50 protein-coding genes (1 of these 50 cut by a window edge) are annotated in these 55,233 nt (G+C 39.7%); 26 read left to right on the top strand and 24 right to left on the bottom strand.

Annotated features, from left to right (window positions below):
* The first annotated feature begins 85 nt into the window (after positions 1-85).
* The 7 genes from AC04Q1_RS22765 to AC04Q1_RS22735 all read left to right on the top strand — a co-directional run bounded on the left by AC04Q1_RS22765 (position 86) and on the right by AC04Q1_RS22735 (position 7,135).
* Positions 86-1,864, top strand: a complete 1,779-nt coding sequence (locus tag AC04Q1_RS22765; RefSeq protein ID WP_478366846.1) for a DUF885 domain-containing protein — start codon at positions 86-88, stop codon at positions 1,862-1,864.
* A 96-nt stretch (positions 1,865-1,960) separates the two neighbouring features.
* Positions 1,961-3,121, top strand: coding sequence for a DUF418 domain-containing protein (locus tag AC04Q1_RS22760; protein ID WP_478366845.1), 1,161 nt, complete (start codon positions 1,961-1,963; stop codon positions 3,119-3,121).
* Between the two features lie 73 nt (positions 3,122-3,194).
* Positions 3,195-3,746: a cupin domain-containing protein gene (locus AC04Q1_RS22755; protein WP_478366844.1), complete on the top strand. Its 552-nt coding sequence runs from the start codon at positions 3,195-3,197 to the stop codon at positions 3,744-3,746.
* A 68-nt stretch (positions 3,747-3,814) separates the two neighbouring features.
* Positions 3,815-5,047, top strand: a complete 1,233-nt coding sequence (locus tag AC04Q1_RS22750) for a serine hydrolase domain-containing protein (RefSeq protein ID WP_478366843.1) — start codon at positions 3,815-3,817, stop codon at positions 5,045-5,047.
* A 5-nt stretch (positions 5,048-5,052) separates the two neighbouring features.
* A complete protein-coding gene (locus AC04Q1_RS22745; protein ID WP_478366842.1) occupies positions 5,053-6,036 on the top strand; it encodes a hypothetical protein in 984 nt (327 codons plus the stop codon).
* Between the two features lie 25 nt (positions 6,037-6,061).
* A complete protein-coding gene (locus AC04Q1_RS22740) occupies positions 6,062-6,367 on the top strand; it encodes a YbaB/EbfC family nucleoid-associated protein (RefSeq protein WP_478366841.1) in 306 nt (101 codons plus the stop codon).
* A 90-nt stretch (positions 6,368-6,457) separates the two neighbouring features.
* Entirely contained in the window at positions 6,458-7,135 is a 678-nt protein-coding gene (locus AC04Q1_RS22735; protein ID WP_478366840.1) for a metal-dependent hydrolase, read from the top strand.
* A 186-nt stretch (positions 7,136-7,321) separates the two neighbouring features.
* Here the strand turns inward: AC04Q1_RS22735 and AC04Q1_RS22730 are convergent, their stop codons facing one another.
* Together AC04Q1_RS22730 and polA are read right to left on the bottom strand one after the other, a co-directional pair.
* Complete coding sequence (locus AC04Q1_RS22730) at positions 7,322-7,657, bottom strand: hypothetical protein (RefSeq protein ID WP_478366839.1); 336 nt, start codon at positions 7,655-7,657, stop codon at positions 7,322-7,324.
* Between the two features lie 117 nt (positions 7,658-7,774).
* Complete coding sequence (polA, locus tag AC04Q1_RS22725) at positions 7,775-10,582, bottom strand: DNA polymerase I (protein WP_478366838.1); 2,808 nt, start codon at positions 10,580-10,582, stop codon at positions 7,775-7,777.
* 158 nt (positions 10,583-10,740) lie between these two features.
* Here polA and AC04Q1_RS22720 point away from each other — a divergent pair, with 158 nt between their 5' ends.
* Both AC04Q1_RS22720 and AC04Q1_RS22715 read left to right on the top strand, forming a co-directional pair.
* Positions 10,741-11,511: a hypothetical protein gene (locus AC04Q1_RS22720; protein WP_478366837.1), complete on the top strand. Its 771-nt coding sequence runs from the start codon at positions 10,741-10,743 to the stop codon at positions 11,509-11,511.
* A gap of 48 nt (positions 11,512-11,559) precedes the next feature.
* Positions 11,560-12,240: a hypothetical protein gene (locus AC04Q1_RS22715; protein WP_478366836.1), complete on the top strand. Its 681-nt coding sequence runs from the start codon at positions 11,560-11,562 to the stop codon at positions 12,238-12,240.
* 45 nt (positions 12,241-12,285) lie between these two features.
* On the opposite strand, the gene AC04Q1_RS22710 is transcribed toward AC04Q1_RS22715, so the two are convergent.
* The 5 genes from AC04Q1_RS22710 to trmB are packed head-to-tail and all read right to left on the bottom strand — an operon-like array spanning position 12,286 to position 14,760.
* Positions 12,286-12,876 (bottom strand): DNA-3-methyladenine glycosylase I, encoded by a 591-nt coding sequence (locus tag AC04Q1_RS22710; RefSeq protein ID WP_478366835.1) that lies wholly within the window; start codon positions 12,874-12,876, stop codon positions 12,286-12,288.
* Between the two features lie 54 nt (positions 12,877-12,930).
* Entirely contained in the window at positions 12,931-13,305 is a 375-nt protein-coding gene (locus tag AC04Q1_RS22705; RefSeq protein WP_478366834.1) for a four helix bundle protein, read from the bottom strand.
* A 58-nt stretch (positions 13,306-13,363) separates the two neighbouring features.
* Entirely contained in the window at positions 13,364-13,717 is a 354-nt protein-coding gene (locus tag AC04Q1_RS22700; RefSeq protein ID WP_478366833.1) for a carboxymuconolactone decarboxylase family protein, read from the bottom strand.
* Positions 13,718-13,774: 57 nt separating this feature from the next.
* Positions 13,775-14,110 (bottom strand): MGMT family protein, encoded by a 336-nt coding sequence (locus tag AC04Q1_RS22695; protein WP_478366832.1) that lies wholly within the window; start codon positions 14,108-14,110, stop codon positions 13,775-13,777.
* Positions 14,110-14,760: a tRNA (guanosine(46)-N7)-methyltransferase TrmB gene (gene trmB, locus AC04Q1_RS22690; protein ID WP_478366831.1), complete on the bottom strand. Its 651-nt coding sequence runs from the start codon at positions 14,758-14,760 to the stop codon at positions 14,110-14,112. Before trmB ends, AC04Q1_RS22695 begins: the two co-directional genes overlap by 1 nt.
* A 113-nt stretch (positions 14,761-14,873) precedes the next feature.
* Between trmB and fcl the strand changes: the two genes are divergently transcribed.
* The gene (gene fcl, locus AC04Q1_RS22685) at positions 14,874-15,800 is read left to right on the top strand and encodes a GDP-L-fucose synthase (RefSeq protein WP_478366830.1); all 927 of its coding nucleotides are present in this window, start codon (positions 14,874-14,876) and stop codon (positions 15,798-15,800) included.
* Positions 15,801-15,886: 86 nt separating this feature from the next.
* Positions 15,887-16,819, top strand: coding sequence for a LysR substrate-binding domain-containing protein (locus AC04Q1_RS22680; protein ID WP_478366829.1), 933 nt, complete (start codon positions 15,887-15,889; stop codon positions 16,817-16,819).
* A gap of 181 nt (positions 16,820-17,000) precedes the next feature.
* Here the strand turns inward: AC04Q1_RS22680 and AC04Q1_RS22675 are convergent, their stop codons facing one another.
* From AC04Q1_RS22675 to AC04Q1_RS22655, 5 genes are all read right to left on the bottom strand, one after another.
* Positions 17,001-17,240, bottom strand: coding sequence for a hypothetical protein (locus AC04Q1_RS22675; protein WP_478366828.1), 240 nt, complete (start codon positions 17,238-17,240; stop codon positions 17,001-17,003).
* Positions 17,241-17,295: 55 nt separating this feature from the next.
* Positions 17,296-17,757, bottom strand: a complete 462-nt coding sequence (locus tag AC04Q1_RS22670; RefSeq protein ID WP_478366827.1) for a hypothetical protein — start codon at positions 17,755-17,757, stop codon at positions 17,296-17,298.
* 97 nt (positions 17,758-17,854) lie between these two features.
* On the bottom strand, positions 17,855-18,463 hold the full coding sequence (locus AC04Q1_RS22665) for a superoxide dismutase (protein ID WP_316844792.1): 609 nt from the start codon (positions 18,461-18,463) through the stop codon (positions 17,855-17,857).
* Between the two features lie 283 nt (positions 18,464-18,746).
* The gene (locus AC04Q1_RS22660; protein WP_478366826.1) at positions 18,747-19,217 is read right to left on the bottom strand and encodes a nucleoside deaminase; all 471 of its coding nucleotides are present in this window, start codon (positions 19,215-19,217) and stop codon (positions 18,747-18,749) included.
* Positions 19,218-19,511: 294 nt separating this feature from the next.
* Positions 19,512-19,847 (bottom strand): tRNA-binding protein, encoded by a 336-nt coding sequence (locus AC04Q1_RS22655; RefSeq protein WP_478366825.1) that lies wholly within the window; start codon positions 19,845-19,847, stop codon positions 19,512-19,514.
* Positions 19,848-20,033: 186 nt separating this feature from the next.
* Between AC04Q1_RS22655 and AC04Q1_RS22650 the strand changes: the two genes are divergently transcribed.
* From AC04Q1_RS22650 to AC04Q1_RS22640, 3 genes are all read left to right on the top strand, one after another.
* Positions 20,034-21,518, top strand: a complete 1,485-nt coding sequence (locus tag AC04Q1_RS22650; protein WP_478366824.1) for a xylulokinase — start codon at positions 20,034-20,036, stop codon at positions 21,516-21,518.
* 58 nt (positions 21,519-21,576) lie between these two features.
* Positions 21,577-22,908, top strand: coding sequence for a xylose isomerase (gene xylA, locus AC04Q1_RS22645; RefSeq protein WP_478366823.1), 1,332 nt, complete (start codon positions 21,577-21,579; stop codon positions 22,906-22,908).
* Positions 22,909-23,161: 253 nt separating this feature from the next.
* Entirely contained in the window at positions 23,162-24,838 is a 1,677-nt protein-coding gene (locus AC04Q1_RS22640; protein WP_478366822.1) for a sodium/sugar symporter, read from the top strand.
* Positions 24,839-25,169: 331 nt separating this feature from the next.
* On the opposite strand, the gene AC04Q1_RS22635 is transcribed toward AC04Q1_RS22640, so the two are convergent.
* The 7 genes from AC04Q1_RS22635 to AC04Q1_RS22605 form a co-directional block, all read right to left on the bottom strand.
* A complete protein-coding gene (locus tag AC04Q1_RS22635; RefSeq protein WP_478366821.1) occupies positions 25,170-25,550 on the bottom strand; it encodes a hypothetical protein in 381 nt (126 codons plus the stop codon).
* A 1-nt stretch (position 25,551) separates the two neighbouring features.
* Complete coding sequence (locus AC04Q1_RS22630; RefSeq protein WP_478366820.1) at positions 25,552-26,784, bottom strand: ABC transporter permease; 1,233 nt, start codon at positions 26,782-26,784, stop codon at positions 25,552-25,554.
* Positions 26,785-26,874: 90 nt separating this feature from the next.
* Positions 26,875-27,513 (bottom strand): MBL fold metallo-hydrolase, encoded by a 639-nt coding sequence (locus AC04Q1_RS22625; RefSeq protein WP_478366819.1) that lies wholly within the window; start codon positions 27,511-27,513, stop codon positions 26,875-26,877.
* Positions 27,514-27,573: 60 nt separating this feature from the next.
* Positions 27,574-28,161 carry a gliding motility lipoprotein GldD gene (gldD, locus tag AC04Q1_RS22620; RefSeq protein ID WP_478366818.1) on the bottom strand — a complete coding sequence of 196 codons (588 nt, stop codon included), beginning with the start codon at positions 28,159-28,161 and terminating at the stop codon, positions 27,574-27,576.
* A gap of 73 nt (positions 28,162-28,234) precedes the next feature.
* On the bottom strand, positions 28,235-28,978 hold the full coding sequence (locus AC04Q1_RS22615) for a shikimate dehydrogenase family protein (RefSeq protein WP_478366817.1): 744 nt from the start codon (positions 28,976-28,978) through the stop codon (positions 28,235-28,237).
* A gap of 65 nt (positions 28,979-29,043) precedes the next feature.
* Complete coding sequence (locus AC04Q1_RS22610) at positions 29,044-29,811, bottom strand: phosphosulfolactate synthase (RefSeq protein WP_478366816.1); 768 nt, start codon at positions 29,809-29,811, stop codon at positions 29,044-29,046.
* A 60-nt stretch (positions 29,812-29,871) separates the two neighbouring features.
* Complete coding sequence (locus tag AC04Q1_RS22605) at positions 29,872-31,275, bottom strand: tetratricopeptide repeat protein (protein WP_478366815.1); 1,404 nt, start codon at positions 31,273-31,275, stop codon at positions 29,872-29,874.
* 251 nt (positions 31,276-31,526) lie between these two features.
* On the opposite strand from AC04Q1_RS22605, the gene AC04Q1_RS22600 reads away from it, so the two are divergent.
* Positions 31,527-31,982: a nuclear transport factor 2 family protein gene (locus AC04Q1_RS22600; RefSeq protein ID WP_478366814.1), complete on the top strand. Its 456-nt coding sequence runs from the start codon at positions 31,527-31,529 to the stop codon at positions 31,980-31,982.
* Positions 31,983-32,003: 21 nt separating this feature from the next.
* Here AC04Q1_RS22600 and AC04Q1_RS22595 read toward each other — a convergent pair whose 3' ends face one another.
* Positions 32,004-32,651 (bottom strand): hypothetical protein, encoded by a 648-nt coding sequence (locus tag AC04Q1_RS22595; RefSeq protein ID WP_478366813.1) that lies wholly within the window; start codon positions 32,649-32,651, stop codon positions 32,004-32,006.
* 277 nt (positions 32,652-32,928) lie between these two features.
* Between AC04Q1_RS22595 and AC04Q1_RS22590 the strand changes: the two genes are divergently transcribed.
* Genes AC04Q1_RS22590 through AC04Q1_RS22580 form a run of 3 tightly spaced genes read left to right on the top strand, consistent with a single transcriptional unit; the run spans position 32,929 to position 38,468 of the window.
* A complete protein-coding gene (locus AC04Q1_RS22590; RefSeq protein ID WP_478366812.1) occupies positions 32,929-36,039 on the top strand; it encodes a SusC/RagA family TonB-linked outer membrane protein in 3,111 nt (1,036 codons plus the stop codon).
* A gap of 16 nt (positions 36,040-36,055) precedes the next feature.
* Positions 36,056-37,561 carry a SusD/RagB family nutrient-binding outer membrane lipoprotein gene (locus tag AC04Q1_RS22585; RefSeq protein WP_478366811.1) on the top strand — a complete coding sequence of 502 codons (1,506 nt, stop codon included), beginning with the start codon at positions 36,056-36,058 and terminating at the stop codon, positions 37,559-37,561.
* A gap of 13 nt (positions 37,562-37,574) precedes the next feature.
* Positions 37,575-38,468, top strand: coding sequence for a DUF1735 domain-containing protein (locus AC04Q1_RS22580; protein ID WP_478366810.1), 894 nt, complete (start codon positions 37,575-37,577; stop codon positions 38,466-38,468).
* Positions 38,469-38,569: 101 nt separating this feature from the next.
* Here AC04Q1_RS22580 and AC04Q1_RS22575 read toward each other — a convergent pair whose 3' ends face one another.
* A complete protein-coding gene (locus AC04Q1_RS22575) occupies positions 38,570-41,080 on the bottom strand; it encodes a M1 family aminopeptidase (protein WP_478366809.1) in 2,511 nt (836 codons plus the stop codon).
* Between the two features lie 87 nt (positions 41,081-41,167).
* On the bottom strand, positions 41,168-42,052 hold the full coding sequence (locus AC04Q1_RS22570) for a TraB/GumN family protein (protein ID WP_478366808.1): 885 nt from the start codon (positions 42,050-42,052) through the stop codon (positions 41,168-41,170).
* A 134-nt stretch (positions 42,053-42,186) separates the two neighbouring features.
* Here AC04Q1_RS22570 and amaB point away from each other — a divergent pair, with 134 nt between their 5' ends.
* Complete coding sequence (gene amaB, locus AC04Q1_RS22565) at positions 42,187-43,728, top strand: L-piperidine-6-carboxylate dehydrogenase (RefSeq protein ID WP_478366807.1); 1,542 nt, start codon at positions 42,187-42,189, stop codon at positions 43,726-43,728.
* Positions 43,729-43,902: 174 nt separating this feature from the next.
* On the opposite strand, the gene AC04Q1_RS22560 is transcribed toward amaB, so the two are convergent.
* Positions 43,903-44,544, bottom strand: a complete 642-nt coding sequence (locus tag AC04Q1_RS22560; protein WP_478366806.1) for a GIN domain-containing protein — start codon at positions 44,542-44,544, stop codon at positions 43,903-43,905.
* A gap of 290 nt (positions 44,545-44,834) precedes the next feature.
* Here AC04Q1_RS22560 and AC04Q1_RS22555 point away from each other — a divergent pair, with 290 nt between their 5' ends.
* The 4 genes from AC04Q1_RS22555 to AC04Q1_RS22540 all read left to right on the top strand — a co-directional run bounded on the left by AC04Q1_RS22555 (position 44,835) and on the right by AC04Q1_RS22540 (position 49,768).
* The gene (locus AC04Q1_RS22555) at positions 44,835-47,633 is read left to right on the top strand and encodes an outer membrane beta-barrel protein (protein WP_478366805.1); all 2,799 of its coding nucleotides are present in this window, start codon (positions 44,835-44,837) and stop codon (positions 47,631-47,633) included.
* Positions 47,634-47,639: 6 nt separating this feature from the next.
* Positions 47,640-48,422 carry a GLPGLI family protein gene (locus AC04Q1_RS22550; protein ID WP_478366804.1) on the top strand — a complete coding sequence of 261 codons (783 nt, stop codon included), beginning with the start codon at positions 47,640-47,642 and terminating at the stop codon, positions 48,420-48,422.
* 57 nt (positions 48,423-48,479) lie between these two features.
* Positions 48,480-49,049, top strand: a complete 570-nt coding sequence (locus AC04Q1_RS22545) for a Crp/Fnr family transcriptional regulator (protein ID WP_478366803.1) — start codon at positions 48,480-48,482, stop codon at positions 49,047-49,049.
* A gap of 284 nt (positions 49,050-49,333) precedes the next feature.
* Positions 49,334-49,768 carry a carboxymuconolactone decarboxylase family protein gene (locus AC04Q1_RS22540; protein WP_478366802.1) on the top strand — a complete coding sequence of 145 codons (435 nt, stop codon included), beginning with the start codon at positions 49,334-49,336 and terminating at the stop codon, positions 49,766-49,768.
* 79 nt (positions 49,769-49,847) lie between these two features.
* Here AC04Q1_RS22540 and AC04Q1_RS22535 read toward each other — a convergent pair whose 3' ends face one another.
* Positions 49,848-51,488 (bottom strand): glycoside hydrolase family 43 protein, encoded by a 1,641-nt coding sequence (locus AC04Q1_RS22535; protein ID WP_478366801.1) that lies wholly within the window; start codon positions 51,486-51,488, stop codon positions 49,848-49,850.
* Between the two features lie 476 nt (positions 51,489-51,964).
* Between AC04Q1_RS22535 and AC04Q1_RS22530 the strand changes: the two genes are divergently transcribed.
* The 3 genes from AC04Q1_RS22530 to AC04Q1_RS22520 form a co-directional block, all read left to right on the top strand.
* Positions 51,965-52,921, top strand: a complete 957-nt coding sequence (locus AC04Q1_RS22530) for a pectinesterase family protein (RefSeq protein WP_478366800.1) — start codon at positions 51,965-51,967, stop codon at positions 52,919-52,921.
* 159 nt (positions 52,922-53,080) lie between these two features.
* Entirely contained in the window at positions 53,081-54,754 is a 1,674-nt protein-coding gene (locus AC04Q1_RS22525; RefSeq protein ID WP_478366799.1) for a glycoside hydrolase family 28 protein, read from the top strand.
* Between the two features lie 4 nt (positions 54,755-54,758).
* Positions 54,759-55,233 carry the 5' portion of a glycoside hydrolase family 88 protein gene (locus AC04Q1_RS22520; RefSeq protein ID WP_478366798.1) on the top strand. Its footprint extends 1,457 nt past the window's final position, so only the first 475 of its 1,932 coding nucleotides appear in the window; its start codon is at positions 54,759-54,761; the stop codon falls past the right edge of the window.

Here is a 55,233-nt window from a genome sequence, read left to right as displayed (position 1 = left end):
AGTTGGGTGGCTTTTTTGCGTTTAAGGCTTTTCTTAAATGGCCACTTAATTTACTATTTTTGGTTAACACCTTAAACCAAAATACATGAAAAAGATATTTCTTTTTGCAGCCTGCATTACTGTCCTAATCGCCTGTAAGCAAAAAAGCAGCTCGGATAACAGTACCGAAAGTAAAGCTTTTGCGTCCATGTGCGAACAGTACTATCAGGACGGACTAAAATTAAACCCAATTAGCGCCACTTATATCGGCGACGAGCGTTATAATGATCTTTTGGCTAATGATGGATCGCAGGCTTATATTAAAGAATATAAAAGCTTTAACCAGCGTTATTTGGATAGTTTGGGCAAATACGATCGGGCAAGCCTGGATGCAAACGACAAATTATCTTTCGATTATCTGAAGGATCAACTGGAGATCAATATTGAGGGCTTAAAATACCATTCAGAATACCTACCCTTTAACCAGATGTTCGCTTTGCCTTTAACCATTGGACAGTTTGGCTCTGGAACGGGGATCCAGCCTTTCAAAACCGTTAAAAATTACGAAGACTGGTTAAAGCGTATTGATGCATTTTCGGTATGGGCGGATACGGCCATCGGCAATTTCAAAAAAGGTGCGGCTGCCGGTATTGTACTGCCCAAAGCATTGGTGGTAAAAATGATTCCTCAGATGCAAAGCATGGTTGTGGCTAAACCTGAAGAAAGTTTATTCTATGGCCCAATTAAATTATTACCTGCCAGTTTTTCTGAAGCTGATAAACAAAAGCTAACAGCAGCCTACCGCAACTCCATCACCAATGTGATTATCCCTACCTATAAAAAACTGGGCGATTACCTGCAGAACGAATATTTACCAAAAAGCAGAACTACCTCTGGTTACTCGGCCATGCCAGGTGGTTTGGCCTGGTATACCTATCTGGTTAAACAACAAACTACCACCAATAAAACACCTGAGGAAATTTATCAAACAGGCTTAAAAGAGGTTGCGCGGATTAAAGGGCAGATGGACAGCATCAAAAACCTGGTTGGTTTTAAGGGCGATTTGAAAGCTTTTTTCGAGTACATGAAAACGGATAAAAAATTTATGCCTTATAAAACACCTGAAGAAGTTTTAGCTGCTTTTGAGCACATCCACCAGCGGATGAAACCCAATCTGAAAAAGATGTTTGATGTTGAGCCCAAAACACCTTTCGAAATCCGCCAAACAGAAGCTTTTAGGGCAGCATCTGCCAGTGCAGAGTATAATCAGGGCTCGGCAGACGGATCGCGTCCCGGAATTTTTTATGTACCGATTTTAGATGCCAAAACATTTAACATCACTTCTGGAATGGAATCACTCTTCCTTCACGAAGCCATCCCCGGGCACCATTATCAGATTTCTTTAACACAGGAAAATAAATCACTCCCTAACTTCCGCCGTTTTGGTGGGCATAATGCTTATGTTGAGGGTTGGGCATTATATTGTGAATCACTGGGCAAAGAGTTGGGCTTATATCAGGATCCTTATCAACACATGGGCGCCTTGGGCGATGAAATGCACAGGGCTATTCGTTTGGTTGTAGATGTAGCCATCCATACCAAAAACATGAGCAGAGAAGAAGCCATAAAATACATGACGGATAATGAAGCCATCAGCACTGAAGGCGCAACAGCAGAAATTGAACGTTATATGGGCATCCCTGCACAGGCTTTGGGTTATAAAACGGGCGCTATGAAAATAAGGGAATTAAGGACCAGGTATGAAAAGGAATTAGGTCCTAAATTTAAACTGGCTGCTTTTCATACGGAAGTTTTAAAAGATGGCTCTTTACCTTTATCGGTTTTCGAAACTAAAATGAATACCTGGGCAGAAAGCCAGAAGTAAAATTGTGGGGATATCCGAAAAGGTATCCTCTTTTTTATCCATTATGCTCCTGGGCTTAAAAAACATTTATTGTATCTTCTAATTAATCAATACCGTATGAATAACCTGTCAAGTCAACCCATTCAACTCAATCAGCGGACCATCATTGTTGATATACTTAGAGGTTGGGCACTTTTGGGCGTTGTTTTGATGAACTACTATGATTTTTTTGTGTTGGACAAAGATCCTGTTCTTTTTAAACCCGATCATTTAACCAACGGCTTAATGTATATCTCCAGAACGGTTTTCGCAGCCAAATCGTGGACCATGCTGAGTATGCTCTTTGGTTATGGTTTTGCTGTGCTAATGAACAACATTAGCAATAAAGGAAAGAATCCTTATACTTTTTTTATGGGCCGCATGTTCTGGTTATTAATGCTTGCTTTAATTAACAGTGCGGTGTTTTTTGGCGATATTTTAAAAGATTATGCCATTTTAGGGTTGTTGTTATTGTTCTTCTACCGAAGTTCGGCCAAAACTACTTTTATTATCAGTTTGGTATTACTGTTGCTTATCCCGGCATTAAGCTCCTTCGTCAATTCGTTGGATGATTCTGGCCGTGAAGACATAGTAAAACTATTTTACCTATATAAGAGCCACAACTTGTTAGATGTGCTCTACTTCGGATTAAAAGGTACCTATGTTGCCCAGATGATTAGTAAACCTTATCTGTATACGGTACATGTGGTCATGTTCTGCTGTTTCTTATGGGGGTTTAGCTTATACAAAATCAATTTCTTTGATGCCTTGCCCACCAAAATAAAATGGGTAAAAAAAGTATTCTGGATTTCCTTAGGCGTTACGTTATTGCTATCTGCCTATTTCCCGATCATTGAAAAATTAAAATGGAATATTAAGGAGTATTATAACATCCGTTATTGGTTAATTTTAAGTACCATGTTGTTTATTTCCAGTGCCATTTGCTGGCTGTATATTTCGGGCAAGTGCAAAACTTTTTTTGGCAGTTTGGCCATTATGGGGAAAATGACCCTTACCAATTATATGGTGCAAAACTTGATCGGTCTGCTTATTTTTTCCGGCTTTGGTTTTGGTATCTTTACCTCTAAACCAATCGGCTTTTATTTAATCCTTGCCATTGTTATTTATACGTTGCAGGTCTTTTTTAGTAAATGGTGGCTTTCCAGGTATAATTATGGACCGGTAGAATGGATCTGGCGCCAATTAAGTTATGGGAAGAAACTGCCGCTGAGAAAATGAGACAGCTTAAGACCATAAATTAAAATCTAAACCCTTTTCCGATTACTTTGTTAACTATTAAAACACCTCAATCATGGACAAAGAAAAACTGATACAAGAAGCTTATTTGGTTGCGCACAAAATAGAAGAAAACGGTAATTTTCCGAATAACTCCAATTTGCCGTTAATGATCTATAAGGGTACTTTCAGATTGCATCCAGACGATACGGAAGAGGTGATCAAAAAGGTTTTCGCGCAGAATGGATACACCAATGCCTGGGTAGATGGTATTTTCGATTATCATCATTACCATAGTAATACACATGAAGTGATGGGCGTTTTTTGTGGTAAGGCAGACGTACAGTTTGGTGGCGATCATGGGGTTTGCATTGAGCTGGATAAGGGTGATGTAATCATTATCCCCGCCGGGGTGGCACATAAAAAATTAAACTCAAGTGATGACTTTACGGTAGTTGGCGCTTATCCAAATGGTGCCGAATATAATATGAAATATGGTAAAGCTGAAGAGCGGCCAGGAGTGGATGAAGACATTGCTAAAGTGAAAAATCCAGACAGCGATCCGGTTTATGGGAGTAAAGGGCATTTATTTGAGTGTTGGTACAATCAAAATTGCGAAAATGTGTAAAACTCTTTCGTTTTAACCGTCTAAAATTCTTTAATTTTCGGGTTTTAAATACACTATCCCCGATATTAATGAATTTTCGATATATATGTTCGGCATTAGCCCTCTCCGTAACTTTACTAACTGCATGTACCAGCAAAAAATCTGAGGAAAAAAAGGCGGCTGAAAAAAAAATCCGTACCAAGGAAGACGATAAAGCCGATAGCCTCTTACTGGTTTATAATCCCCAAAAGGGGGATAAATGGATTGCGGATTTTGTTGATAACCTGCACAGGAAATTCAATTTCAACGGAAATATGCTCGTGGCCAAAGATGGTAAGATCCTTTACGAGAAAGCAGTTGGCTGGGCTGATTACCTGCACCGTGATAGTTTAACCATCAACTCAGAATTTGAGCTGGCCTCGATTACCAAAACGTTCACCGGAACTGCGATTATGCAATTGGTAGAAGCGGGAAAACTTTCATTAAACGATAACGTAAAAAAGTTTTATCCAAATTTCCCATACGATGGCATCACTGTAAAGTTATTGCTTTCTCACCGAAGTGGCATGATGAACTATGTTTACTTTATCGACGATATCTGGCGCAAGGAAAAACGGAACATGAAAAAAGGTGTAACCAATCAGGAAGTAATGGATGTGATTGCCGAACGCAAACCAAATCCATATACCAAACCTGATAACCGTTTTCATTATAATAATTCAAACTTTATGGTTTTGGGTGCCATTATAGAAAAAGTAACCGGACAGCGTTATTCGCAATATATGATGGAACATGTGTTTAAACCAGCCGGATTAAAACATACGCACGTATACAGCACAACTGAATACGAAAAAATCCCGGTTGATGTGGTTGGTCATGACCGCAATAGTTTTAGATATTCAGTTGCACAGAATTTTCTAGATGGGCCAGTAGGTGATAAAGGCATTTATAGTACGGTGCACGATTTGGTACTGTTTGATAAATATTTGAAAAACGGTAGGTTATTAAGTAAAAAAAGCCTCGATTCTGCCTATACTGGTCACAATAAGCCTATAAATGGTCATTTTAACTATGGTTATGGCTGGAGAATGTTTGATGGAGAAAAAATGGACAAAGTGGTTTACCATACTGGCTGGTGGCATGGTTTCCGACACATTTATGTTAGAGATTTAAACAAAAACATTGTTATTGTGTTTTTAGGCAACCTCACCAACGGAAGTTTAATGCATCTCGACGACTTGTACAAACATTTCGATATGCCAATTATCCGCAAAGGTGCTTACCATGGCAACGGAAGTTTGCCAGGCTCGGACGAAGATTAATTTTTATGGCAAAAACTAAATGGATTATTGAACCAGGTATCTTAACCATCTATCCTAAAAGAAATTTAAGGATAGTTGGCCTTATTTTTTTTGTACTCATCGCCGGGTTTATTTTTTTTCTATCCAGATCGCTTCAAGGTTATTCAGCAGGTTTTACCTTCGCGTATTATGGCTTTTTGTTATTAATTCCCTTACTTCTGATTTTTATTGCCGAGACCAAAGTCGTTTTTGATGGTAATAGTCGGCAATTATATAAAAGGATTGGTTTTTTGCCTATAGGCTCGATCCCCTTTGATGATATTGCCTCGGTTCAGCCCTACGAGATACTTGGAAGCGGTTATAATTACCGGTTGTTTAAAAAGAGCAACAGGCACGGAAAAGGCTTAATTGTTTCGTCGGGTTACAATAAGGCTACCAATGCGAATCTTATTCAATTTCAACAGGAAGTATTGCCAAAAATTGATGAACTGGTATTTGCCAATGCGCCTGTTATTCCTAAACAGACCATTTACGACTTTCAGTTTTTTAAAGAAGAGGGTGGCGTATACCTGTTGCGCGATAACAAGACCGGCAGTTTAGTGTTTGGACTGATTTTGATCGGCGTTACCATTGCCATTTTGCTTAATCCAGGTTTTTTAACAAATGAAGGATCTATTCAAAAAATACTCCTCACCTATTTTCCTGCGGTTATTGGTTTGGCCCTCCTTTTTGCAGCAACATCCAACATCCGTTTTGACAAGGGCCAGCGGAAAATAATCCGGTCTACATTTGCCGGTCGGGTGGTGAAAGAATATCCTTTCGATGCTCTGATCCGTTTCCAGATTATCCGTAAAACAACAAATCTTATTTACTCTGGTACCGAAGTTAGGGCCGAGATCGAGGTGCCTGCAAAAAGGAAAACAATCACCCTGATCCTTAAAAATTTTATAGGTACAAAGAGAATTGACCGTTTTATTGATGAAGCAAATACGATTTTGGGCAGAATTTAGTTATTATAAATAAAACACATCTATTATGTTCGACAAATTATTAGCGGCACAACAAAAGGCCGAAGAAATCAAAAAACGCCTTGATACCATATCAGTATACGGTGAGGTAGAAAACGGTGCAATAAAAATCACCGCAACAGCAAATAAGGCCATTACCGGAATTTCTATCGATGAGGAATTCTTGAAAAATGCCGATAAAGAGGAGCTGGAAGAGTTGTTGTTAACCGCTATCAATAAAGCCATGGCGAGTGCCGAACAGGTAAGCGCTGCTGAAATGCAAGCTTCGGCGCAGGATATGCTGGGTGGCCTGGGTGGTATGTTTGGGCAATAGCATCTTAAATCCATCTTGATACTGGAATCTCGCTACTTGATACTACTCGCTACTTGATACTATTTATACTCAAATCCCGATACTAAAATTATGAAATACACGTATTATGGCCAATCCTGTTTCCTGTTAGAAGCCGCTGGAAAAAAATTATTGTTCGATCCTTTTATATCACACAATCCACTAGCTAAAAATGTAGATATTAAATCCATTGAAGCCGATTATATATTGGTTAGCCATGGTCATGGCGACCATGTTGCAGATTTAGTCGCATTAGCTCAGCAAACTCAGGCTACAGTTATTGCCATGCCTGAAATCACTGATTGGGCTGCGAAACAAGGGATAGAGAAAGTACACGGAATGAACTTTGGCAAATTTACCTTCGACTGGGGAACTGTGCGCATGGTACCCGCTACGCATTCTTCCGGGTTACCTGATGGAAGTTATGGCGGAAATCCTGCTGGTTTCGTGCTGGAGTTAGATGGCAAACAAATTTATTTTGCCGGCGATACCGGTTTAACCATTGAAATGAAGGTTCTGGCTGATATTTATAATTTAGATTATGCTATTTTACCTATCGGTGGAAATTACACTATGGATGTTGATGATGCACTAATTGCCACAAAATATTTTGATTGTGATAAAGTGATCGGCGTGCATTATAATACCTTTCCTGTTATTGAAATTGATACCAAGGTGGCCGTTGATAAATTTGAGCGCGAAAAGAAAACGTTGTTATTGCCAGAGATAGGTGAGACGATAAGTTTATAGCTAATCGTCATTTCGACTGAAGTGCAACGGAATGGAGAATCCATCCCGGGATGATCTCTCCACTGCGTTCCGGTCGAGATGACGGTTTTTTTTGCGAAGTGCAGGCTTAGGAGTAATCCATGTAGCGTAAAAAACAAAAAAGGGCCTCCGATTTCATCGAAGACCCTTCAAATTATAAACCTGAACCTAATTCTTTTTAGCAGCTTCTTTATTTGCTTTATAACGCATATCTGCTGTACCATCTTTTTTAGTTGGGCCAGTAACTTTAGTTACCGCTTTGGCTTTATTTTCTTTAAAACGCATATCAGGCGTACCATCTGCTTTTACTTTGGCAGCTGTAGTAGTTGTTTTAGTTTCTACTTTTTTAGCCTCTTGTTTTACGCCTGCTTTAACAGGTGCGGTAGTTGTTTTTACTTCTTTTTTTGCAACAGTTTTAGCTTTAGTAGCTGTAGCTGGTGTTTGAGCGAATGCTGTGGTTAAACCAAATGCTGCGATTGCGATTAAACTCAATAACTTTTTCATAATCTTTAATTTTTGTTTTACTCGTTTATTTATTGATATAAAATTGGTTAATCGGGATGAAGTTTTAATGAAGATAATAAAAAAAATAATGATACTAATCAGGAGAGCGATTTCATCTTAATGTGCTGCCAGCCAGTTGTCTCCCTCACCAATTTCTACCACGATAGGTACGGTTAACTTAATGGCATTGGCCATTTTATCCTGAATAATTGCCTTCATCACTTCTTTTTCTGATCGCACCACATCAAAAACCAACTCATCATGTACCTGCATGGTCATGGTTGATTGTAAATTTTGTGCTTTCATCTCTTTGTGGATATTGATCATGGCAATCTTGATCATATCCGCTGCAGAGCCCTGTATCGGTGCGTTGATGGCATTTCGTTCTGCAAAACCACGAACTGTTTGGTTCGCCGAATTAATGTCTCTTAAATAGCGTCTTCTGCCCATAATCGTTTCTACAAAACCATTTTCGCGCGCAAAGTTCATGGTATCGCTCATGTAGCGTTTAATACCGGGATATTGCGTAAAATACTGCTCAATAATTTCTGCGGCTTCCTTACGTGGAATACCTAAGTTTTGAGATAAACCAAAAGCTGATTGCCCATAGATAATACCAAAATTTACCGCCTTAGCATTTCTGCGTTGTGTTCCATCTACCTCTTCGATGCTGATGTCATATACCTTAGCCGCTGTAGCGGTATGGATATCAATCCCCTTGCTAAAAGCATCAAGCATATTCTCTTCCTTGCTGATTTCGGCAATAATGCGCAGTTCGATCTGAGAATAATCGGCCGATAACAGGATGTGGTTTTCATCCCTCGCAATAAAGGCTTTACGCACTTCTCTGCCCCTTTCGCTGCGTATCGGAATATTCTGCAAGTTCGGATTGTTGGAACTTAATCTGCCCGTGGCGGCAACGGCCTGGTTATAAGAGGTATGCACCCTGCCTGTTTTCGGGTTAACCATTAAGGGCAATGCATCAACATAAGTTGATTTAAGCTTCTGTAACTGGCGGAAATCTAAAATATCCTGTACAATATCACTTTTACTGGCTAAGGCTGTTAAAACATCTTCTCCGGTTTGATATTGACCAGTTTTAGTCTTTTTCGCTTTAGGGTCGAGCTGAAGTTTATCGAATAACACCTCGCCCAACTGTTTTGGTGAGGCCAGGTTGAATTTGATCCCTGCTTTATCATAAACATTCTGCTCGAACTTGATAATTTCGGTTTCCAACTCTTTAGAATAGGCTTTTAAGGTTTCAATATCAATGCGAACACCTTCTTTTTCTATATCGGCCAATACATAAACCAAAGGATTCTCTATTTCCTCAGCCAGTTTGGCAGCATTAAGTTCTTTTAATTTTGGTTCGAAGATGTGTGCCAGCTGCAAGGTCACGTCGGCATCTTCGGCGGCATAATCTACCACATCGATCACCGGAACATCGCGCATGGTACCCTGGTTTTTGCCTTTGGCACCAATTAGTTTGGTAATGGAGATGGGTGAGTAACCAAGATAGTTCTCTGAAAGCACGTCCATACCGTGGCGGGTATCCGGATCGATCAGATAGTGGGCAAGCATGGTATCGAAAAGTTTTCCCTTTACCTGAATGCCATACCATTTCAATACTAAAATGTCGTATTTGGTATTCTGACCAATTTTTTCGATATCTTCATTTTCCAATACCACCCTAAATTCATCAACGATAAGTTGGGCTTCTTCTCTTTCTGCCGGAACGGGAATATAATAACCGGTTCCAGGTTTGATGGAGAAAGACAAACCCACTAAATCGGCCATGTTTGCATCAGTACCTGTAGTTTCGGTATCGAACGAGATTTGTTTTTCGGCAAGCAATAATTTGATCAAATCAGCACGTTGCTCAGCAGTATCAACCAATTGATAATCGTGTGCTGTATTTTCGATGGTTTTGGCAGGAAGTTTTTCTGCAGGTTCTTCTTCAAGCGTATTCGTATATTGAATGGCTTCACCAGTCTGGTTGCCAAATAAATCGGTTTGGGTACCTTCCTGAAAGCGCGCTGTGGTAACCGAAAATTCATCGCCAAATACCCTGCGGCCTAAGGTTCTGAATTCCAATTCTGTAAATAAAGGCTCCAATAAATCGCGGCTTGGATCGCAAAGTTCTAAGCTTGCTTCATCCAGCTCAACCGGCACATCCAATAAAATGGTAGCGAGTTTTTTGGAAAGCAAACCTTGTTCTGCAAAGTTTTCGACATTTTCGCGCTGCTTGCCCTTCAATTCATGTGAGTTTTCGATAATTTTCTCCATAGAACCATATTGTTTGATCAGTGCTTTGGCAGTTTTTTCGCCAATGCCCGGAATGCCGGGGATATTATCAACCGCATCGCCCCATAAACCCAAAATGTCGATTACCTGTAATACATTTTCGATTTCCCATTTGGCCAATACTTCCTTTACACCTAATATTTCCATATCGTTACCCATACGGGCTGGTTTATAAATGAAAATATTTTCGGAAACCAGTTGCGCAAAATCCTTATCGGGCGTCATACAATACACCTGATAACCTTTGGCTTCTGCTTTTTTTGCCAGTGTACCAATAATATCATCGGCTTCGTAACCATCAGAAGTGATTACTGGAATATTAAATCCGGTAATCAGTTTAATCACATAGGGCATTGCGGCAGCAAGGTCTTCGGGCATGGCCTGGCGTTGAGCCTTGTAGGCCTCGAACGTAGTATGCCTTTCGGTAGGTGCTTCAGTGTCGAAAACAACGGCAATATGCGTTGGTTTTTCTTTCTTCAAAACATCAAGCAAAGTATTGGTAAAGCCCATAACTGCTGATGTATTGATGCCTGTTGAGGTAAAACGGGGGTTCTTACTTAATGCAAAATGCGCCCTGTACATTAGCGCCATACCGTCGAGGAGAAAGAGTTTTTTATTCATGTGATTACACCGGTTTAAAGATTACACCGACAAATAGATTTATCGAGTGATAAAAGTAACCAAAGTTACTCATATCACTAAAATGCTTTTTCAACAAAAAAAATAAATTATTTATTGAAATCTCTTATTTTAAGCATCATCTGAATAAAAACGCTTTTATGAAAACCTGCTATACCTTATTTTTTTGCTTAATTGCCTGCTTAACCAAGGCTCAACTCCCATCTGATACCCTCATGACCTACGTCACTTTTGAAAACCTGAAAGGACCTGATGACGGGTATGGTGCATCTATCAACCGGCCAATAGGCACGGGTGCCTTTAAAAACTTAGCCGATAGAAGTTATTTAAGCATGAGGATGGCTAAACTTGAAAATTCTTACCGCTGGCCAGATGGATCAAGGGTTGATTTTACCAAAAGAAAAAGTGAACATTCGGCTGCCGGGATAGTAGACCGATATACTTTAATAAATCCTGCTTTAAAGGATACGATATTCCTCTTTGTTGATCCCTATAAATTAGATGCGGAGTTCTTTGTGCCTAATGGACTCACCGCTCTTAACAAAGAAGTTTTAGCCAGGGAAATTGCCCCGCAATTAAAAGCCATTGATGATATCAATACAGCAAAAGATGCCTTTGGCAACCAGCAAGACAGCTTAAACAAAGTTGCCAACTATATCGCTTCGCATGCTGGCCTGGTTAATTTTGTTGACCGCGAAAATTTAGCAAAAGTGATGATTGATACACAGGCTTCGGCAGAGCTAAAAGAATATCTTTTTAAAATCTACATCATCAATAAATTTTATGCCCTGGGCAAAAACATTAGCAATGCGAAAGCTTATGCATTAAATAAAATGAAAGAATCGTTTAACAACTTCCAGAAAGAACATCCGGCAATAGAAACAGGCAATATCAAAATTAACCTGAATTAGTACGAATTGAAATTTAGTTCCGTTATTTGTGAAAAGCAATCTGATTATATGAAATTTCTGTTTTCTATCTATCTTTTTTTATTTACCGTAAATCAGCTTTCGGCCCAGGATTTTATCGTTAAAAACAATGATGATGTGATTCGCGGAACCATAAAAGGCACTGATTATTTTTCGGTTTTTATCAGCGCCAATGATGAAGCGGATGTGATTTTATCGGCTAAGGATGTCAAAAACTTTTTCTGGAACGGTGATAGTTTTGTAAGTAAGGGTTTTGCAAACGGCCGTAATTTCGAATACCGTTTTGTAAAAATAATCGAAATGGGAACGGTTAACCTGTATTCATTTGGGGGAGGTACTTTGGTACCAGCGGTAAAAGAAAAAAAGGTGAAATTCAGGCCATCAATAGGTATCGGTACCGGAACCGGCGGCTATGGAGGCATGGGTATGGGTGGCGGCATCAGCATCGGAGGTGGCCGTAATTCTGCACCTGAGCGACCAGCAGGGGCACCGGTTGTTCGTTACTTTATCGAGAAACCCGGCGCGGGCCCTTTACAGGAAGTGCCAATGAAAGCGATTACCGACGATGCTAAAAAATTGGAGGTTAAAAATATCCTGTTGCAGAAAATGGGCGATCAACCATTATTAAAAGCCAAAATAGAGGCTGGTGCAGAATTTAATACGCGTGATGTGACGGAATGGGTAAAAGAATATAACGCGACTAAAAAGTAACAGGATTAGGAGGATTAAAGAATTGCAGGATCGTTTGGTGAAAAACTATCTCGCACAGCAGTTTAACAGGTGATCGTTAACCATTCCGGTCGCCTGCATGTGTGCGTAGCAGATGGTGGTGCCGAAAAACTTAAAGCCACGTTTTTTCATGTCTTTACTGATGCGGTCGGAGAGTTCAGTCCGTGGTGGAACATCCCCCATTTTTTCGATGTGACCTAAAATAGGCTTGCCATCTGGAACAAAATTCCACATGTATTTAGAGAAACTGCCAAATTCCTTTTGGATTTCGATAAATAGTTTGGCATTGGTAATCGCCCCGTTAATTTTTAAACGGTTCCGTATAATGCCTTCATCGTTCATTAATCTTTCTACATCTTTTTCAGTAAAAGCAGCTACTTTTTTCACGTCAAAACCGGCAAAGGCTTTGCGGTAATTTTCGCGCCTGCGGAGAATGGTTATCCAGCTTAAACCAGCCTGAGCACCTTCCAGTATTAAAAACTCGAATAAGATTTTATCATCGTAAACAGGCTTTCCCCATTCTTCATCGTGGTATTTGATATAGAGTGGATCGGTACCGGCCCAGGTGCAACGTGTAAGTGAGTTGGGAGTTTGGGGTTGAGAGTTTTGAGTTGGCATATGGCTAAGTTTGGAGTTTAGGACTGGGGGCTTTAAAGCTTTCAAGTTAACATATTAAGGCGATTTGATTAAGAACTTCTCCGGGTTATTCATCATGTACACTAATAATTTTGCAACCTCTTCGGCTTGATCATTTAGTATGTTAAATTCATCTTCAGTGACATAATTACATGCGAAAGCGAATTCTAGCCAGGTTTGGGTTTCTCCATTTTCGGTGTCCGCATCAGAAAGCTTACTTACAAAGTGATTTGGATACTTCCGCTTTCTATATGCTTCAGCCAAGTTTGCACAAACGCTTCTCGAGCATCTTCTAATCTGATCTGTTAGGCTATATTTTTCTTCCGACGGGAATCTTTTTGAGATATGGAATATATCCATTGAAAGCTTAAAGCCTTTTTGATAAGCCAGTAAATCCTTTATTGTTCCCATAACTAAATATAAAAACATTCGACGAATTTTCTAACCTGGTTGAGTGGCACTCCAAACTCTAAACGCCCAACTCCGAACTCAATTCATCCCAATACTCAACTGCTCTCCTATAGTGCGGAATTACGATACTACCACCAACGAGGTTAGCGATCATGAAAATTTCGTTCATTTCATCGCTGTTTACGCCTGCATCAAAACATTTACCCAAGTGGTATTTAATGCAGTCGTCGCAGCGTAAAACCATGGAGGCCACCAGGCCCAGCATCTCTTTCGTTTTCACGTTCAGGGCTCCGTCTGCATAGGAAGTGGTATCGAGTGCGAAAAACCGTTTAATATTCGTGTTCGCTGTTTCCATGATCCTATCGTTCATTTTTTCACGATAGCCATTAAATTCTTCTACTAACTTTCCCATATTTACTTATTGAGTGAATGATTTTTGGATGAGAGAATGGCGTTAATGTTGATCAACTTAATCCAGGTTGATCTCTTCCAGAGGATTCCAGAATACCTTTTTAAAATTTAGTACCTTATCATTTTTAACTTCAACGCCTTCCTGTTTTAACAGTTCTTCCATTAACTCAGGTGGCTTAAAATGAAATTTTCCGGTAAGGAGGCCACTGCTGTTTACCACACGGTGAGCAGGTACTTTGGGATGTGCGGTGCCGGCATAAAGCATGGCATGACCAACCATACGCGATGATTTTGCTGCACCCAAACTTTTGGCAATAGCCCCATAGGAGGTTACCCTTCCTTTTGGGATTAACCGGGCAATCTCATAAACCTGTTCGTAAAAATTGGTGTCCATTATTCAAATGAAAATTGAATATAGTTAATATTTTTATCGTGTAATAAGTATTTTTTCTCGTAATAGGTCTTGATCGATAAAACGTCGTCGGCCAGATCAGAAGTATACAGATGATCTGTAATTTTATGTACAGGCAATCCCAGCTCTTCAACCTTTTCGCAGGTGTAGGCATACAATTGATCATTATCTGTTTTCAGGTTAACCTTACCACCGGGTTTTAAAACAAGTTTATAGCGGTTCAAAAATGCAGGAAAAGTTAAACGTTTTTTCTCACGGCTATCTTGTGGTTGTGGATCCGGAAAAGTAATCCAGATTTCATCTATCTCTCCTTCATTAAAATAATCCAGCAGGTTTTCAATCTGGATCCTTAAGAAAGCAACATTGTTGATCCCATCTTCGATAGCGGTTTTGGCCCCGCGCCAGATGCGGTTGCCTTTATAATCAATGCCGATAAAATTCTTTTCAGGGAATAATCTGGCCAGATTGACCGAATATTCGCCTTTACCGCATGCCAGTTCCAACACAACAGGATTGGCATTTTTAAAATGCGCTGAAGCCCAGTTTCCCTTTAAGGCTTTTCCTTCTTCTAATTGATATACGTTTGCAAATGTTTCGATTTCTGCAAAACGCCTAAGTTTATCTTTACCCAAAAGTCTTTTTTCTGCAAAAATACAATTAAATCAATAACCGATGTTTCTTTTGCCATAAAGATTAATCTCATTCTTGCTTAGGAATCGTATTTTTGTAACCTATAAAAGATACCGTGGAAAAAAACGCTAAGATATATGTTGCAGGCCATCGTGGTATGGTGGGTTCGGCCATTTACCGTAAACTGCAAAAAGAAGGTTATGAAAATATCATGACCAGAACATCAAGTGAGCTGGATTTGCGCAGCCAACAGGCTGTTTCAGATTTTTTTGCTGAAGAAAAACCTGATTATGTATTTCTTGCTGCTGCCAAAGTTGGCGGGATTGTAGCCAATAATACCTACCGTGCCGATTTCCTTTACGAGAATTTGGCCATACAGAACAATGTGATCCACAATGCTTATGTAACCGGTGTCAAAAAACTGATGTTTTTAGGTTCAAGCTGCATCTATCCAAAAATGGCACCGCAGCCCTTAAAAGAAGAATATCTTTTAACCGGAGCCTTAGAGCATACCAATGAGCCTTATGCCATAGCCAAAATTGCCGGCATTAAAATGTGCGATGCTTACCGCGATCAGTATGGTTGTAACTTTATTTCGGTAATGCCAACCAATTTATATGGTTTTAACGATAACTATCACCCGCAAAACTCCCATGTTTTACCTGCTTTAATCCGCAAGGTGCACGAAGCTAAAATGAACAATGAAAAAGAGATTTTGGTTTGGGGATCGGGATCGCCAATGCGCGAATTTTTATTTGCAGACGATTTAGCCGACGCCTGTTATTTCCTGATGCAAAATTATAACGAACCACATTTGATCAATGTGGGTACCGGGCACGATTTAACCATTAAAGACTTAGCATTGTTAATCAAGGATGTATTGGGATTCGATGGCGAATTGGTTTTTGATGCCAGCAAACCTGACGGAACACCACGTAAATTGATGGATGTAAGTAAACTCCACGATTTAGGCTGGAAACATAAAATTGAATTGCCCGAAGGCATTGCCCTGGCCTATCAGGATTTTGAAAGCAGATATTAGATTTAATGAGAGAACTAATTCTCTCATTCACTAATTTCTTATAGCTAGAATTTATATATTTGAAAATATAAATCAATTTTACCTATATGACTTTAGTTCAGCTTGAATATATTGTTGCCGTAGATACTTATAGAAGTTTTGTAACTGCTGCCGATAAGTGTTTTGTAACCCAGCCTACCTTGAGTATGCAGGTGCAAAAACTGGAAGAATTGATCAGCGTTAAAATTTTCGACAGGAGTAAGCAGCCTGTAAGTCCGACCGAAATTGGCGCACAGATTATTGCACAGGCCCGTATTATCTTACAGGAAAGCGGAAAAATTAAGGAACTGATCAGCAGTCAGCAGCAGGATGTTTTGGGGGAATTAAGAATTGGTGTTATTCCAACTGTTGCCCCTTATTTATTGCCTGAAGTCATCTCGGCCATGCTGGAAAAATACCCTGAATTAAAGCTTCTGATTTGGGAATATACCACCGAGGATATTATCCATCACTTAAAAACCGGTGTGTTGGATTGTGGTATTTTAGCTACTCCATTAACTGATCCCAACATTACGGAAACACCTTTGTACTACGAAAATTTTGTAAGTTATATCAGTAAAAATAGCAGGCTGTATAAAAAGAAGGCTGTTGATGCAGAAGATCTGAACGATGAAAACATCTGGCTTTTAAACGAAGGCCATTGTATGCGAAACCAGGTGTTGAACATTTGCCGTTCTACCAAAAATAACAGGTTACAAGGTTTGGAATATAATACCGGTAGCGTAGAAACCCTGGTGAGGATGGTCGATTTAAATGGGGGTGCAACATTGCTTCCCGAACTGGCCATTGCAGAATTAAATGCAAAACAAACGAGCAAGATCCGCCACTTTAAATCTCCCGAACCCGTGCGCGAAATCAGCCTGGTAACGCATAAAAACTTTATTAAAAAGCGGATGCTGAATGCCTTGAAGGATGAGATCCTGGAAATCATTCCGAAAGCAATGAAGCAAAAAAAGAAAAAGGATATTGTTGGAATTTAACCTTCTTGCGTAGTTTGAAGGGGACTGTGCAAAGGGAAACTTCACAAGTTTTATTCCGCGATTCGTCAGGCTGGACTTGTTGCAGCATCTTTCTTGCTATAAAAATCCTGAAATAAATCCGATAACTATCGGATCAGGGTAACGGCCTTTAGTCAATGTCTGCTTCAATAAGAGAGGTTTATTAAACCTCAGCAGCTAATCCCTTATCCTTATCCACGTGATCAGCTAATCGATAACTTTGTGCAACGGGATTTTTATCTTCTAAAAAGATCAGGATAATCAGTGAAATAATAGGAATTAAAAAGGAAATGAAAAACCAGAACCAAAAGTTCCGGCCTGTTCGTTTTGCCAAAAAGCCTGCGAGTAACTGTGGCGATAATAACAATCCGAGCACAATAGACCCTAAGATTATTTCTGGCATTTGTTGTTAGTTTAAAGGGTTACAAAACTGTGTTTGCAAGTAAAAAAACGGCAGATTATTGGTTTTGTTTTTCTACTGGTGGTGCAGATAACAATCCTTTAATATCGCTCTCCACCTCTTCTTCCTCGCCTTTTTTCTTTTTCTTGTTTTTTGCTTTTAAACCTTTGCCACTCAAACGTTCTTCTATCACTTTATCGTATTCTGTTTGTTGTTCAGGTCTTAATACGTTACGGATATTCTTTGAGGTTTCATTCTGTAATTTATAGAATTTGTCTACATCCTCCTCACGTGAGTTGCCCGCTTGCTGTCTTTTAATTAAATCAGCCTGCTCTTTTGCCTGGTTAAATGTGAAACTGTAAATCACACTTTTTTGCGTGCCATTTAGTTTTAACCTTTTATCAAGATCATCTACATTCTTTTGTGCAATTTCGGAAGGGGTGGGTACTTTATTTTGTTGTGCACGCACCAATCCATTTACACCCACAATGATTAAAAGTAAAATTACAAGCCTTTTCATGTTGAACATTTTATATCTGCGAAGTTACTTAATTATCTTAAAACAAGAAAGTCCCGATTTGCACCGGGACTTTCAAAAATTTTATCGGATTGTTCGCTTACAAAGCTTTTTTGTAAAGCTCAGCAACTGCATCCCAGTTTACCACATTCCAAATTGCCGCTAAATAATCAGGGCGTTTGTTCTGGTATTTTAAGTAATATGCATGCTCCCAAACATCGATACCTAAAATTGGCGTACCTTTTACCTCAGCAATATCCATTAAAGGATTATCCTGGTTTGGCGTAGAAGAAACCTGAAGTTTTTTATCCGCACCAACTGATAACCATGCCCAACCTGAACCAAAACGGGTTGCGCCAGCTTCTTGTAATTTAGTTTTAAGATCAGCAAACGAACCAAAAGTTTCGTTAATTGCTTTGGCTAAATCGCCAGTTGGTTCGCCACCTTTATTCGGGCCTAAAATGTTCCAGAATAAAGAGTGGTTATAATGACCACCACCGTTGTTTCTAACAGCAGGCGGGAATTTTGAAATGTGTTTTACAATTTCCTCGATGCTCGAAGTCGCCTCTGGTTTACCTTCTAACGCTTTGTTTAGGTTGGTAACGTAAGCTTGATGGTGTTTATCATGGTGGATTTCCATGGTAGTTTTATCAATATGCGGTTCTAATGCATCGGTTGCGTAGTGTAACGCAGGTAATTCAAAAGCCATAATGTTTTATGTTTAAAGATTTAAAAATGTTTCTTGTAGCAAATATAACATTAGAACGTTAAGATTTGTTCATGTTATTATCATCAAATCGTTTTCTGTTCTGCTGTTGTAAAGTTGGAAGGGCTAAAAGTTGTAAGGTTTGTTGGTTTGAATGCTGAAAGGGTTTGGGGTGAAAGAGCTAGTCGTCAATGGCTTGGTGGTTTTTTAAGGTTCTTGGTTTATTACTTTGGCTTGATTGTCAAAATATCTATAAACCATCAGCTAATAAACGATCAACAATGGGCTACTGTCTCTTTCCTGCAAAAAAATCCTTCATCAATGTTGCACACTCCTCTGCCATTACACCACCTTTTAATATTGTTTTCGGATGTAACAGATTTGCATTTTTGGAAATAAAACCTCTTTTTTCTTCACGGGCACCGTAAACAATCCTGCCAATCTGTGTCCAATAGCTTGCTCCTGCACACATTACGCAAGGTTCGATGGTGACATATAAGGTGCAATCTCTTAAATATTTCCCGCCGATAGTTTGTGCGGCCGAAGTAAAGGCCTGTATTTCGGCGTGCGCTGTAACATCGTTAAAGCGTTCAGTTAAATTATAACCACGACCTATAATCCTGTTTTTACTTACCACTATTGCCCCAATGGGAATTTCATCTTCATTTAAAGCTTTTTTTGCTTCTTCCAAAGCCAATTTCATATAATGTATATCTTCTTCCTCAGGGTCAGTATTTTCGAAATTGTAAAAACTCATGGAGCAAATATAGGGTAACACTTCCAAAGTTTAATAATGTAAAGCCTAAGGCAACTTCCGAAGTTTAGATTAAATGATAAGTTTTGGAGCGCAATGATAGTGCTGGTCGGTTACTTCAGTCCTGCTTTCCGTTTCAAGTCCGCACTCGTACCTCGTTTGCGGGCTTTTTACTGCAATCAGGGCTATTTTAGGGAGACCCGGGGTTAACACGACATGACCTATATTTCTTGTTTTTTCCCGCAGATCTGCTTTTTTTATCGTTTAAATCTACTGGAAAGGGAGGGGCATGTGTAATTAAACCAACTTGCTCCCGTTAGGAACTTTACCTTGAACAGTAGTTAACACGATATCGCCATTCTCATCGGCAAAACCGGTAACTAAAAATTCAGACATGAACTTGCCGATCTGTTTTTTCGGAAAGTTGATCACCCCAACAATCTGTTTTCCGGGTAATTCGTCCAATGTATAGTGTTTGGTAATCTGTGCACTGCTCATTTTAATGCCGAATTCACCAAAATCTACCTTTACTTTATAGGCCGGTCTGCGGGCTTCCGGAAATGCAAAAGCCTCTAAAATGGTACCCACTCTCAATTCTACCTTTTCAAAATCATCCCAGGTAATCTGTTCCATTGCTTAATTTTTATTTATCTGGCAAATATAAATGATTTAATAATTCACCTGGGGGCTTAATCCAGATTTAATGTCGTTCAGTCAACAGTTTTGAAGCAAGCCAAATAATAAAAATTTGCGGTTTATATTTTAACAATTATCTTTATGCAACCGTTTGCATAACCAAGTATTAAAATAGATAAAAGCATGTATTTATTAGGGATTGATTTAGGTACTTCATCCATAAAAGTTGCAGTTGTTGATGTGGATACACAGAAAAGCCTGGCTACAGCACAATATCCCGAAGAGGAAACAGCCATTAAATCCTTACAGCTGGGCTGGGCCGAGCAATCGCCAAACGATTGGTGGTTTAATGTACAACAGGCTATACTGAAGTTAAATGCTACAGGTTTATTCGATCCCAAAGAAATTAAAGCAATCGGTATCGCGTATCAAATGCATGGATTGGTAGTGGTCGATAAAGATCAGCAAGTACTGCGCGATAGCATTATCTGGTGCGACAGCAGAGCGGTAGAATTGGGCAATCAGGCTTTTGAGGCCATCGGCGAAGAAAGGTCTTTGAAACACCTTTTGAACTCTCCCGGAAACTTTACTGCTTCTAAACTGGCCTGGGTGAAAGCAAACGAAGCAGATATCTATGAACGTATTGATAAAATAATGCTGCCCGGAGATTTTATCGGAATGAAATTAACAGGGGAAATTACCACCAGTATTTCCGCCCTATCGGAAGGCATTTTCTGGGATTTTAAAAACCATGAAATTTCTAAAGATGTATTGAACCATTACGGCATTGATGAAAACCTTATTCCTGCCGTAAAACCTTTATTTTCGGTGCATGGTCATCTGAAAGCCGATATGGCCAGCGCACTGGGTTTAACAGCTGGTATCCCAATCGCCTATAAATCTGGCGATCAGCCCAACAATGCCCTTTCTCTAAATGTACTCAGACCAGGCGAAGTTGCGGCAACAGCCGGAACATCGGGTGTAATTTACGGGGTAAGCAACGATCTTACTTACGATAAACAATCGAGGGTGAATACTTTTGCCCATGTAACCTATTCAGAAGAGAAAAAACATACGGGGGTGCTGCTTTGCATTAACGGCACCGGCAGCATGTACCGTTGGGCAAAATATAATTTTGCACCACATGCTACTTATACCGAATTGAATAATCTGGCCTCGGAAGCACCGATCGGTAGCCATGGGTTAAAGGTTCTTCCCTTCGGTAATGGCGCAGAAAGGATGTTGAACAACAAATATACCGGTGCCCAGCTTTTGGGAATCGATTTAAATACACATAACCAATCAGCTATTTTCAGAGCTGTACAGGAAGGCATTGCATTTTCTTTCCGTTACGGACTGGACCTTATGCGCGAAAATGGCATGAGCCCCAAAGTAATCCGGGCAGGCAGGGCAAATTTATTCTTAAGTGAGGTCTTTGCGCAGACTTTTGTTGATGTTACGTGTATACCGGTAGAACTTTACGAAAACGACGGCAGCGTTGGTGCAGCTTTGGGCGCAGGTATAGGTGCCGGGATTTTTGAAAACGCTGAAGAAGCTTTCACCAAACATGAAGCAATTACAACTTTAACGCCAAAACATTCAGTAGCATACGAGCCAATTTATCAGGATTGGAAAAAAATATTAGAGAAACAGTTATCCATTGTTTAATAGTTCCTAGCCTAAGTGGCTATCAGCTATGGACCATCAACCAAAAAACAAAAAAAACATGACAAAAGTAGTAACAGGAACAAAAGAATTTTTTAAAGGCGTAGAACAGATTCAGTTTGAAGGCCTAACAAGCGATAATCCGTTGGCATTTAGATGGTACGACGCCAATAAGGTTGTAGCAGGTAAGACTATGAACGAGCATTTTAAATTTGCCTGTGCTTATTGGCATTCGTTCAATGGCAACGGCGCCGATCCTTTTGGTGGCCCAACCCATGTTTTTCCCTGGGATGAAAAGGCAGATGCGGTAGAAAGGGCAAAAGATAAAATGGATGCCGCTTTCGAGTTTATCACCAAAATGCAGCTTCCATATTACTGTTTCCACGATGTAGATGTGGTCGATTATGGAAATGATGTAGCTGAAAATGAGCGCAGGCTGCAAACCCTTGTCGAATATGCCAAACAAAAACAAGCCGATAGCGGTGTGAAACTCCTTTGGGGAACGGCCAATCTATTCAGCCACAAACGTTATATGAACGGTGCATCTACCAATCCCGATTTTCATGTACTGGCACATGGGGCTGCACAGGTTAAAGCAGCCCTGGATGCAACCATTGCACTTGGTGGCGAAAATTATGTTTTCTGGGGCGGACGAGAAGGCTATATGAGTTTGTTGAACACCAACATGAAACGCGAGCAGGAGCATTTGGCAAAATTCTTACACACGGCTAAAGATTATGCCCGCAAACAAGGCTTTAAAGGTACATTCTTTATCGAACCAAAACCATGCGAGCCGTCTAAGCACCAATACGATTACGATGCAGCAACAGTAAAAGGCTTTTTACAGCAATATGATCTGTTGGCTGATTTTAAATTGAATTTAGAAGTAAACCATGCTACGCTGGCCGGCCATACTTTCCAGCATGAGTTACAGGTTGCCGTAGATAATGGTTTGTTGGGCTCTATTGATGCCAACCGTGGTGATTACCAAAACGGCTGGGATACCGATCAGTTCCCTAACGATATTAATGAGTTGACAGAAACCATGCTGATTATTTTAGAAGGTGGTGGCTTGCAAGGCGGGGGTGTAAATTTCGATGCAAAGATCCGCCGTAACTCTACCGATCCAAAAGATCTGTTTTATGCCCATATCGGTGGCATGGATATCTTTGCACGGGCATTGATTACCGCTGATGCCATTCTTCAGAAATCTGATTACAAAAAAGTAAGGACCGATCGTTATGCCTCATTTGATAGCGGTAAGGGTGCAGAATTTGAGCAGGGTAAATTAAGTTTAGAAGATTTAAGAAACTATGCTGCAGAAAATGGCGAACCAGAAGTCCGTAGTGGAAAGCAAGAATATTTGGAAAATTTAATCAACAGGTATATTTAAAGCTGTTTCCCCGTGGTCTGTGTCTTCACAGGCCACTTGCATTTATTTATAATGCTCTGTGGCGACGCAAACCGTGGATTAAGATTTCTCTCCCAAATGTTCGGGACTGAGTTCCAGTCGAAATGAGGATATTCTTCGTGATCCCGAAAATAATAAACGTCATCTTAACACTTTTTAATTTAAAAAAAAGCACAGATTAATTTATGATTTTACTACATTTAGGTTTCTAAACCAAATAACCGCTATTACATTAATGAAACACAACTTATTGGACACGAAGGATTACATTGTATTTGCGATCTACTTCGTTATTGTGGCTGCTTACGGTCTGTACATCTACAACAAGAAAAAATCCGCATCCACAGGCTCAAAAGACTATTTTCTGGCTGAAGGATCACTTACCTGGTGGGCAATTGGTGCATCCTTAATTGCATCGAATATTTCTGCGGAGCAGTTTATCGGCATGAGCGGATCGGGCTTTAAGATGGGACTTGCAATTGCAACCTATGAGTGGATGGCTGCCCTTACCCTGGTTATTGTTGCGGTTTTCTTTATTCCGGTTTACCTGAAGAACAAAATTGCCACCATGCCCCAGTTTTTGCACCAACGTTACAACGGAACGGTAGCCATGATCATGGCCGTATTCTGGTTATTGTTGTATGTAGTGGTAAACCTAACTTCAATCCTTTATTTAGGCGCTTTAGCGGTGAGTAGTATCTCTGGTTTCGAGTTAAAGTTCTGTATGTATGCCATTGCTGCTTTTGCCATCATCATTACGCTGGGTGGAATGAAAGTAATCGGTTATACGGATGTTATCCAGGTGTTTTTCTTAATTCTGGGCGGTTTAGCTACAACTTACCTGGCGTTAAACCTGGTCTCTGCACATTATGGTACATCAGGTATTTTTGAAGGTTATAGCTTAATGACTTCAAAGGCATCCGAACATTTCCACATGATCTTAAAACCTGAAAACGAAAACTATATCGATTTGCCAGGATTAAGCGTGCTTGTAGGTGGTATGTGGATTGTAAACCTCAATTATTGGGGCTGTAACCAATACATCACGCAACGTGCCCTGGGTGCAGATTTAAAAACGGCCCGTGGGGGTATCTTATTTGCGGCTTTCTTAAAGTTGTTGATGCCAATTATTGTGGTATTGCCAGGTATTGCAGCTTACGTATTGTATAAAGACGGGGCTTTCCAATCGGAGATGCTGCAGGATGGATCAGTTAACCCCGATCGTGCTTACCCTGTGTTGTTAAACTTATTGCCAGCAGGCTTAAAAGGTTTATCGTTTGCTGCATTAACAGCAGCTGTAGTAGCTTCTTTAGCCGGTAAGGCAAACAGTATTGCAACCATCTTTACTTTGGATATTTATAAAAAAGTATTAAAAACCGATGCTTCTGAAAAGAACCTTGTTTTTACGGGTAAAATAGCAGTAGTTGTAGCCATGTTCCTCGGAGTAATAATCGCACCATATTTGGGTATCGATAAAAAAGGTGGTTTCCAATATATCCAGGAGTATACCGGTTTTGTATCTCCAGGTATATTTGCCATGTTTATCCTTGGTTTCTTCTGGAAAAGAGCCACTTCAAATGCCGCACTTTTTGCAACCATTGGCGGTTTCGGATTGTCGTTATTACTAAAATTCCTTCCAGGCTGGACCGATCTTTCCTGGTTATCGGGAATGGGTTTCTCGGTTAAAAATGCAGCGGGTATTTACGAAATCCCTTTCCTGGATAGAATGGGTTTTGTATTCGTATTCTGTATCATCGGTATGGTGATTATCAGTTTATTTGAGAATAAAAATGGCGTGAATCCAAAAGGACTGGAAATCGATTCGAAAATGTTCAAAACCACCACAAGTTTTGCTGTGGGGGCATTAATTATTATCGGTTTACTGGTTGCGCTTTACGGCATCTACTGGTAGATACATGCTTATCCAAAAATAATCTTTTGCTTCGTGGAAACACGAACCAAGGCATCATAATTTCAAAAGCTTTCCGGGAAACCAGAAAGCTTTTTTTTAGGCATGTTTAATAGCAGCAAAAGCAGTCAGAATAGCCCTGATTGAAATGTAAAGCCCACAGCGCAGCGAGGACATGGAATGGAAAGCAGGACTGTCTTATCGGATTAACACTGTAACATGCGCTCCAAAAAAGATATTATCTTTTGAAAGCGCCAAGTATTGATTAACGGAAATAAGATATTACTTATAAAATTAGTTTAATTCGTGGACCCCAACCGAAGTATTTTGGCATTTATTGCGCGCAAGGCCCGTCTGGAATTTCTTTGCTGATTTTAATCACTTTAGTGACCACTAGAGTAGAATCGAAGTCGGCGGCAACGTTAGCCGTATCCGATTTGGCGAAATAGCCCTCTAACTCTACATAAACAGGCTCGTAAGGCTTTTCGAATCCCAGGTTACTGTAGGAAAGTTCTAAAGTTTTTACACTGTCTCTAACCCAATATTCCCTCCCGTCTTCGCAAAGGGTAAAAGATTTCATTTCCGGGCCAAAGGTATACAAACCTTTAACTGTTTTCAGATTACTTTTTTCTCCCTCGGCTTTATCGTTTCTACAAGCTGTAAAGGCTACGCCAAGGAGCACAACAAATACAATCGCTTGTTTAAATAACTTCATTTTATATGGATTGATTAATTTGGTCTATCTTTTTAACACTCAGATTGGATGACAAAGCAGATGCCAAAAATGAAAAGATACCTACCGTAACAAAAACTAAAACGAAATCTTTCCATTTTAAGCCTATTGGATAGGAAGTAACAAGGGTTTTATTTTCTTCACCCATTTTGATCAGGCCGTAAGTGTGCTGAAAATAGTAGAATATAAGGCCTATAATTAAGCCAAGCACACAGCCCGACATGGTAATCATCATGCCCTCAAATAAAAATATACGTTTGATTAATTTTTTCCCTGCGCCCAAACTGCTCAGAATGGCAACATCCTTTACCTTATCTATTACTAACATGGTTAACGACCCTATGATATTAAAGATAGCAATAATCAGGATAAAAGTAAGAATAATATATACAGCCCATTTTTCGGTATTTAGAATGTGGTAGAGCGATTTATTCTGCTCGGCCTGATTTCTCACTTCATAATCCTTGCCAACCTTTTCTATCACCTCTTTTTGAAAGTCGTCTACATCAACACCTGGTTGCAGATTGATCTCTATCGCAGACACATTTTTCTCTTCGCCCAGGAGTTCTCGGGCAAAACCAAGGGGGACAATGATGCCATTATCAAAATCCTGCTGTACCTCAAAAACGCCGCTTACCCGGATGCTTTTTGCCACGAAATCGTCGGCGGGATTTAAACTGCTGGCTGAAATGTCTTTTTTGGGTGAGTAAATTTCCAGCTCGGTAAAGGGATCAACGGTATTTACTGCGAGATAACTCTGCAAAGCCGAACCGATTACGGCATTATCTCCACTCCTGTTGTGCAATATAAAATGCCCTTCTTTAATGGTGCTATCTAATTTGGTGTTTTTTAAATAATCTAAACTCACCCCCTTTACCATACCAACGGCTTGCTTATTATTGTACTTTAACAAGGCATTTTCTTGCAGTACTTCTGTAAAAGCAGCAACATCTTTATTTTTTCTGAGCTGGTTAAAATAGCTGGTATTCGGATCGAAGGTTTTTCCCTTTGCCGGGGTAATGGCAATTTGGGGGGTAATGGTATCAAACATGTTCAGTACTACTGTTTCCAGACCGTTAAAAACCGAAAGAATAATAATTAATGCTGCGCTGCCCACCATTACGCCAACCATCGAGATACCCGAGATCAGGTTAATGGCATTGGTTGATTTTTTGGCAAAAAGATACCTTCTTGCAATATAAAACGATGTATTCACAGCGGTAAAGATAATAAAAGATGGATGAGGTAAGATGGAATATGTCAGATGGGTATTACCATCATCCGTTTTCCATCATCCATCTTACATTTAAAAAAATGGGTTGTGTTGTTTTTCGAAACCAATGCTGGTTGCCGGGCCGTGGCCAGGATAAACTTTGGTTTCATCTGGTAATACAAAAAGTTTATCAGAAATGTTTTGAATTAATTGCTGATGATTGCCACCCGGCAAATCGGAGCGACCTATGCTGCCGTAAAAAAGCACATCTCCCCCCATTAAAATATGGTCTTCTTCGCTATAAAAGCATAAGTGCGCAGGGGAATGGCCTGGAGCAAAGATTAGGCTTAGGGTACTATTGCCAAAAGAAACTGTTCCTGTTTCAGGCAAAAAAGTATCAGGTTGAGGCGAAATGTCATAACGGGTGAAGCCCATAGAAGGGGCATAACCCGGAATTGCATTTAAAATGGGCAATTCGCCTTCGTGAAACTGTGGCTTTAGACCATAAGTTTCGAAGACAAATTTATTGCCAAAAACATGATCAAGATGGCAATGTGTATTTAATAATAAAACAGGCTTAAGTCCTTCCTGTTTAATAAAGGAAGTCAGTTCATTTTGCTCAAAGCCTTCATACATCCCCGGATCAATGATGATACATTCTTTAGTTTCATCGTAAAGGATATAGGTATTTTCGCTGTAGGCGTTAAAGGTGAAGGTTTTTACGGTAATCATAAGCTTTTTTAAAAAGAATTCCTGACCAGAATTGAGCTGTTCAGGTTAACAAATAATAAATTAATTCTTCCACCTGAAGGTAGAAATCAGCGTATCGATATCTTTTTTAATAAAATTAATCACAGGTGCAATGGAGTCGTATTGTGGGCGCTCATTAAAATATAAGGCACCCCTAAAATAATGTTTTGCACTGTCGGTTAAAAAAAACTGGACAGACGATGCGGTATTTCCTTCAATGGCATAATAGATGCCATATACTTTCCGGTCGGGATAATTGATCGCCTTTTGGTCAATAGCACTGGCTTTTATGGTGTGCTTAAAAGCCAGTTTTCGCGCATCTTCTACCATTTCATCGTATTCGCCTTTACCCGAGACATCATAATAGGTCAAGTGTAAAAAGCCATTAAACTGCTTAAAATGGAGGTTATACCAGTCTTTTTGGGCATCGCGGCTTTTATCCTGTTCAACCATGGCATAAGTGGGGTATTTAAAGCTGAAAGGAACAGGCTGAGTGAATGTTATATAGTTTTTTTGGGGAAATACAATTCTGTAATATGCTCTTGGTTTAGGGCTATAATCATGGTTCTGACAAGCCGTTAGAAACAAAAGCAATAGGAAAGGAAGACAGATCAGTTGTTTTAATTTCATACATTTTATCAAAGATTGCCTGACTGCTGCAGGCGGGCTTCATCGTTCCTCCTCGCCATGACGATACGTTAAATTATTTATTCCAAATTGCCCAGGCTTTTTCGGCCTGTTTGTAAAGCATTTCCAGACCGTTTTTAATACTCGAACCACGCGCTGCTGCCTTGGCTAAAAATGCAGTTTCCAATGGATTGTATACCAAATCGTAGGCCAAATGATTGGGGCCGAGCTGGCTATAATCAATTTCAGGAAAGGTATCAACATTTGGCGACATCCCCAAAGGCGTGGTATTGATTAATAACCGGTGTGAAGCTAAGATTTCCGGAGTAATTTCTGCATATAAAATTGCTCCCGGAACAGGGTTACGCACCACCACCTGGTATTGGATATTTAACTTTTCCAATACATATTTTACTGCTTTTGCCGCTCCTCCATCGCCAAAAACCAATGCTTTTGTATGTTGTGGGCCAAGTAGAGGTTTAAGCGATTCTTCAAAGCCATAGGCATCGGTATTATACCCTTTTAAATAGCTTGTACCTTCAAAACTTTTGATCGAAATACAATTTACCGCACCGATTTTATCGGCGGCTTCATCTGCTTCGTTTAAGTAACAAAGTACATTTACCTTATGCGGAATGGTTACGTTTAATCCACAGAGTGATGGGTTCTTGCTCAACAGATCGGGTAAAGATTTAATATCCTCAATCGGGAAAAGTTCGTATTGATGATCGGCTATGCCCTCATTCAAAAACTTTTCGGTGAAATATTTTTTGGAAAAGGAATGAGATAGCGGATACCCGATTAGGCCGTATGTTTTCATATTTAATTAAAAACGAAAACCTTACAGATTTTAGCGCCTGTAAGGTTTATTATTCGATTATGAATTTATTTTACCTGGTTCAGGAAATAGTCAAAAGTATCTCCACGTAAACCTAAACGGATGGTTTCTAAAGGAATTACTTCAGCTGGAGCAATATTACCAAGGTTTACATTACTGCCGATTAATTTAATAAACCAAACCTGCTGCTCTTTTTGTGGTGCTTCCCAGATGATGGTTTCTTCGGGAATCTGGGTTAAAATTTCGTCAACCAAGCCTTCACGTACCTCGCCGCTTCCACGGTAAATACCTACGTTACCGCCTTCGCGGGCTTCGGCAATTACTTTCCACGAACCGGCCTCAATTTCTGCCTGCATTAATTTAATCCATTTATACGGGGCAAATATTTTGGCTGCATCTTTACTCCCCACCTCAGAGATAACGGTTACCTGTTTAGCAAGTTCACGGATAAATTCACATTTTTTATCATGTTCAATCTCGATAGAGCCATCAGAAACCTCTGCATATTCCATTCCGTACTGATCTAAAATGCGTTGGTAATCTGCAAATTGATTACGGATAATAAATGCCTCAAACAGTGTTCCTCCGAAATAAGTTGGAATACCGGCACTTTTATATAAAGCTAATTTTTCTTTAAGTTTTGGCGTTACATGTGATGTAGCCCAACCTAATTTTACGATATCTGTATGTACGCCGGCAACTTCAATAAAATCTTCAACCTGGCGCAGGCTCAATCCCTTATCCATAACCATTGTTAAGCCTTTTTGGCGCGGTTTAGATGGACGTTCGGGAACGTTTAATAATGGATAATTCATATGCGTACAAAAGTGAAAAAAATTTTGAGATTTATTTGTTAAATTTTTCTCACAAGCTCGTTACTTAATATATCTGTTTATAACGTTCAAAATGGCACTATTATCCTGCAACTGCGGCAGATATTCGAATAGGATATAATGTTTATCGGGGTCGGTTGTTAAAGCTGTTTCCAGATATCCAAGCGCATCGCTATAATTTCCAAGCGCAAAAAGATAGGCCACCATGCGGTAATACAGCTCTGCGGCTTCCGGATTATTCTTAATCGCCTCTGCCATCGTTTCCGATGCTTCAAGCAATTTTCCCTGCTCGTAAAGCACGGTACTAAAATCCAACCAGGCTTCGATATCCAATGGATTAAATTCCAGCACTTTCTCATAGGCTTCGATCGATTCATCAATCTGGCCCAATTTATAATAAGCATCGGCCATGGCAAACCAGAAATCAGGATTTTCTGCTTCAAGATCAATTGCTTTTTTATAAAAATGAAGCGATTCAAAGTAACGTTCTTCAAAATTCAGGGTAACACCGATCCCAAACCAGGCATCGCCCATTTTAGGATCCATTTTTACCGATTTTTTATAGTAAGAACGCGCTTCATCCATTTTCTCGAGCTTTTCGTAACACTCGCCAATGGCACAATAGGTATCAGCATTGGGCTGTTCGTATTCGAAAGTCTGTTTGTACACCTCAATGGCCTCGTCATACTTATCCAGCTGAACCAGTGCATTGCCTTTATTAAAATAAGCAGAGCTGAAATCCTCCTTAATTAAAATGGCATAGTCATAAGCATCAATCGCTTTTTCGAAAAGATTCAATTTGTGAAAACTATTCCCCAAATTGTACCAAGCTGCATACGAATAGGGGTCGGTATCGATATATTGCTGATAAAACTTAATGCTTTCTTCTTGTTTGTCTAATACATCATAACAAAAAGCCAGTTCGTACAAACCGTCCTGGTTCTCCATATTTTGCTCTAAACTGAGCTTGATATAGGTAATGGCACTTTCATAATCGCTCATGCTCTGATAAACGTAAGCCATCTGCAGTAAAATCTCGTCAGTACTTTCCGCAAGGCCCAAAGCTTTTTCATAATTTTCCAAAGCCTCATCATAACGTTCGGTATTTTGAAAAATATTACCCCGCAACAGATAAATATCCGGTTCTGACGGTTCTAAAAGCTCAGCTTTATGCAAAGCAATAAACGCTTTCTCGTTGTTGTTGGTTAAAATGTAAAGATGAGCCTGTTTGATTAAAAAAACAGTTGCATAGGGATGTTGACTGATTGCAAAATCAACTACCTGCAAAGCTTTGACCGGATCATTTTTCTCAATGTAAAAATCTACAATGTATTCGAATGCACCTGCATCGAAAAAATACTGATCCTGATTGCGGAGCATTTCTTCGTAACGTTCTACTGAGCGTTGTGCGTCTTCGTTGGATTCAAAAAAGAATTCTTCTTCCATATATTATACTATTAAAGAACCGTGCCAATTAGCAGAAAAACACATTATAAGTTTACCGATTTTAATTATCCGTTTTTAAAATAATTATTAACATCAATTGCTTAAAACAGCGTAAATAGCTGAATATAAAGTGTATTAACTATGGTTAAGATGTGTGGATAATCGATAGATTTTTTTGCAACATCGCGGTTCCTTTTCCCTTCTTTTACAAAAATACTATAAATTTATGGGATATACGTAATTAAGAAGTCATGAAAGGACCAATCATTTTTACCCTGTTTTTACTATGTTTTGTTACACAAAGTTTTGCGCAGAACAATGAAGAAAACGCTGTTAAAAAAGCCGTAAATAATCTTTTTGAAGGGATGAAAGCCGGCGATAGTACATTAACCGCCTCGGCATTTGCCCATGGTGCCATAATGCAGACCATCGTTGATAAGGGCGGTAAGGTAAACGTGCGTACTGAACCGGTAAACGATTTTGTTAAATTCATTGGAACGCCACACCAAGAGCAGTACGATGAACGCATTGTTTTTACCAAAATATTGATTGATGGCCCCCTGGCTTCAGTTTGGACAGATTATAAATTTTATCTCGGCGAAAAGTTCAGCCATTGCGGTGTGAACTCCTTCCAGTTGGTAAAGGGCGATAAAGGCTGGCAGATTGTTTACATCATCGATACGAGAAGAAAAACAGGATGTAATTAAGCAGCCAGCCTTTATTGTAGTTTAGTTTAACGTATTGTAGTATGTGAACACTTTAATCAGGTCGTCGTCCTGTTTAATATCCAGTTGTTCGCTTTTAATATAAGCGGATACCTTTTCTTTTTTATCGGACAGAACCATCGCTATATTTTTTGCTGAAGGCGTAAACTTTTGAAGTGTGCCCCCTTTACTGGTAAAATATGCGCTGTGCTGCACCAATTTATTGGTTTTCTTCTTGGTAAACCAGTCTTCAACTATTTCCTTTTTAACCGTGTACTGTTTTAACAGCGCAACGTTACCGTCAGCCACTGCTTCGTAAAATCCTTCTGACTGTCCTGATTTCACCTTGGCAAATTGATGCGAATTACCCACAGAATCGAGCAGGGTGAACGATTGTACTGAATCCTGAATGGCATACACGTTATTATTCTCAGTGTATTCCAATTGCTGCGTCTCTAAATTATACCTCACATTCTTGATGTCGAACGCTTTCTGGCTAACGGTCTTGATGCTGCCGTTGGCATATTTGGTGTTAAAGTAAGGGCTTCCTTCAACAAGGTTTTTAGCCACTGTTACTAGAAGTGGTTTTGCGCTCGGTCCTACGGTAACATTCTGAGCAAAAGTGTAAGTAGTAAGGCTAATCAAGAAAAGCAGAGTAGAAATTTTTTTCATGGGTGCGTTAATAAAAGTATAAGGATTTTGGGGCATTTTGATTGGTTAATTTTAGTGAAAAATTAGCAGGAATTTAAAGCTAAAACAGATCGCAAAAGGAACTAAAACACGTCAGTCCTTATGTCAAAATATGTGATAATTTCAAATTACTAAAACATTTTAGTTGATATTTAAACGCAATTTATAACATTTTTAAGATAAACATTATTTTTTTTGATTTATTGATAAAAAAAACTGTAATTCGCGCATTATTAACTTAAACAAACTTTAAAAAACTATGAGAAAACTCGTACTGTGTTTATTCATGTTTTTATTTTGTGGCATTATACAAGCAAATGCGCAAAGTAAAAATATTACTGGTAAAGTGGTTGCATCTAACGATGGATTACCTTTGCCAGGGGTGAGTGTCCGTGTAAAGGATACCAAAAAAGCGACATCTACCGGTTCGGATGGGAAATTTACCATCAGCGTTAATGCAAATGAGGTGTTACAATTCTCTTATATCGGGTTTGTGGCGAAAGAAGTTGCAGTTGGCACCCAGTCAAATTTTAACGTTAACCTGGAGCCAGATTCAAAAAGCTTAAGTGAGGTTACGATTTCTACCGCCTTGGGTATCAAACGTAAACCAAAAGAAATCGGTTATGCTACACAACAGGTGACCGGTAAAGCACTAACCTCGAGCAAGCCAACCAACCTGGCCACCGGTTTATCGGGTAAAGTTGCAGGTTTACAGATTAACCAGGCCAACAACCAGATTGATGCCGGTGATCAGGTGAGGGTGGTATTACGTGGTAACAGATCGTTTACCGGAAATAACCAGGCACTTTTGGTGTTAGATGGTATTATTGTTCCGTTAAGCCAGTTAAACTCGATTAACCCGAACGATATCGAAAATGTTAACATTTTAAAGGGTGCAAATGCTGCGGCGCTTTACGGATCGGATGCTTCGAACGGTGTTATGATCGTAAGTACCAAGCGGGGATCTTCTGATGGAGGTACAGTAACTTATACTAATTCCACGTTACTAAATCGTTTAAGTTACTTTCCGAAGCTGCAAACAGAGTTTGGTGGCGGTACCACTCAGGATGATTACGGATTTGGTTTATACACCCCTTTTGAGAACCAGACCTTTGGAGAGCGCTTTGATGGCAGCATCAGACCATTGGGCCGTATTTTGCCTGACGGTACCTACCAGATGGTTCCTTATACCTATAAAGATGGTGAGAAAGAAAACTTCTTCGAAACGGGTATCGATGAGCAGAACGACCTTGCTTATTCGGGAGGAAATGAAAACGGAACAACTTATATCAACCTTCAGCGTGTAAACAGTAAAGGTTATGTTCCTGGTGATAAATCGAACAGAACAGCCATCCGTGTTAATGGAACACGTAAACTGAATAAGTTCTTGGCTGATTATTCATTTAACTATACCCAGAGAAACTACGATAAGAGTAACAACCAGGTATATAATAATGTAATCAATACGCCTGGTAATGTACCTTTAACCGAGTACAGCGACCTAAACTCTAAATATGGTAACCCTAATGATTTTTATAACGATTATTACAATAGTCCTTATTTCGGTTTACAGCAAAACCGAAACAACGAGAGAAGAGATGACTTGTTGGGTAATCTATCTTTTACCTACAGACCTGTTGATTGGTTAAGTTTATTGGCCAGGGGCGGTTTGAGTACCAAAAATACCCAGGGTAAAAATAGAAACTATGCATTTACCTATTCGGATTTTGCGCACAATTCGGGCAAAGGAATAGCAGCAACGCAATACACAAGATCATCGGTTACCGATTACAATGAATTTGAAAGCAGATATACCGGCGATTTTCTTGCAACAGCTACTAAAACGTTTAACCGATTTAAGTTTACGGTAATTGGTGGTGCGCAGGTGATCCAGAAGAACTATAAATACATGACTCAAACGGGGAATGACTTAGTGGTTGATAATTTATTCAATCTTGATAACCGCACCGGTGAAATTGTGGGTTCTGAAAACGAACGCAATTCACGTCAGTTAGGGGTTTTTGGGGATATAACCGCAACCTACAATGATTTTTTTACCATTCACATTTCTGGAAGGAATGACTGGGATTCGAGGTTATTGGTAACCAATCGCTCTTTCTTTTACCCTGCTATTGATGCGGCTGTAACACTTACTGATGCTATCCCTGCATTAAAGGAAAGTAAAATCATCAGTAATTTGAAACTTCGTGGAGGTATTTCTAAAGTATACGCCGTACAGGTTGATCCTTACAGCTTGGTTTCGACACTTAGTCCTGCTGGTGGTTTTCCATATGGTGGTACCGCAGGTTATTCAATCGATAACAAGTTACTCGATCCAAACCTAAAGCCAGAGCAAACCATTTCAAAAGAGATAGGTATTGATATAGGTTTTTTAAATAACCGTATTACCTTAGAAACCTCAGCTTATCTTCAGAACACTAAAGATCAGGAGATCATCAACGGGATAGATTTATCGGGTACAACGGGTTACACCAGTGCGACAATCAATACTGGTGAAGGCCAAAATAAAGGGATTGAGTTTAGCTTAAACGCAGCTCCTGTAGTTGGTTTTTCGAATGGGTTTAGATGGAATGTAGGTATCAACTATTCATACAATACGAATAAAGTGTTGTCATTATATCAGGGACAGAACCAATTGGGCATTGGCGACAACAACTATATCGTAGTTGGCCAAAGTTTCCCTTCCTTACAGGTAAGTACTTATCAAACCGATCCACAGGGGCATGTTATTGTGGATGCCAATACGGGTTTACCACTTTCTAACCCAATCAACAAAGATTTTGGTCAAACTAACCCAAGCCATGTTTTGGGTATCAATACCAGTTTCACCTTTAAAAACTTCACCCTATCAGGTGTTGCAGAATACCGTAGTGGTAACGTTTTCTACAATAGTTTTGCAAGCACATTAGATTTTGCGGGTATCAGTTATACTTCTGCTGCGGCTGGACGAGAGCGTTTTATCTATCCAAATTCAGTTATCCAAACTTCACCAGGCGTATTTGTTCCGAATACGAATACCACTACTATTAATGGTAACGGATCTTTCTGGGCCGATGGTATCCGCAACAATACTGCTTCTAACTATGTAATGAGTGCGGCGTTCTGGAAAATCAGAGAACTTTCTTTGGCTTACCAGGTGCCTACACAATGGTTACAGAGTAAAGCAAAATTTATTAAAAATGCAAGTATCGCTTTGATTGGAAGAAACCTGTTTATGTTCAGACCGAGCGATAACATTTATACCGATCCGGAGATTAATGTGGGAACAGGAAATGCACAAGGTGTAAACAACTTAAACCAAACGCCTCCAACACGTATTTATGGTTTTACCGCAACAATTGGCTTTTAATAATTAACGAAAAGACATGAAAAAGAAATTAATATACATATTTACAGTAGCGGCAGTATTATTGCTGGGTGCCTGTAAAAAAGGATTTTTAGACATTAATGATAATCCGAATAAGCCAACGAATGTTAATCCAGCATTAATTTTAACTGGTGCATTAAATAATACCGCTGCTTATACTACGGGAGGGTCTGTGTTTTATAGTTTTGCTGCCTTGTGGATGAACTACTGGATGACACCGGGTGGTGTTTCTGGTTGGTATGAGGAACGTTCTTATAATTTTACCACCAATTGGGGTGGTTCTACCACACTTTGGGCCAACCTTTACGATAATCTTAATGATTGGACCTATCTGGAAACACAGAGCAAAGCAACTGGTAAAAACTTTTACCTGGGGATAGCGAAAACAATGAAAGCCTGGGATTATCAGTACCTGGTAGATTTTTATGGCAATGTGCCTTATACGCAAGCATCCAAAAATACCTCTTTCCTTAATCCCAAATATGACAAGGCACAAGCGATTTACGAAGATCTTGCGAAACAGCTAGACACTGCTGCAAATTTATTTAAAACGGCAACAGTTAGCCCGGCAGATGTTACTGCAGATATTTATGCCAAAGGAAACCTGCAAAAATGGGGTAAATTCGCCAATACCTTAAAATTGAGGATTCTTTTGCGTCAATCTGAAATGCCTGGCAGAGAACAATATATCAAAGATGAGATTGCAAAGATTACTGCAAACGGATTTGGATACATCGGAACTGGTGATGGAATGTTTAACAATCCCGGATATCTGAATACTTCGGGTAAGCAAAATCCGTTTTGGGCCGTTTATGGTTACGCTGCCAATGGTGAAAAAACCTCATCTCATACTTACATGTTGGCGAGTACCTATGGTATGGATTTCCTTAAAAATAATAATGATCCCCGGTTAGGCAAATTTTACAGTACCGTAAATGATGGTGCTGGAAGTACATATGTAAGTTTGGTATGGGGGCAGGATGTAAATTTTGATCAAACATTAACTACAGTTTCTGGTATTGGTAAAGGCGTTTTAAAAGCATTTAATCAATCTCAGCCAATTTTTACAGATTTTGAAAGTTTATTCTTACAGGCAGAAGCTGCGCATAGAGGATACCTTAGCGGCAACGCTGAAACCATTTATAAAGATGCAGTAAGTGCCAACTTTATATACTTAGGCTTAAGTAAAGAAGAAGCAACAACCTACTTAACTGATCAGGATGTTGCAAAATGGCCTGCAAAAGACGCCGATAAACTGGCCCTGATTATTAAACAGAAATGGGCTGCCATGAACGGTACAAATGATATCGAGCCCTGGACAGATTACAGACGTTTGGAACTTCCTGCAGATATGCCGATTTCTATCGCCTCTACAGTAACGACAAAGAAAATTCCTGTAAGGATGTTGTATCCGCAACGCGAGTACAACACCAACTCTGCTAACGTAATTGCAGAAGGTACAATTAACCAGTTTACTTCTAGAATCTTCTGGGATGTTAAATAAATCAAGTAAAACGATGAAAAATAAAAATATATTCAAAGGACTCATTGCAACGTTATGCGTGGTAAGTCTATCATCTTGTCTAAAGAATAAAAATGAGCAGCCTGATTTCTCGTCAACAACCCCGGTTGTAGAAATCCCTGTTGGCTCACCTGTTGGTGATGGTAGTGTAAATTCGTTAAGCACTTCGCTTATTCAACAAGATACACCAAGCGATTACATTTATTACATCAACTATGCGGCTTCAAGTACAAAGCCTACTGATATTAAGGTAACTTTATCTGTTGATCCAGCTGTACTTGCTGCTTATAATGCGGCCCATACAGATGCACCTTTAACCATCGTACCATCGAATGCTTTTACCATGCCAACAACCATTACCATTCCTGCCAACCAGCGCAGGGTGCAGGTTCCGGTAAAGTTTGTAAGTACAGCACTTGATCCGGCTATTAGTTATGGTTTACCTGTAATTATCAAGGATGCATCAGGAGAGGTAATCAGTAAAAATTTTGGCTCTGTAGTCATTAAAGTAGCCGTAAGAAATAAATATGATGGAAAATATACTTTAAAAGGTTATGTCTTTAGAGAAGGTGATACTGGCGGTTTAACCGGGTTTTATAAAGGTTTAAGTAAAGATTTGTCGAGTAATGGTGCTAATGCTGTCAATTTTGCTCAAATTTGGGCTGATGGTGGTGGTGCAGGTGGTATTGATGGATTAACCATCAATGTTAACCCTACAACCAATAAAGTGACCATGAAAAGTACAGCTAACGCTACGTTAGCAAACGATCCGGCTTACGATAACCGTTACGATCCGGCTACCAAAACCTTTTATATCTCTTTTAAGTGGGGAGCAAGTCCAACAAGCCGATCGGCTACCGATACGCTTACCTATGTATCAATAAGATAAGTTATAGCATTATAGCTTAAAAAAAAGAGGCCCGGTTGATCGATTCAAACGGGCCTCTTTTTTTTACCTTGTTAAAATATATATTTATTGCTGTTCAAATATTATTCTTTTCCTAAATCTGCAGCACCTTTTTTAAACAGGTCGGCCTGCTTGCTCAGGTTAGCTTTCGCATCGCCGTTTACAGCTGCGGCCTGTTGCGTTTTTGCCTGGGCGGTCGCGGTGTAGGCACCTGCTAATTGTTTGTTTAAATACGATTGCAATTTTAACCTTTCGATGGCATTGCTGATGTTGTTTATCCCTTTTTCGGTAACAACAGGATTAGTATTTGCCCTTAAATACTGAAAATATTGGCCAATTACCGCGAAAATTTTATTGCGGTCGCCGGTAAGCATGATGTTTTCATAAAATGCCTGGTGCTCATCTTTTGGATCGCTGATGTACAAAGATGCAATAGAAGGCGCAATGTGTTCTTTCGTATCGGCATCTAACAATGATAAGGCCGAAATACTTTCTTGTGGGGCAAGCTTCGCCAGGCCACCAATGCCTGCTGCAATTACTTTATAAGATCTATCCTTTATGCTCTCGCTCATTAAAGCTTTATAAGTTTGATCGTTTGTTTCAGCCAATTTTACAATAGCTGCCGATCTTACCTCGGTGTCTTTGTCGGTTTTGGCTATCTGAAGCAAGATCGGTAAAGCGGCTGCTTTGATTTTTGCATCTTCGATGTTAATCCCATCAATACTTAAAGCACGTAAATCAGCTGATTTATCTTTTAGCCCCTCTAAAAGTACTTGTTGACCGCTGTTGGCTTTGCTCTGCATAATAAACTGAAGGGCTTCGATCCTATTGGCATAACTAGGTGCGTTTTTATACTGGAAATAATAGTTTTCGGCGGTTTTATTATCGTTTGTTTCACCTACCAAAATTTTATCTACATCAAAGTCGATCAGATCCGGTTTAGTGCTTACGTCGAAACTAAAGTTCTGTTCGCGGCTATTGATCAGTATTTCTTTTCTGATTTTCTGCCCGCCTGCATAAATGTCAATTTTGATCGGTAAAATGAAAGTCTGAACGCTCGAATCCTGAGTCTGTTTCACTTTAATGGTGGCTTTACCGTTTTCGTAGCCATAATCGATGCTTAAAATCGGGTGACCGCCATCGTAATACCACTGGTTAAAATAAGGGCTCCAATCTTTACCGGTAACCTCTTCCATCGCTAAGCGCAATTGATGTGTTTCGCCATTTTTAAAGGCATTGGTGGTAAGGTAACGGTTAAGCGATTTAAAAAAAGCTGCATCGCCCATCTGGTTTTTCAGTGCATACAGAATGATTGATCCCTTGGCATAACTGATGTTATCGAACATGTCTTCTTTATCGCCATAATAGAAACGCGCCAAAACCGGGCTCTCCCCCTTTTTAGTCGAACCAATGTAGGATTGCAGTTTATCGTAACGCGACTTATCTTCCGCATCCTGGCCAGCATCGTGCCCGTGCCAGATGACTTCGCCAAAGGTGGCAAAAGATTCGTTCATGGTTAGGTTTGACCATGACTCTGCAGTAACGTAATCACCAAACCATTGGTGGAAAAGTTCGTGAGCGATGGTTCCTTCTTCGTTGCCATCTAACAGTTCACGATCTGTTTTTTGTACCTGCTCGCCATGTAAGGTTGCTGAGGTGTTTTCCATTGCGCCCGAAACGTAATCTCTGGCCACCACTTGCGAATATTTGTTCCATGGATAATCTACGCCAAGTAAATTGCTATAAAACTGGATCATATCAGGCGTTTTTCCGAAAATCTGCTTTGCGTAGGGCGCAAATTTTGGTTCCAGGTAATAACTCACTTCTTTACCCTTATAGGTGTCTTTTGTTACTTTAAATTCGCCCACGGCCATCATAAACAGGTATGGTGAATGTGGCAGATCCATTTTCCAGGTATCTGTCCTGGTTCCATCTGCATTGGCTTTCTGGCTCACCAGTTTTCCGTTAGAAAGCGTAGTGTATTTCGATTTTACGGTCATCGAAATTTCGTCTGTAGTTTTCTGATCGGGTTTGTCAATGGTAGGGAACCATGCAGACGATGATTCGGTTTCGCCCTGTGTCCAGATCTGAGTGGGTTTGTTTTTATCCGTACCATCGGGGTTGATGAAATACAGGCCTTTTGCATCGGTGATGGCTGCACTTCCCTTCACCTTCAGCTCATCCGGTTTTGCGGTATAGGCAATATATACGGTGTACTTTTCGGCATTCGTATATTTTTTAATTAATGTGATATAAAGTTTATTGTCATTGTAAACATATTTAAGCGGTGTATTTCCTTTTGCGCCAACCAAAGCAACGGTTTTAATGTCCATACCCTGTGCATCGAGCGTTAACGAATCCGTAGCATAAAAATGCGGCTTTAAGGTAAGCCATTCTTTTCCGTACAGGTAGCGCTTTGCGTAATCGAAAGATACATCAAGTTTGGTATGAACCAGGTCGTTAACCTTGGTTGCCGTTACGCGGTACACACTTAGGTTGTTTGATTTTTCTACCGGTTGTTCCTGTGCGAAAAGTGGATTTGCCATAAAAGCTGAAGCCAAAATTACGCCACAGGCCATAAATTTTTTATTCATTTTTTAAGATTTAATAAGTCTGTTATCTTTAAAAGCAAGATATTAAGAATTGTGATAATTAAAAGCTCAAATGTAATCTACTTTTTTTTAGTTCGTTGCAATTGGTTTTAAAATATAATGCTTTGCCTGCAGGCCTTTTATTAAGCCTTCATCGCCTACTAAATGCCCGGCACCTACCGCGATAAACAGTGATTGCTTTTGCATCATGGCCGGCAGCTGATCCAGCCATCTTTTATTCCGGTTTTTTAAGAGTTCGGTCATAAATTCTTTAGATTCTTCATCCTGGATCTTAAATAGTTTTGTAAGTTTATCCATATCCTGATGTAGATAACCGGATTTTAGTTCTTCCATTTTAAGTTTGCTTTTATCAACTTCTCTAACAGCTTTTAGCAAAGCTTTTTTTTGATTCTGAAGATCATTATCGAATAAAAGGGAGGCCTGGTACTCGGCTGTTTCTAATCCATATACTGGTTTTGCATTTTTTTTGGCCTCATGCTGAAAGCCATCATCCATTCCTTCCTTTCCTACATTATCCATTAAGTCTGGATTATCGAATAACGTGATCATTAAGGATATCATGGCAGGCTTAAAATTGTTCAGTTGTTTTAATTCAAAATCCGGTTGTTTGCTTTTAAAATAACCTTCTACCTCTTTGTATTCTGTTTTTGTTAATAAACTATCTAGTGTGGTGTTTTTCATGATTAAAAATGGCCCCATCTTCTCTTGAGTGCTGCTGTCCGTTATCATTTCACCAACTACAGCATCGGCCAGGTTTAATTTTTCCTGCAAGACCTTCATCGTATCCGCAAATTTTTTACGGATTAAATGGTGGGTGCCGAATAAATAGGAAGGCTTTTTTAAGCCATTGCCCGAAATTTCCCATAAAAGAGTATTGGTAACCTTTTTCGTTTGAGCATGTAGCACAAAACTGAAACCTAAAAAAAATATGAGTAGTAGTTTAATATTCTTCATGCTTTTGATAACGGGTAGCTTTTTTTCGTTTAATTAACTTTAAAGCAAGATATTAAAGATTATGAGAATTAAAGACCTTAAATCTAACCTCCTTTCTGTTATTTTTTTGTTTTTTTGTGTAAATCGTTACAGATATGACTACAGATATTCAATCCATTTTAAACAAATTGGGCATTAAAGCCAGCAATGCAGCATACAGTACAGGTAGGATCTGGGGAGGGGAATCGAATACAGATACTTTGGAAAGTTTTTCTCCTGTTGATGGTCAACTGATTGCTACGGGAAAAGTTGCGGGCAGTGCGGATTACGAAGCGGTGGTGTTAAAAGCACAATCGGCATTTAAGGAATGGCGTACGGTTCCAGCCCCCAAAAGAGGGGAAATTGTGCGTCAGTTTGGGGATGCCTTACGTGAAAATAAGGATGCACTGGGTACACTGGTTTCTTACGAAATGGGGAAAAGTTTACAGGAGGGTTTTGGAGAAGTGCAGGAGATGATCGATATCTGCGATTTTGCCGTGGGTTTATCGCGGCAGTTGTATGGCTTAACCATGCACAGCGAACGGCCAAGTCACCGCATGTACGAGCAGTGGCATCCGCTTGGGATTGTAGGCATTATTTCTGCGTTTAATTTCCCGGTAGCGGTTTGGAGCTGGAATACCGCATTGGCGCTGGTTTGTGGTAATGTTTGCATCTGGAAACCATCAGAAAAAACACCTTTAACAGCTATTGCCTGTCAACATATTATTGCAAAGGTTTTTAAAGATAATGATATAGCTGAAGGCGTTTGCAATTTAATTTTAGGTGATAGAACAGTAGGCGAATTAATGACGAATGATGGTCGTATTCCATTGATTTCTGCAACAGGATCTACCCGGATGGGTAAAGCTGTTGGTGCTGCGGTTGGTGCCCGTTTAGGAAAGAGTTTGCTGGAATTGGGTGGCAATAATGCCATCATTATTTCGGAACATGCTGATCTGGACATGAGTTTAATCGGCGCTGTATTTGGCGCGGTGGGCACCGCAGGGCAACGTTGCACTTCTACCCGGAGATTGATCATCCATGAAAGCGTATATGATGCTTTCACTGCTAAACTGGTAAAAGCGTACGGACAATTACGCATTGGCGATCCTTTAGATCAAAACAATCATGTTGGGCCATTGATTGATACGGATGCGGTTGCAGCCTATTTAGATTCGATAGCAAAATGCAAGGCTGAAGGTGGGAATTTTGTAGTAGAAGGTGGTGTTTTATCCGGCGATGCCTATGCAAGTGGCTGTTATGTGAAACCTTGTATTGCTGAAGTTCAGAATGATTTTAAAATCGTTCAGCACGAAACATTTGCGCCGATTTTATATTTGATTAAATATAAAACACTAGACGAAGCCATTGCCTTGCAAAACGGAGTGCCGCAAGGATTATCATCAGCCATTATGACCTTAAATTTAAGGGAAGCAGAACAGTTCCTCTCAGCCAAAGGATCCGATTGCGGTATCGCAAATGTTAATATCGGTACTTCCGGTGCTGAAATTGGTGGCGCTTTTGGTGGCGAAAAAGAAACAGGTGGTGGCAGGGAAAGCGGATCGGATGCCTGGAGGGCTTATATGCGCAGGCAAACCAATACGATCAATTATTCGAATACTTTGCCGTTGGCACAAGGTATAAAATTTGATTTATAGAGGAATCGTTATTGAGGGAAGCATAACGAAGCAATCTTAATGCGACAGTTAATAACCCACATGTGTAGGATTTCTTCGTTAGGCAGAAGAAGCCTTATCGCAATGACGACAAAAATAAAAAAAGGGTGCTGAATATTAAATTCAGCACCCTTTTGGGTAAAATATATGATGGAGTTAGAATAGTTTTGCTAATAAATCTACTGGCAAATCTTCATATCTCGATGTATTGTTGCTGGCTGTTGCAGATTTGGCAACCCATTTAATACAATTTGCCTGAGCAGTAAATTTGCCGGTTTCAATTTTAGACGCTATGCCGCTAATGGATACATGGGTTTCTGATGAGCCTTCAAGCTTTAAGGATGCTGAATCTTTTACATCTGTGGTGAGGTTAACAGCATTCACATTCATATCAGCTGAGGCATCATCACCTAAAACAATACTTAAGTTTAATAAATAGAAGTCTCCGGCAGTAGTTACTGTTGCGGTGTTTTGAGCTTCAATACTGGTTAGGTTATTCACATGGGCAATTACCGTTAAGGTATTTTTCTCAAAGGAACTGATTCTAAGTTCGGCACCCTGTTGTTGAACCAAAGCATTTTTAGTATAGTATTGATCGTAAACTTCAACACTTTCTTTGGCATCCTGAACCAGGATCAATTTAACGTTTCCTGATACCACAATTTTGCTGATGTTTTTCACCTTGGTTAAAGCAGTATAGTTTGCATTGTTTTCTGTAGCATTTGCCACTACTGTTGCGCTACTTAAGGTAACCATTACCAATGCAGCTGCGAATAAGTTTTTAATAGAAGTTTTCATGACTTTAATATTTTATGTTTTATAGATCTTTTTTTAAATCCCTAATTATTAGGTGGTTTTGTAATTAAGACGACGATCTGTGTAAAACGTTTCAGCCTTTTAGCTACTATTATACCATGCGATTGTATTTATCGACGAATGCCAAAATAACCTATACGAAAACAGGTTGATCGCATGGTCGGAAATAACAAGATATACTGACTATTAAGTAATAATGTTAAAAAAGGTTAAACCATTACCAATAACTAACGGATTAGTTTTATCTTCGGAAAACAAAACCAAATCCTTCTATGAAACGTCTATTACTCTCGTTGTGCTTTCTTGTTTTTATTTCCTCCTATTCGAAAGCACAGAACCTCCATACGATTAAAGGCCGAACGATTGACACGGCATCGACAACCCTTTTATCGGGTACTTCGGTTGCCGTTTTAAACGCAAAAGATTCTACACTGGTAAAATTTACCAGAACTGCAGAAAATGGTTCTTTCGAACTCACCGGCATTAAAAATGGAAAGTTCATCTTACTGGTGTCCTATCCAAAATATGCGGACTTTGTAGATCATTTTACACTTGATTCTACTACCCAGATTAAAGATTACGGAAAGATCAACCTCACCGGAATGGCAAAAATCCTGGCTGATGTCATTATTAAGGGGAACAGGACTGCCATCAAAATTAAGGGTGATACTACTGAGTTTGACCCCAAAGCCTATAATATCGAGCCAAATTCGAAAGTTGAAGACCTGATTAAGCAGTTTCCGGGTTTTCAGGTAGATAAAGACGGTAAAATTACCGCACAAGGTAAAACCGTACCAAAGGTATTGGTAGATGGTGAGGAGTTTTTTGGTGATGACCCCACGCTTGTAACCAAAAATCTCCGTGCCGATATGGTAGAATCGGTTCAGCTTTACGATAAAGCCAGCGATCAGGCAAGTTTCACCGGAATTGATGATGGCGAGAAAACCAAAACCCTGAATATTAAACTTAAGGAAGATAAAAAGAACGGTTATTTTGGTAAGGTACAGGGCGGTTATGGTACCAGGGATTTTTACCAGGGACAGGCCATGTTCAATAAATTCTGGGGCAAAAAGAAATTCTCTGCTTACGGTATCTTGGGCAATAACGGAACGGTAGGTTTAGGCTGGGACGATCGCGATAAATATGGTGGATCTGGCGGGATGACGATGACGGATGATGGTGGGATGTATTTTAGCTACGGCGGCGGAGACGATTTCGACAGCTATGACGGGCGCTACAACGGACAGGGTTTACCTGTGGCCAGAACGGGTGGTTTGCATTTCGACAATAAGTGGAATAAAGACAAAGAATCGTTAAATACCAATTACAAAATCGGATCGATCAGGGTGAAAGGGGACAGAAATTCGATCAGCCAGAATAATTTATCATCAGGCATCCAGAACAATACTTCTGACGAATCGTACGATAACGATATGTTTAAGCAAAAACTGGATGCGACCTATGAGATAAAAATCGATACCACTTTAACCATGAAAGTTAATGTGGATGGGGCTTTGAAAAAAAGTAACACGGCCAATAGTTATAAAACTTCAACCACCGATGGCAATAATAATTTTCTGAATTCATCAAACAGAACCTTAAGCAATGAGGTAGATGACCAGAATTTTAACATGAATGTTTTACTTACAAAGAAGTTAAAGAAAAAAGGACGTACGGTTTCATTAAACTTAAATCAGTCTATCAATAAAAATAATAGCGAAGGATATTTAAACTCGCTTAATAGCAGCTTAACCTCAACAGGTAAAGTAGATAGCCTTACCAACCAGCGTAAGGTTAACGATATTACCAATAATGCCTTCAAATTAAACGTAGCTTATACCGAACCACTTTCAAAAACGCTAACGGTAATTATAAACTATGGGTTGACTTCGATGAACGGAAAATCAGACCGCAGATCATTTAATAAGTCTGGTAACGGCGATTACGATATTTTAGATACGCTCTACAGTAATAATTTTGAGCTGAACCAAACCATCAATCAAGGGGGTGCCATTTTCAACTATAAAAAAGGCAAAACGGTAATCAACTTCGGCTCTAAATTTAGCGGGGTAAATTTTAAACAGGAAGATGTTTACCACAACAGAACTTATGTAAGAAACTTTGTTAACTATATGCCACAGGCATCTTATCAATATCGTTTTTCTCAGCAAAAGTCGTTCAGGCTTAGTTACAATGGAAATACCAACCAACCATCGCTCGATCAGCTCCAGCCGGTCAGGGTAAATAATGACCCCTTTAATGTGGTAGTTGGTAACCAGGATTTAAGGCCTTCGTTCAGAAGCAGTATCAATGCGAATTATAACTCTTATAAAGTATTAACCAACCAGTCGATCTGGCTGAGCGGTTCTTACAGTTTTACCTCAAATCCGATTATTAGCGATGTAACAACAGACAATGTTGGTAAGAGTACATTTAAATATGTCAACTTTAACGATAAGATGCAGACAAACTTTTATCTATATGGTCAGATCAGTAGAAAAATAAGCTTGCTGGATATGAACATTGGTTTAAATATTGATGCCAACGGGAGTTCTTCGTATAATTTTATTACGACAGATCTTATTCGGAACTTAAACAATACCAAAAACTACACATACGGTGGCGGACTTAACATTTCGAAATATAAAGAGAAAAGTTATAGTTTTTATTCCCGCTTTGGTCCAACCTATAACATGAGCAGGGTAAGTGTGGGCCGCAACAGCGATGGATGGGGATTAGCCGGTTATATATCAGGAAATGTGCAGTTACCAGGGAAAATCGAAATTTCTACAGATGGTGATTATCAGTACAATGGAAAAACACAGGTGCTTACCGAAAGCTTTGAACGTTTTATCTGGAATGCGGCTCTAACCAAAAAGTTCTTCAAATCAGAAAACCTGAAATTTTCGTTAAGTGTAAACGATATTTTAAACCAAAATGTTGGTTTCGACCGTTCGGCATCAAATACTACCATTAGTCAGAGCAGTTACACTACGATTCAAAGGTATTTCATGTTCTCACTATCATGGGATTTCAGCAAAATGGGCGGCGGCATTAAAACACAAAAATAATTTATCATGAAAACTACACTAAAATATATCATCCTTTTTGCTGTTATTTTCATCAGCAGCGATCTTTTTGCCCAAAATGTACACTTCGTTCAAAATGGGGTAATTGAATTTGAGAAAAGATCAAATATGTATGCCATCATTAAAAAGAAGATCAATAAGGACAATGAAACCTACATGAACGATGCTTTTGATCAGTATAAAAAGAATAGCCCTCAGTTTAAAGCAGCTAAAAGCACACTGAGTTTTACCAAGGATAAAAGCCTGTATAAATGGCAAAAGGTAGAAGAAACAATGAACAACAACTGGCTATCTACTGATGTGCTGGCTGATCTAAAAAATACCATCGCTACAAATTTCGATCAGCAGAGCAGTACCACGCAAAAGAGTGTGTACGAGGATACTTATCTGGTGAAGGATAGTGTGCGTAAGATCAACTGGAAAATTACCGACGAAACAAGGGAAATCGCCGGTTACGACTGCCGGAGGGCAAATGCCATTATTATGGACTCGGTTTATGTGGTGGCTTATTATTCGAACCAGATAGCCGTTTCGGGCGGTCCTGAATCTTTTACCGGGTTACCGGGCATGATTTTAGGTTTAGCGCTGCCACATGAAAATGTAACCTGGTTTGCCACAAAAGTGACTGAAGTAGCGGTACCAGAGAAAGACTTAGTGCCACCTACAAAAGGAAAACCCACCGATAATAAAGGTTTAAAAGCGATACTATTAGGCGCAATGAAGAACTGGGGCGAATACGCGCATCCGATATATAAGGCTTTTTCACTTTAACGCGGTATATTTCATTCTTATAATTATGCCTATTTTAGCGTATTAAATAGCATAATAATGTATAGTGCACTTTATAGCCACATCAATAGATTTATAGATTTGAGTAACGATGAACAGGAAATTCTTGCACCATTGCTCAAATCTTTTCCGGTTAAAAAGAAAAGCTTTTTATTGGAAGAAGGACAAACCTGCAGGGCCAATTACTTTGTGGTAAAAGGTTGTTTGAGGCTCTATTTTATTGATATTAAAGGTGCTGAACAAACCACGCAGTTTGCCATCGAAAACTGGTGGATTACAGATCTCACCAGTTTTCTGTTTCAAAACCCGTCCGAATTGTATATCCAGGCGGCAGAAGCCACAGAAGTAATTGCCATTGAGCACCATCATTATGATGATATGTTCCGTAAACTGCCCAAACTGGAAAGATATTTCAGGCTGATCCTGCAAAAAAACCATCAAGCCTCGCAGCGAAGGATAAAATTCCTGTACAGCCAGACTGCCGAAGAAAGATACCGTCATTTTAACAGTTTGTTCCCTGAATTTGTGCAGCGTGTGCCACAGTATATGCTGGCTTCCTATCTCGGCTTTACCCCAGAGTTTTTGAGTAAGATCAGGGCAAAGAAATAGTTTACTATATAAAGCCACGGAAGCACAGGTTAAACACAGAGGATGTTCATGTTCTGTCGCCTCACAGATCATTTCTTTTTCAATACCCATACTATATTTATCCATGCTTTCTGTGTTTCCGTGGCAAAAACAACAACATATTTGCTGTGCTACCCACTATAAGATTCGTGCTTCCGGGGCAAAAAAATGTGCCCTTTGTTGTTAGCGATTCATTTCTTAAACTACATTAAGTTTTTTGATTTTTAGGATACCGAACTTTACATCGTAATCAAAAAACAAATAAAATGGAAAGTAGAATTGATATCCCAAAAGTAGAACCTGCCGCATATCAGGCCATGTATGGTTTAGAGAAATATTTATCAACCAGCAAGTTGGACCCGATCCTTTTAGAACTGATTAAAATGCGTGCCTCTCAAATTAACGGCTGTGCATTCTGTTTGAATATGCACTCTACCGATGCCCGTAAAATTGGTGAAACCGAGAAACGTTTGTATCTGTTAAACGCATGGAGGGAAACAACAATTTTTACTGAGCAGGAACAGGCCGTTTTGGCTTTAACAGAACAGGTAACTTTAATCAGCAATCACGTATCCGACGCTGTTTATCAAAAGGCGGCAAGCTTTTTCAGCGAGCAGGAACTGGCACAGATTATTATGGCTATTGTAACCATCAATGCATGGAACAGATTAGCGATTACCGCTAAAGTGATGGTAGGATAAATCGTCGCTTAATTTAACCACTAAGGCACCAAGTTAGATTCCGAAATCCTCTGCCTTGGTGGTAAAATTATTATCGCGATTATTTTAAAGCCTGTACACGAAACCAATCATATTCTGCAATTCCCGAATCGTTTGTCTGTGTTTCTCTAATGGCAAATAATCCCATCTTTGCACCGATCCACTGCCCGGCAGTTGCCTGAAACTCATCGCCAACATTGATGAAGTTAAACCCATCCTCACTATAACTAAACTGGCATTTTGCTCCAATAGAAACTTTGACCCTGAAATAAACCATACCCGATTTCAGCCTGGCAATTTCTTTTTCATTCTCCGCTTTCCCCTTGTCGGCGTTTTGGCAAACACCATACATCAGATATAATCCGTCTTTTTTACTCTTGATGTTGATCTGTGCATAACTTCGTCCCATTACCAACAGGCCCGTTTTTTCATCTTCCAATTTTGGATTGGGTTTAAACAAGAGTTTTGTGGTAGCCATAAACTCATCAGCCGGAAATTTCTGCATCAACAGATTTGGAGTATCCCAAAGATTTTTAGCCTCATCAGGAACTTTTGCCGTATATAGTTTTAACAACCCTCTATCCGCATCGGTAAATAACCAGGTAGGTTGTGGATTTGCCTGCCACTGCCATTGCAAGCCTAATTTTGATGATCCGAACTCATCACTCTCCAACGGAGTTGCTATAGGATGAATCTTCCCTACATTTGGTTTTTTGTAGGTATTAACCGGTTCGCCTTTTCCATCGCCATCTGCATCAATCCCGATCACAGGCCAGTTGTTTATCCATTTCATAGGTTGTAGATGCACCACACGGCCATAAGCATCCTTATCCTGAAAATGCAAAAACCAATCTTCGCCGGTTTGTGTGTTTACCCAGGCACCTTGATGTGGGCCGTTCACGGAAGATTTCCCCTGGTCCATCACTACCTTTCTTTCGTATGGACCATAGATATGTTTGCTCCTTAATATCAATTGCCAGCCTGTAGAAACTCCTCCTGCTGGCGCAAATAAATAGTAATAACCATTACGCTTGTAAAATTTTGGTCCCTCAATCGTCGGATCAAGTTCGTGGCCATCGTAAACAATGTGGCCTGTTTCTGAAGCTTTTGAGCCATCATAAGTTAATGGCATAATCGCCAGCACACTTTTAATTCCTGCTCTACTGCCTGCATAGGCATAAGCCAGATAAGCTTTGCCATCTTCATCCCAAAATGGGCAGGGATCGATCAATCCTTTACCTGCTGCGACCAATTTAGGAGCAGACCATTCTCCGGTTATTGTTTTAGCCTTGGTGAAGTAAATGCCAAAATCAGGGTCGGGATAATAGATGTAAAATTGGCCATTGTGGTATCGGATAGCAGGCGCCCAAACGCCATTGCCATGCTGTGTTTTTTCGAAATGCCCGAATGGGGGCTGGCGTTTTAACGCATGGCCAATGAGTTGCCAGTTCACCAGGTCTTTTGAATGTAGAATCGGCAATCCGGGTATCGCATCAAAACTGGAGGCAATCATATAAAAATCATCTCCTACGCGGATGGCATCGGGATCAGAATAATCGGCATTGATTACCGGGTTTTTATAGGTTCCATTGCCCTGGTCAGCTACCCATACTTTAGAAACGTATGGGCTTTTTGGCACTTGTTGTGCAAAGACATTTATACCAAGACTTAAAATCAGGATTGAAGGGTATAGATATTTCATCTTGCAGCGATGTTTTTTTAATATTTGGTCAGTTATTTTTTTATTTTACGTCATTACCCGCGCAGGGGGGAACCACGAAGTGTTCAGCAAAGCTAATCCTGTATGGGGCTTATGATCGGAGACTATCTCCTATCTGTAATTTACCTCGTATTTTTTACATTGAACCTCTCAGGAAATCGGAACATTAGTCGAAACGTCTTTGACGAAATTTAAAACAGGTACTTAACAAGCTCAAGGATTGCCAGGTGTATTTTATCAAATTCTCCTCCCAACAAGATTAAGCCTTTTTTTATTTTAAGTCAAATGGTTATTGTGCAATCGTTCCCGACATCGTTTGCAATGTTTAATCTTACAAAAATTTCTTTCTGATGGATATTAATGTTTAAAATTGTTCATCATATATTTTAAAACACGGCTGCGTTACGAAGTTTACACTTTTACGTGGCCGATTTTAATTTAAGCCTAACCAAATGAATATGAAAGTGAGCATTTTGTTCTTTCTCTTAGCGATTTCATTCGCAGCAGGTGCCTTTGAGGCTAAACCCGATTTTGTGGTAGCTGCCAATGGAAGCGGGAACTTTAAAACCGTGCAGGAAGCCATCAATGCGGTGCCTGATTTTAGGAATAAAACAACCATAATTTTTATTAAAAAAGGCACTTACAAAGAGAAGCTGGTGTTGGCCGCCTCTAAAAAGAATGTAAAGTTTATTGGCGAAAGTTTAAATGAAACGATTTTAACCTATGATGATTATGCCCGGAAGAAAAATACTTTTGGCGAAGAAAAAGGCACTTCAGGTTCCTCCAGCTTTTATATTTATGGTGAAGGTTTTTCTGCTGAGAACATTACCTTCGAAAACTCCTCTGGTCCGGTAGGCCAGGCGGTGGCGGTTTGGGCAGGTGGCGATAAACTGATTTTCACCAATTGCAGGTTCCTGGGCTTTCAGGATACACTTTACACTTATGGAGGCAGTAACCGTCAGTATTATCAAAACTGTTATATAGAAGGAACCGTCGATTTCATTTTTGGTGCTTCTACCGCCTGGTTCGAAAGCTGTACTATTTATTGCAAAAAGGCGGGCTATATTACTGCTGCTTCAACTGCCGATACTACAAAATTTGGTTATGTATTCAATAAATGCAAAATCAAGGGAGATGCTCCTGCCAATAGTTTTTATTTGGGCCGTCCATGGAGGCCTTACGCAAAAGTCGCTTATCTCAACTGTGAGCTACCAGATGTTATCCGCCCCGAAGGCTGGAACAACTGGGGAAAAGAAAGCAACGAAAAAACGGCTTATTATGCTGAATATAAAAATACCGGAAAGGGGGGCGATCCAAAAAACAGGGCAAACTGGTCGCACCAATTAACAGATGAGGAGTATAAGGCTTATATTTTGGAAAACGTTTTCCGTGGGTGGGATCCGGAGGTAAAATAGTTGTGTTAAGTGTTTGATATACAGTTATTAAGTACCTTGTATAAGGTTCTTTTTTGCTTTAAGTTCCGGCAACGATTGCATAGATTTCTCTTCTATATTACATGCAAACAACGTACACTTGTTATTACAATAACCAAGTATAATTTAACAGCGCAAATAATGAAACACATTTTTGGTAGTTTATCTCGTATTAAAATAACTCTGACCTGCTTTGTTTTATTTTCAGCAAGTTCTGCCATGGCGCAAAAAAAGCTAAGCTTACCCCTTATTCAGCAGGTTAAATTTAAAAGAGATACCACAAGTATCGTGAGCTTAGGGGCAAAGGGAGATGGTATTACTTTAAATACGCAAAGTATCAATAAAACCATTGCGATTGTAAGTCAAAAAGGTGGTGGTGTGGTATTAATTCCCTCCGGCCTGTGGTTAACTGGCCCAATCGAATTAAAAAGCAATGTGAACCTCCATTTAAAACGCGACGCGATCCTTCAGTTTACCGACGATTTTAATCAATACAGACTTGTTCAGGGGAACTGGGAAGGTCAGCCTGCGTGGCGGAACCAGAGCCCGATTTCGGGGCTCAACCTTGAAAACATCGCCATTACAGGAACAGGTATTATTGATGGTAACGGCGGTGCCTGGCGTATGGTTAAAAAAGATAAACTCACCGAAACACAGTGGAAAACCCTGGTGGCATCAGGTGGCATAGTGAGTACAGATGGAAAAATGTGGTACCCATCTGAAAAAACAGTTAAAGGTTCCAACACAAAAAACGCAGGTGTAATTGTAGCTGGTAGAACAGCTGCGGATTATGAGGATATCAAAGATTTCCTCCGTCCGAATTTATTGGTTTTAACGGGCTGTAAAAAAATACTTTTAGAGGGTGTTACCTTTCAAAATTCACCGGCATGGAATTTACATCCTTTATTGTGTGAAGATTTAACCCTAAGAAATTTACAGGTAAAAAATCCCTGGTTTGCACAGAATGGAGATGGTGTTGATGTAGAATCGTGTAAAAACGTACTAATTGAAGGCAGCACCTTTGATGTTGGCGATGATGGGATCTGTATTAAATCGGGAAGAGATGAAGCAGGCCGCAAACGTGGCGTGCCTACAGAAAATGTAATTGTAAGAAATAATGTGGTTTACCATGCACATGGTGGTTTCGTAATCGGTAGTGAAATGAGTGGTGGGGCGAAAAACATCTGGGTGTACGACTGCTCATTTATCGGTACCGACATCGGATTACGCTTTAAAACTACCCGTGGCCGTGGTGGTGTGGTCGAAAATATTTACATCAACAATATCAATATGATCGATATTCCTGGTGAAGCGATTTTGTTCGATATGTATTATGCTGCCGTTGATCCGGTGCCTCTGGCTGGCGAAAAACGTGAAGCGATCAAAACCGTAACTGTTCCGGTTACCGAAGCTACGCCTCAGTTTAAAAACTTTTATATTAAAGATGTAGTGGCTAATGGTGCCGGGAAAGCTATATTTTTCAGGGGACTACCGGAGATGAACATCAAAGACATCCACCTCGAAAACGTAACGATAAAAGCTAAAAAAGGAATTGAAATTATTGAGGCTGCAGGAATTTTCCTGAAGAATGTAAATGTGATTACCGAAGATACCAGTCCGGTTGTGATGATCCGGAATGGCTCGGATATCAATATTACCAAGCTCACCTACCCGGTTAACAGTAAAGTGCTGTTTGATGTAAGCGGTGAAAAATCAAAAGGTGTAAAAATTACGGGAACAGATGTTACCAAGGCAAAAACAGCTTCGTTACTGGCAACGGAAGTTGATAAAAAAGCATTGGAAATTTCAAAATAACAACATGAAGAAATCAATTCTATATACAGTGGTTGCCCTCATTGGTTTTTCCATTTTATCACAAAGTGGATTTGCCCAAAAAAAATTATCAGAACAGTTAACCCTCACTGCGATGGAAAAGCTTTGGCAGGATACCACGGTATTAAAGGGGCCAAAAGGACCAAGATGGTCGTATGATATGGGGGTAGTTTTAGAAGGCGCTGCAGTGGTTTGGCGCAATACAGGAGATGGAAAATATTTTAAATACATCCAAAGTTCAATGGACGCTTATTTAGATAAGGAGGGAAATATCACTACCTATAAACCAGAAGATTTTAATATCGATAACATCAAGAATGGCCGTTCATTATTGTTATTGTACAAAGTTACCGGACAGCAGAAATACCTGTTAGCGGCTACTAAATTATACGATCAGCTACAAAAACAGCCACGTACACAAGAGGGCGGCTTTTGGCATAAGAAAATTTACCCCAACCAGA

The sequence above is a fragment of the Pedobacter humicola genome (genome assembly GCF_056490705.1).
The sequence above is the reverse complement of the archived record's forward strand: the minus strand, read 5'-3'. Positions and strand labels throughout refer to the sequence as shown.

What these genes read in the sequence shown, in the direction of transcription:
- AC04Q1_RS22650 (WP_478366824.1), top strand. Translation starts at nt 20,034, where the DNA reads ATGTATTTATTAGGGATTGATTTAGGTACTTCATCCATAAAAGTTGCA.
- amaB (WP_478366807.1), top strand. Translation starts at nt 42,187, where the DNA reads ATGACTACAGATATTCAATCCATTTTAAACAAATTGGGCATTAAAGCC.
- AC04Q1_RS22715 (WP_478366836.1), top strand. Translation starts at nt 11,560, where the DNA reads ATGAAATTTCTGTTTTCTATCTATCTTTTTTTATTTACCGTAAATCAG.
- AC04Q1_RS22760 (WP_478366845.1), top strand. Translation starts at nt 1,961, where the DNA reads ATGAATAACCTGTCAAGTCAACCCATTCAACTCAATCAGCGGACCATC.
- AC04Q1_RS22710 (WP_478366835.1), bottom strand. Translation starts at nt 12,876, where the DNA reads ATGCCAACTCAAAACTCTCAACCCCAAACTCCCAACTCACTTACACGT.
- AC04Q1_RS22580 (WP_478366810.1), top strand. Translation starts at nt 37,575, where the DNA reads ATGAAAAATAAAAATATATTCAAAGGACTCATTGCAACGTTATGCGTG.
- AC04Q1_RS22555 (WP_478366805.1), top strand. Translation starts at nt 44,835, where the DNA reads ATGAAACGTCTATTACTCTCGTTGTGCTTTCTTGTTTTTATTTCCTCC.
- AC04Q1_RS22605 (WP_478366815.1), bottom strand. Translation starts at nt 31,275, where the DNA reads ATGGAAGAAGAATTCTTTTTTGAATCCAACGAAGACGCACAACGCTCA.
- AC04Q1_RS22705 (WP_478366834.1), bottom strand. Translation starts at nt 13,305, where the DNA reads ATGGGAACAATAAAGGATTTACTGGCTTATCAAAAAGGCTTTAAGCTT.
- AC04Q1_RS22665 (WP_316844792.1), bottom strand. Translation starts at nt 18,463, where the DNA reads ATGGCTTTTGAATTACCTGCGTTACACTACGCAACCGATGCATTAGAA.
- AC04Q1_RS22765 (WP_478366846.1), top strand. Translation starts at nt 86, where the DNA reads ATGAAAAAGATATTTCTTTTTGCAGCCTGCATTACTGTCCTAATCGCC.
- xylA (WP_478366823.1), top strand. Translation starts at nt 21,577, where the DNA reads ATGACAAAAGTAGTAACAGGAACAAAAGAATTTTTTAAAGGCGTAGAA.
- AC04Q1_RS22560 (WP_478366806.1), bottom strand. Translation starts at nt 44,544, where the DNA reads ATGAAAACTTCTATTAAAAACTTATTCGCAGCTGCATTGGTAATGGTT.
- gldD (WP_478366818.1), bottom strand. Translation starts at nt 28,161, where the DNA reads ATGAAATTAAAACAACTGATCTGTCTTCCTTTCCTATTGCTTTTGTTT.
- AC04Q1_RS22585 (WP_478366811.1), top strand. Translation starts at nt 36,056, where the DNA reads ATGAAAAAGAAATTAATATACATATTTACAGTAGCGGCAGTATTATTG.
- AC04Q1_RS22535 (WP_478366801.1), bottom strand. Translation starts at nt 51,488, where the DNA reads ATGAAATATCTATACCCTTCAATCCTGATTTTAAGTCTTGGTATAAAT.
- AC04Q1_RS22735 (WP_478366840.1), top strand. Translation starts at nt 6,458, where the DNA reads ATGAAATACACGTATTATGGCCAATCCTGTTTCCTGTTAGAAGCCGCT.
- AC04Q1_RS22610 (WP_478366816.1), bottom strand. Translation starts at nt 29,811, where the DNA reads ATGAATTATCCATTATTAAACGTTCCCGAACGTCCATCTAAACCGCGC.
- AC04Q1_RS22615 (WP_478366817.1), bottom strand. Translation starts at nt 28,978, where the DNA reads ATGAAAACATACGGCCTAATCGGGTATCCGCTATCTCATTCCTTTTCC.
- AC04Q1_RS22590 (WP_478366812.1), top strand. Translation starts at nt 32,929, where the DNA reads ATGAGAAAACTCGTACTGTGTTTATTCATGTTTTTATTTTGTGGCATT.
- AC04Q1_RS22595 (WP_478366813.1), bottom strand. Translation starts at nt 32,651, where the DNA reads ATGAAAAAAATTTCTACTCTGCTTTTCTTGATTAGCCTTACTACTTAC.
- AC04Q1_RS22545 (WP_478366803.1), top strand. Translation starts at nt 48,480, where the DNA reads ATGTATAGTGCACTTTATAGCCACATCAATAGATTTATAGATTTGAGT.
- AC04Q1_RS22525 (WP_478366799.1), top strand. Translation starts at nt 53,081, where the DNA reads ATGAAACACATTTTTGGTAGTTTATCTCGTATTAAAATAACTCTGACC.
- AC04Q1_RS22655 (WP_478366825.1), bottom strand. Translation starts at nt 19,847, where the DNA reads ATGGAACAGATTACCTGGGATGATTTTGAAAAGGTAGAATTGAGAGTG.
- AC04Q1_RS22720 (WP_478366837.1), top strand. Translation starts at nt 10,741, where the DNA reads ATGAAAACCTGCTATACCTTATTTTTTTGCTTAATTGCCTGCTTAACC.
- AC04Q1_RS22755 (WP_478366844.1), top strand. Translation starts at nt 3,195, where the DNA reads ATGGACAAAGAAAAACTGATACAAGAAGCTTATTTGGTTGCGCACAAA.
- AC04Q1_RS22570 (WP_478366808.1), bottom strand. Translation starts at nt 42,052, where the DNA reads ATGAAGAATATTAAACTACTACTCATATTTTTTTTAGGTTTCAGTTTT.
- AC04Q1_RS22530 (WP_478366800.1), top strand. Translation starts at nt 51,965, where the DNA reads ATGAAAGTGAGCATTTTGTTCTTTCTCTTAGCGATTTCATTCGCAGCA.
- AC04Q1_RS22740 (WP_478366841.1), top strand. Translation starts at nt 6,062, where the DNA reads ATGTTCGACAAATTATTAGCGGCACAACAAAAGGCCGAAGAAATCAAA.
- AC04Q1_RS22700 (WP_478366833.1), bottom strand. Translation starts at nt 13,717, where the DNA reads ATGGGAAAGTTAGTAGAAGAATTTAATGGCTATCGTGAAAAAATGAAC.
- AC04Q1_RS22550 (WP_478366804.1), top strand. Translation starts at nt 47,640, where the DNA reads ATGAAAACTACACTAAAATATATCATCCTTTTTGCTGTTATTTTCATC.
- AC04Q1_RS22680 (WP_478366829.1), top strand. Translation starts at nt 15,887, where the DNA reads ATGACTTTAGTTCAGCTTGAATATATTGTTGCCGTAGATACTTATAGA.
- AC04Q1_RS22540 (WP_478366802.1), top strand. Translation starts at nt 49,334, where the DNA reads ATGGAAAGTAGAATTGATATCCCAAAAGTAGAACCTGCCGCATATCAG.
- AC04Q1_RS22745 (WP_478366842.1), top strand. Translation starts at nt 5,053, where the DNA reads ATGGCAAAAACTAAATGGATTATTGAACCAGGTATCTTAACCATCTAT.
- AC04Q1_RS22670 (WP_478366827.1), bottom strand. Translation starts at nt 17,757, where the DNA reads ATGAAAAGGCTTGTAATTTTACTTTTAATCATTGTGGGTGTAAATGGA.
- polA (WP_478366838.1), bottom strand. Translation starts at nt 10,582, where the DNA reads ATGAATAAAAAACTCTTTCTCCTCGACGGTATGGCGCTAATGTACAGG.
- AC04Q1_RS22750 (WP_478366843.1), top strand. Translation starts at nt 3,815, where the DNA reads ATGAATTTTCGATATATATGTTCGGCATTAGCCCTCTCCGTAACTTTA.
- AC04Q1_RS22635 (WP_478366821.1), bottom strand. Translation starts at nt 25,550, where the DNA reads ATGAAGTTATTTAAACAAGCGATTGTATTTGTTGTGCTCCTTGGCGTA.
- AC04Q1_RS22600 (WP_478366814.1), top strand. Translation starts at nt 31,527, where the DNA reads ATGAAAGGACCAATCATTTTTACCCTGTTTTTACTATGTTTTGTTACA.
- AC04Q1_RS22640 (WP_478366822.1), top strand. Translation starts at nt 23,162, where the DNA reads ATGAAACACAACTTATTGGACACGAAGGATTACATTGTATTTGCGATC.
- AC04Q1_RS22730 (WP_478366839.1), bottom strand. Translation starts at nt 7,657, where the DNA reads ATGAAAAAGTTATTGAGTTTAATCGCAATCGCAGCATTTGGTTTAACC.
- AC04Q1_RS22695 (WP_478366832.1), bottom strand. Translation starts at nt 14,110, where the DNA reads ATGGACACCAATTTTTACGAACAGGTTTATGAGATTGCCCGGTTAATC.
- AC04Q1_RS22625 (WP_478366819.1), bottom strand. Translation starts at nt 27,513, where the DNA reads ATGATTACCGTAAAAACCTTCACCTTTAACGCCTACAGCGAAAATACC.
- AC04Q1_RS22575 (WP_478366809.1), bottom strand. Translation starts at nt 41,080, where the DNA reads ATGAATAAAAAATTTATGGCCTGTGGCGTAATTTTGGCTTCAGCTTTT.
- AC04Q1_RS22675 (WP_478366828.1), bottom strand. Translation starts at nt 17,240, where the DNA reads ATGCCAGAAATAATCTTAGGGTCTATTGTGCTCGGATTGTTATTATCG.
- AC04Q1_RS22660 (WP_478366826.1), bottom strand. Translation starts at nt 19,217, where the DNA reads ATGAGTTTTTACAATTTCGAAAATACTGACCCTGAGGAAGAAGATATA.